The organism is Pseudoalteromonas qingdaonensis, assembly GCF_038739665.1.
In the GTDB taxonomy this organism is placed as follows: Bacteria; Pseudomonadota; Gammaproteobacteria; order Enterobacterales; family Alteromonadaceae; genus Pseudoalteromonas; species Pseudoalteromonas qingdaonensis.
This window is the reverse complement of the sequence record NZ_JBCGCU010000014.1, coordinates 1-57,671: the sequence shown is the minus strand read 5'-3', so window position 1 is coordinate 57,671 and position 57,671 is coordinate 1. Positions and strand designations below refer to the sequence as shown.

At 49.0% G+C, this 57,671-nt stretch carries 52 protein-coding genes and 1 riboswitch; of the genes, 26 read left to right on the top strand and 26 right to left on the bottom strand.

Annotated features, from left to right (window positions below):
* Positions 1–218 precede the first annotated feature (218 nt).
* The 4 genes from WCN91_RS12270 to WCN91_RS12255 form a co-directional block, all read right to left on the bottom strand.
* A complete protein-coding gene (locus WCN91_RS12270) occupies positions 219–719 on the bottom strand; it encodes a DUF2489 domain-containing protein (protein ID WP_342679458.1) in 501 nt (166 codons plus the stop codon).
* Positions 716–1,291 (bottom strand): Der GTPase-activating protein YihI, encoded by a 576-nt coding sequence (gene yihI, locus WCN91_RS12265; RefSeq protein WP_342679456.1) that lies wholly within the window; start codon positions 1,289–1,291, stop codon positions 716–718. Before yihI ends, WCN91_RS12270 begins: the two co-directional genes overlap by 4 nt.
* Before the next feature lie 8 nt (positions 1,292–1,299).
* A complete protein-coding gene (locus WCN91_RS12260; RefSeq protein ID WP_425416037.1) occupies positions 1,300–1,956 on the bottom strand; it encodes a class I SAM-dependent methyltransferase in 657 nt (218 codons plus the stop codon).
* 536 nt (positions 1,957–2,492) lie between these two features.
* Entirely contained in the window at positions 2,493–3,125 is a 633-nt protein-coding gene (locus WCN91_RS12255; protein ID WP_342679452.1) for a c-type cytochrome, read from the bottom strand.
* Between the two features lie 254 nt (positions 3,126–3,379).
* Here WCN91_RS12255 and yihA point away from each other — a divergent pair, with 254 nt between their 5' ends.
* Positions 3,380–4,027: a ribosome biogenesis GTP-binding protein YihA/YsxC gene (gene yihA, locus WCN91_RS12250; protein WP_342679450.1), complete on the top strand. Its 648-nt coding sequence runs from the start codon at positions 3,380–3,382 to the stop codon at positions 4,025–4,027.
* Here yihA and WCN91_RS12245 read toward each other — a convergent pair.
* The 3 genes from WCN91_RS12245 to polA all read right to left on the bottom strand — a co-directional run bounded on the left by WCN91_RS12245 (position 3,985) and on the right by polA (position 8,450).
* Positions 3,985–4,542: a DUF1285 domain-containing protein gene (locus tag WCN91_RS12245; protein ID WP_342679448.1), complete on the bottom strand. Its 558-nt coding sequence runs from the start codon at positions 4,540–4,542 to the stop codon at positions 3,985–3,987. The genes yihA and WCN91_RS12245 overlap by 43 nt on opposite strands.
* Positions 4,529–5,116 carry a YceI family protein gene (locus WCN91_RS12240; RefSeq protein WP_342679446.1) on the bottom strand — a complete coding sequence of 196 codons (588 nt, stop codon included), beginning with the start codon at positions 5,114–5,116 and terminating at the stop codon, positions 4,529–4,531. Before WCN91_RS12240 ends, WCN91_RS12245 begins: the two co-directional genes overlap by 14 nt.
* Before the next feature lie 601 nt (positions 5,117–5,717).
* A complete protein-coding gene (gene polA, locus WCN91_RS12235) occupies positions 5,718–8,450 on the bottom strand; it encodes a DNA polymerase I (protein ID WP_342679444.1) in 2,733 nt (910 codons plus the stop codon).
* A gap of 575 nt (positions 8,451–9,025) precedes the next feature.
* On the opposite strand from polA, the gene elbB reads away from it, so the two are divergent.
* The 3 genes from elbB to WCN91_RS12220 all read left to right on the top strand — a co-directional run bounded on the left by elbB (position 9,026) and on the right by WCN91_RS12220 (position 12,938).
* The gene (gene elbB, locus WCN91_RS12230; protein ID WP_342679442.1) at positions 9,026–9,679 is read left to right on the top strand and encodes an isoprenoid biosynthesis glyoxalase ElbB; all 654 of its coding nucleotides are present in this window, start codon (positions 9,026–9,028) and stop codon (positions 9,677–9,679) included.
* Between the two features lie 174 nt (positions 9,680–9,853).
* Positions 9,854–10,243, top strand: coding sequence for a c-type cytochrome (locus WCN91_RS12225; RefSeq protein WP_342679440.1), 390 nt, complete (start codon positions 9,854–9,856; stop codon positions 10,241–10,243).
* 127 nt (positions 10,244–10,370) lie between these two features.
* Positions 10,371–12,938: a sensor domain-containing diguanylate cyclase gene (locus WCN91_RS12220; protein WP_342679497.1), complete on the top strand. Its 2,568-nt coding sequence runs from the start codon at positions 10,371–10,373 to the stop codon at positions 12,936–12,938.
* Here the strand turns inward: WCN91_RS12220 and rep are convergent.
* A complete protein-coding gene (gene rep / locus WCN91_RS12215; RefSeq protein ID WP_342679438.1) occupies positions 12,910–14,922 on the bottom strand; it encodes a DNA helicase Rep in 2,013 nt (670 codons plus the stop codon). The two genes, WCN91_RS12220 and rep, sit on opposite strands and share 29 nt — an antisense overlap.
* A 123-nt stretch (positions 14,923–15,045) precedes the next feature.
* On the opposite strand from rep, the gene ubiK reads away from it, so the two are divergent.
* The 4 genes from ubiK (at position 15,046) to WCN91_RS12195 (ending at position 18,187) form a co-directional block, all read left to right on the top strand.
* Entirely contained in the window at positions 15,046–15,318 is a 273-nt protein-coding gene (gene ubiK / locus WCN91_RS12210; protein ID WP_342679436.1) for a ubiquinone biosynthesis accessory factor UbiK, read from the top strand.
* 657 nt (positions 15,319–15,975) lie between these two features.
* Positions 15,976–16,491, top strand: a complete 516-nt coding sequence (locus WCN91_RS12205; RefSeq protein ID WP_342679433.1) for a hypothetical protein — start codon at positions 15,976–15,978, stop codon at positions 16,489–16,491.
* Positions 16,492–16,596: 105 nt separating this feature from the next.
* A complete protein-coding gene (locus WCN91_RS12200) occupies positions 16,597–17,031 on the top strand; it encodes a hypothetical protein (RefSeq protein ID WP_342679431.1) in 435 nt (144 codons plus the stop codon).
* Positions 17,032–17,524: 493 nt separating this feature from the next.
* Entirely contained in the window at positions 17,525–18,187 is a 663-nt protein-coding gene (locus WCN91_RS12195) for a Bax inhibitor-1 family protein (protein ID WP_342679429.1), read from the top strand.
* Positions 18,188–18,395: 208 nt separating this feature from the next.
* Here the strand turns inward: WCN91_RS12195 and can are convergent, their stop codons facing one another.
* From can to ilvG, 8 genes are all read right to left on the bottom strand, one after another.
* Positions 18,396–19,064, bottom strand: coding sequence for a carbonate dehydratase (can, locus tag WCN91_RS12190; protein ID WP_105199311.1), 669 nt, complete (start codon positions 19,062–19,064; stop codon positions 18,396–18,398).
* Positions 19,065–19,072: 8 nt separating this feature from the next.
* Positions 19,073–20,266: a methyltransferase gene (locus WCN91_RS12185; RefSeq protein WP_342679426.1), complete on the bottom strand. Its 1,194-nt coding sequence runs from the start codon at positions 20,264–20,266 to the stop codon at positions 19,073–19,075.
* A gap of 67 nt (positions 20,267–20,333) precedes the next feature.
* Positions 20,334–21,407, bottom strand: coding sequence for an ABC transporter substrate-binding protein (locus tag WCN91_RS12180; RefSeq protein ID WP_342679424.1), 1,074 nt, complete (start codon positions 21,405–21,407; stop codon positions 20,334–20,336).
* Positions 21,408–21,437: 30 nt separating this feature from the next.
* Positions 21,438–22,994 carry a threonine ammonia-lyase, biosynthetic gene (ilvA, locus tag WCN91_RS12175; protein ID WP_342679422.1) on the bottom strand — a complete coding sequence of 519 codons (1,557 nt, stop codon included), beginning with the start codon at positions 22,992–22,994 and terminating at the stop codon, positions 21,438–21,440.
* Complete coding sequence (gene ilvD / locus WCN91_RS12170; protein ID WP_342679420.1) at positions 22,994–24,850, bottom strand: dihydroxy-acid dehydratase; 1,857 nt, start codon at positions 24,848–24,850, stop codon at positions 22,994–22,996. Before ilvD ends, ilvA begins: the two co-directional genes overlap by 1 nt.
* Before the next feature lie 94 nt (positions 24,851–24,944).
* Complete coding sequence (locus tag WCN91_RS12165) at positions 24,945–25,868, bottom strand: branched-chain amino acid transaminase (protein ID WP_342679418.1); 924 nt, start codon at positions 25,866–25,868, stop codon at positions 24,945–24,947.
* A gap of 50 nt (positions 25,869–25,918) precedes the next feature.
* Complete coding sequence (gene ilvM, locus WCN91_RS12160) at positions 25,919–26,161, bottom strand: acetolactate synthase 2 small subunit (RefSeq protein ID WP_342679417.1); 243 nt, start codon at positions 26,159–26,161, stop codon at positions 25,919–25,921.
* Entirely contained in the window at positions 26,158–27,819 is a 1,662-nt protein-coding gene (gene ilvG, locus WCN91_RS12155) for an acetolactate synthase 2 catalytic subunit (protein WP_342679415.1), read from the bottom strand. The genes ilvM and ilvG overlap by 4 nt, the downstream gene beginning before the upstream one ends.
* Positions 27,820–28,324: 505 nt before the next feature.
* Here ilvG and WCN91_RS12150 point away from each other — a divergent pair.
* From WCN91_RS12150 to WCN91_RS12125, 6 genes are all read left to right on the top strand, one after another.
* Complete coding sequence (locus WCN91_RS12150) at positions 28,325–29,200, top strand: TraB/GumN family protein (protein ID WP_342679413.1); 876 nt, start codon at positions 28,325–28,327, stop codon at positions 29,198–29,200.
* A gap of 131 nt (positions 29,201–29,331) precedes the next feature.
* Positions 29,332–29,522, top strand: a riboswitch (Lysine riboswitch).
* A gap of 128 nt (positions 29,523–29,650) precedes the next feature.
* A complete protein-coding gene (dapA, locus tag WCN91_RS12145; protein ID WP_342679496.1) occupies positions 29,651–30,547 on the top strand; it encodes a 4-hydroxy-tetrahydrodipicolinate synthase in 897 nt (298 codons plus the stop codon).
* A 7-nt stretch (positions 30,548–30,554) separates the two neighbouring features.
* A complete protein-coding gene (locus WCN91_RS12140; RefSeq protein WP_342679411.1) occupies positions 30,555–31,295 on the top strand; it encodes a 2,3,4,5-tetrahydropyridine-2,6-dicarboxylate N-succinyltransferase in 741 nt (246 codons plus the stop codon).
* Positions 31,295–32,500, top strand: coding sequence for a PLP-dependent decarboxylase (locus WCN91_RS12135; RefSeq protein ID WP_342679409.1), 1,206 nt, complete (start codon positions 31,295–31,297; stop codon positions 32,498–32,500). The genes WCN91_RS12140 and WCN91_RS12135 overlap by 1 nt, the downstream gene beginning before the upstream one ends.
* Positions 32,501–32,504: 4 nt before the next feature.
* The gene (locus WCN91_RS12130; protein ID WP_342679407.1) at positions 32,505–33,617 is read left to right on the top strand and encodes a succinylglutamate desuccinylase/aspartoacylase family protein; all 1,113 of its coding nucleotides are present in this window, start codon (positions 32,505–32,507) and stop codon (positions 33,615–33,617) included.
* Between the two features lie 170 nt (positions 33,618–33,787).
* The gene (locus WCN91_RS12125; RefSeq protein WP_342679405.1) at positions 33,788–34,825 is read left to right on the top strand and encodes a phospholipase A; all 1,038 of its coding nucleotides are present in this window, start codon (positions 33,788–33,790) and stop codon (positions 34,823–34,825) included.
* 74 nt (positions 34,826–34,899) lie between these two features.
* Here WCN91_RS12125 and WCN91_RS12120 read toward each other — a convergent pair whose 3' ends face one another.
* Complete coding sequence (locus WCN91_RS12120; protein WP_342679403.1) at positions 34,900–35,796, bottom strand: bifunctional GNAT family N-acetyltransferase/hotdog fold thioesterase; 897 nt, start codon at positions 35,794–35,796, stop codon at positions 34,900–34,902.
* Between the two features lie 132 nt (positions 35,797–35,928).
* On the opposite strand from WCN91_RS12120, the gene WCN91_RS12115 reads away from it, so the two are divergent.
* Positions 35,929–36,618 carry a spermidine synthase gene (locus WCN91_RS12115; protein ID WP_342679401.1) on the top strand — a complete coding sequence of 230 codons (690 nt, stop codon included), beginning with the start codon at positions 35,929–35,931 and terminating at the stop codon, positions 36,616–36,618.
* Here the strand turns inward: WCN91_RS12115 and dtd are convergent.
* From dtd to WCN91_RS12100, 3 genes are read right to left on the bottom strand one after another with little or no spacing between them, the layout of a single operon-like run.
* Positions 36,615–37,052: a D-aminoacyl-tRNA deacylase gene (dtd, locus tag WCN91_RS12110; protein WP_342679399.1), complete on the bottom strand. Its 438-nt coding sequence runs from the start codon at positions 37,050–37,052 to the stop codon at positions 36,615–36,617. The genes WCN91_RS12115 and dtd overlap by 4 nt on opposite strands.
* Entirely contained in the window at positions 37,052–37,975 is a 924-nt protein-coding gene (locus tag WCN91_RS12105) for an alpha/beta fold hydrolase (RefSeq protein WP_342679397.1), read from the bottom strand. Before WCN91_RS12105 ends, dtd begins: the two co-directional genes overlap by 1 nt.
* Positions 37,976–37,977: 2 nt before the next feature.
* A complete protein-coding gene (locus WCN91_RS12100) occupies positions 37,978–38,871 on the bottom strand; it encodes a virulence factor BrkB family protein (protein ID WP_342679395.1) in 894 nt (297 codons plus the stop codon).
* 86 nt (positions 38,872–38,957) lie between these two features.
* Here WCN91_RS12100 and WCN91_RS12095 point away from each other — a divergent pair, with 86 nt between their 5' ends.
* From WCN91_RS12095 to WCN91_RS12085, 3 genes are all read left to right on the top strand, one after another.
* On the top strand, positions 38,958–39,599 hold the full coding sequence (locus WCN91_RS12095) for a DUF2959 domain-containing protein (protein ID WP_342679393.1): 642 nt from the start codon (positions 38,958–38,960) through the stop codon (positions 39,597–39,599).
* A gap of 160 nt (positions 39,600–39,759) precedes the next feature.
* Entirely contained in the window at positions 39,760–40,212 is a 453-nt protein-coding gene (locus WCN91_RS12090) for an Rrf2 family transcriptional regulator (protein ID WP_342679391.1), read from the top strand.
* 20 nt (positions 40,213–40,232) lie between these two features.
* Entirely contained in the window at positions 40,233–41,450 is a 1,218-nt protein-coding gene (locus tag WCN91_RS12085) for an NnrS family protein (protein WP_342679389.1), read from the top strand.
* Between the two features lie 66 nt (positions 41,451–41,516).
* On the opposite strand, the gene typA is transcribed toward WCN91_RS12085, so the two are convergent.
* Entirely contained in the window at positions 41,517–43,343 is a 1,827-nt protein-coding gene (gene typA / locus WCN91_RS12080) for a translational GTPase TypA (protein WP_342679387.1), read from the bottom strand.
* Positions 43,344–43,828: 485 nt separating this feature from the next.
* On the opposite strand from typA, the gene glnA reads away from it, so the two are divergent.
* From glnA to WCN91_RS12055, 5 genes are all read left to right on the top strand, one after another.
* A complete protein-coding gene (glnA, locus tag WCN91_RS12075) occupies positions 43,829–45,235 on the top strand; it encodes a glutamate--ammonia ligase (protein ID WP_342679385.1) in 1,407 nt (468 codons plus the stop codon).
* 161 nt (positions 45,236–45,396) lie between these two features.
* On the top strand, positions 45,397–45,927 hold the full coding sequence (locus tag WCN91_RS12070; protein WP_342679383.1) for a DUF4124 domain-containing protein: 531 nt from the start codon (positions 45,397–45,399) through the stop codon (positions 45,925–45,927).
* An 86-nt stretch (positions 45,928–46,013) separates the two neighbouring features.
* Positions 46,014–47,066, top strand: a complete 1,053-nt coding sequence (gene glnL, locus WCN91_RS12065) for a nitrogen regulation protein NR(II) (protein WP_342679381.1) — start codon at positions 46,014–46,016, stop codon at positions 47,064–47,066.
* An 18-nt stretch (positions 47,067–47,084) separates the two neighbouring features.
* Complete coding sequence (gene ntrC, locus WCN91_RS12060) at positions 47,085–48,479, top strand: nitrogen regulation protein NR(I) (RefSeq protein ID WP_342679494.1); 1,395 nt, start codon at positions 47,085–47,087, stop codon at positions 48,477–48,479.
* Positions 48,479–48,967 (top strand): cyclic nucleotide-binding domain-containing protein, encoded by a 489-nt coding sequence (locus WCN91_RS12055; RefSeq protein WP_342679492.1) that lies wholly within the window; start codon positions 48,479–48,481, stop codon positions 48,965–48,967. The genes ntrC and WCN91_RS12055 overlap by 1 nt, the downstream gene beginning before the upstream one ends.
* On the opposite strand, the gene WCN91_RS12050 is transcribed toward WCN91_RS12055, so the two are convergent.
* Positions 48,930–49,310 (bottom strand): YacL family protein, encoded by a 381-nt coding sequence (locus WCN91_RS12050; RefSeq protein WP_342679379.1) that lies wholly within the window; start codon positions 49,308–49,310, stop codon positions 48,930–48,932. The genes WCN91_RS12055 and WCN91_RS12050 overlap by 38 nt on opposite strands.
* 253 nt (positions 49,311–49,563) lie before the next feature.
* Here WCN91_RS12050 and WCN91_RS12045 point away from each other — a divergent pair, with 253 nt between their 5' ends.
* Positions 49,564–50,511, top strand: coding sequence for an AEC family transporter (locus tag WCN91_RS12045; protein ID WP_342679377.1), 948 nt, complete (start codon positions 49,564–49,566; stop codon positions 50,509–50,511).
* Positions 50,512–50,552: 41 nt separating this feature from the next.
* Here WCN91_RS12045 and WCN91_RS12040 read toward each other — a convergent pair whose 3' ends face one another.
* Positions 50,553–50,777: a hypothetical protein gene (locus WCN91_RS12040; RefSeq protein ID WP_105199284.1), complete on the bottom strand. Its 225-nt coding sequence runs from the start codon at positions 50,775–50,777 to the stop codon at positions 50,553–50,555.
* Between the two features lie 225 nt (positions 50,778–51,002).
* Here WCN91_RS12040 and WCN91_RS12035 point away from each other — a divergent pair, with 225 nt between their 5' ends.
* Together WCN91_RS12035 and WCN91_RS12030 are read left to right on the top strand one after the other, a co-directional pair.
* Positions 51,003–52,313 (top strand): short-chain fatty acid transporter, encoded by a 1,311-nt coding sequence (locus tag WCN91_RS12035; RefSeq protein ID WP_342679375.1) that lies wholly within the window; start codon positions 51,003–51,005, stop codon positions 52,311–52,313.
* A 175-nt stretch (positions 52,314–52,488) separates the two neighbouring features.
* Positions 52,489–53,202 (top strand): winged helix-turn-helix domain-containing protein, encoded by a 714-nt coding sequence (locus tag WCN91_RS12030; RefSeq protein ID WP_342679373.1) that lies wholly within the window; start codon positions 52,489–52,491, stop codon positions 53,200–53,202.
* Positions 53,203–53,217: 15 nt separating this feature from the next.
* Here the strand turns inward: WCN91_RS12030 and WCN91_RS12025 are convergent, their stop codons facing one another.
* The 3 genes from WCN91_RS12025 to WCN91_RS12015 all read right to left on the bottom strand — a co-directional run bounded on the left by WCN91_RS12025 (position 53,218) and on the right by WCN91_RS12015 (position 57,113).
* The gene (locus WCN91_RS12025) at positions 53,218–54,894 is read right to left on the bottom strand and encodes an SEL1-like repeat protein (RefSeq protein ID WP_342679371.1); all 1,677 of its coding nucleotides are present in this window, start codon (positions 54,892–54,894) and stop codon (positions 53,218–53,220) included.
* Positions 54,895–54,957: 63 nt separating this feature from the next.
* Positions 54,958–56,463: a YifB family Mg chelatase-like AAA ATPase gene (locus WCN91_RS12020; RefSeq protein WP_342679369.1), complete on the bottom strand. Its 1,506-nt coding sequence runs from the start codon at positions 56,461–56,463 to the stop codon at positions 54,958–54,960.
* Between the two features lie 35 nt (positions 56,464–56,498).
* Positions 56,499–57,113: a trimeric intracellular cation channel family protein gene (locus tag WCN91_RS12015; RefSeq protein WP_342679367.1), complete on the bottom strand. Its 615-nt coding sequence runs from the start codon at positions 57,111–57,113 to the stop codon at positions 56,499–56,501.
* Positions 57,114–57,671 lie beyond the last annotated feature (558 nt).

The window sequence follows — 57,671 nt, the reverse complement described above, 5'->3', positions numbered from 1 at the left end:
TCGCTAAGCTGCGAAGCATTGCTTCGGTCTTGCTCGCCTATGTTCATAGCGAGCAACACAGAGCAGGATGCGTTTAGATGAACCCGTAGGGCAGCGTTTGTAGCGCATTTCTACTGTGTTGTTACATGTTCATGTAGAATAACTACACCACACATGTGCCGCCTTGTATAAATACACTACAAACTGCTGCAGAAACGAACAACAAAGGTCAACAGACCCTACATAAATACGTGTTTGCTATTTGGGTCTGCATCAAAATCCATGACCAGCTTTTCGCTATCGGCCAGGATCTGCTCTTCCAGCTCCTGCTCTTTACGCCAGCGGGCACTGTCCTGCTTAAAGATTTCTTTTTTCGAGTACTTCTTGCGGGCCTCATGAGTCGGCAAGTCTTTAACCGCCTCATACATGGCAAACACCCCCGGATACTCCGCTTCCAGATCCGCTTCCTGCGCCTTGCTGTGTTGGCTCATCAACACCCATACTCGCAAGCAACCCTCGGAATATTCGCATTGCCCCTCTTTCATCGCCTTGGCGATCAGGTTAATGCTATCGCTCAGCTTGGCGTTACGGGCAGCACGTTTTTTTGCATATTCGGCCTGCTGTTTTTCCAAGCGCTGGTTTTGCTCACGCACCTGCCACAATAAGCGACCTGCATAAAATGCCAGGGCGGCAATGATCAAGGCGCCAAAAATTAGAGCTATGATCCAGGGGCCACTCATTTTTCGTCCTCGTCATCGAGCCATTCATCGGCCAGAGAGTCATTCATATAATCATCAAGCAAGTCTTCATCATCCTCGAAGTCATCATCATCCAAACCGAGGATTTCACATAGCTGCTGATGACGCTCAACCTTGGCATTAAAGTACTTGGCATCTTTACCTTGCAAGATCTCGCCGTTATCGTGACGGTCGATCAAGGCCAGCAAGCGTTCATCGGACTCCAACTGCTCCAATTCTTGCTCAGGCGTTAACTCCGGCTCTTTGTAGGTGCTAAGTACCGCTTGCGGCTTAAGGTCTTTACGTACCTGCGGCTTTTGCGGCTGCGCCGATGCGACCTCAGGAGTCAGGCTTACCGGCTTTTTACTGCCAACACGATTATCACCGCTGGCACTGCCCTTAGCCTCTGTGCTTTCCACCTTCAGCAGCTGGGAGTTACGGTTACCCGCCTGGGCACCCTTGGTCTTTTTCTTAGCGCGCAGCTCTTTTAGCGCACGAAGCTCTCTTAATTTGTCTTTACTTAAGCGCGCGGTGCCATTGTTAATGACTTTGCGTGACTTTTTCTTTCTGGTCATAGCATTCTCTAGCTTGCGGGCTTTGTTAAAAAGATGACATCGGCCGCGATAAATTCAAGGGTTAATCCAAAACGCTCAGCAATATAAGCAAAGGTTTCTTTGCTATAAAAGGCAATATGCGTTGGATCATTTTTGTAATGCCAGGTGGCAAAGCGTTGTACATCGATCACCAACTTTGTCATTAACGCTAACGTCCCACCTGGACGTAATAATTCTAGCCACAAGTGCAACTGCTGCTGCGGTTGTGCCAGATGCTCGATCACTTCGGTACTACAAACGAAGTCATAGCGAGCCTGCAATACCTCTTGTTGAGGCTGGTAGTACAGATCATATAAGGCTACTGTGTGCCCCTGCTCTTGTAGCATGCTTGCCAACAGGGGCGCTGGGCCACAGCCAAAATCCAAACCTGAACTGGCCGTCGACAAACGCTCATTTAAGGGCGTAAAAATCCGTGTCAGAAAACGACGATAACCTTCATCATTGAGGTCATTCTCGTGCTGATCATAGATGGCTTTTTCATCCGCTGCACTGAGGTGCTCAGGCGCAGCCACAAACACTAAGGCGCAACTGGCACATTGCCAATAGTCGCGTACTTTATCTTGATGATAATGGCTGATTTGCGCACTGTTGCACAAGGGGCAGGAGATCGCTTTCATGGTGCGCATTGTATCAGGACAAATAAAAAGGCGGTAGAGCAAAACTCTACCGCCGGATAACTCGAGCGCCAACTAATCTTGGACACTTCTCCCTTCGACTTTTTTATCAGTCTGTATTTATTATTTTTATTATTACTTTCCGTATTGTTGTTATTTTTCTTCCGTGTGGTGCTTTATTTTTCTCGGTCTTCCTAACTCTTTCTATTTCTTCCTTGTGGTGCATCTATTGATGCTCCCCTAGCGAACTAGTTTGTCGCGCTTCCTATGCTCTTTTCCCTGTTGTAATTCTTTGTTGCGACAGCAGATAATTTACTGACTCATAAATTAGTTACAACTAATTTATAACCTTTTTATTAAAAAACACTAATTCAGTTATAACTAATGCTAGCATTTTCATTAAGTTAGCATTAATTAACCATTAAAATTGAGCAATAACTCACATGCAAACATGGTCAATGTCTTACACGAAAGTAGGAAATATCCTTAGGTTAGATTACCCACAAAAAAAGCAGCTAATGCTGCTTTTTTAAATACTTAACTAATGCTTAGTGTAGACCACCAAGATATTTAGAAAGTACTTCAATATCTTTGTCAGTTAGCTTCATCGCGATATCACGCATCATGCCGTTGTGGTCATTAGCACGAACGCCGCTGCGGAACTTTTCAAGCTGACCCTTGATGTACTCAGGGTGCTGGAATGACACCTTAGGGAAACCAGCTAGTGAGGTGCCGTTACCACGAGGACCGTGACAAGCCGCACAAGATGGAATACCACGCTCGGCATCACCGGCTTTATAAAGCTGTTGACCAGCTGCTACAACATCTTCAGGAGTCGAGCCTTCAGACATGTTTAATGACGCGAAATAAGCAGCCAAGTCTTTCATATCTTGGTCGTTTAGTGGCATAGCCATACCACTCATTACAGGATCCATACGACCCTCTTTGCCCCCAGAGGTCATGCCTACTTTGAATTCTTTCAATTGTTTGTAGATGTACTCGGCATGCTGACCCGCAATCTTAGGGTACATAGTAAGAGGCGCGTTACCATCTGGACCATGACAAGCAGCACAAGTTGCCGATTTGTCTTTACCAGCGTTAATATCGCCATCGAATGCCGCTGCGTTGTTTGCACTCAACACACCAACCAGCATAGTTAAAGATAAAACTAATTTCTTCATGGTAAATTCTCTGTTCCAGACCCTGTATTCAAATACAATCGTTTCGATGCAATGGCATTATTCTACACGATAAAAATTTCTCTGGCACGTTTTCTACCCATATTAAACTTATAAAAAGCGGGGTTTTAAGGAAAAAAATTGATGCAAACCGGATTTAAATCAATTTATCCTGCGCTTGTAGAGCCTTTAGGTTCACCCCAATCTGATATAAAATAGCCTTTAGATCAGTTTCGAGCCCCACTTCAGGAGTCAATGTGGCAAAATCACGTGTCAATTACACCCAAGCGCAATTCATCACCAGCGCTCCGGATATCACTAAGTTACCGGAAGATACTGGTATTGAAATCGCTTTTGCTGGGCGTTCTAACGCAGGAAAGTCTAGCTCGCTCAATACCCTGACCGAGCAAAAGTTGGCGCGTACCAGTAAAACTCCCGGCCGTACCCAGTTAATCAACGCCTTTGCTTTGGGCGAAGATCAGCGTTTGATCGACTTGCCCGGTTATGGTTTTGCCAAGGTACCGCTGGAAATGAAAAAGAAGTGGCAAAAATCTTTGGGTGAATACCTGCAAAAACGCCAAAGCCTTAAGGGCCTGGTGGTGCTGATGGATATTCGTCACCCTTTAAAAGATTTAGACAGACAGCTTATCGAGTGGGCCAGCGGCAGCGGTATTCCGGTGTTGGCACTGCTTACCAAGGCCGATAAATTCAAACAAGGCAAGCGTAACTCAGAAGTACTTAAGGTACGCCGAGAGCTTGCCGAGGTGTCTGAGTTAATCAAGGTGCATGCTTTTTCATCCCTTAAAGGCACAGGCCTGAACGAACTACAAAAACAGCTCGATGAGTGGTTTTTGGGCCCGGTTCAGGTTAAGCCGCCGAGCGAAAACGAAGCCGCTCCGGAATAAAGAATAAACTCCTGCTGCGTGGTCTCAATCAACTCTTGAGCCCACGCATAAAATACGGCCCGCGAAATCTTCGCCTCGACATTATGAGGCAACTGCAAATAAGGCACTTGCTGGCCTTGTGCATCCTGATGCAACACCAAAGGATGCGTTTGCCCAACAATAAATTCTCGGCCTATATTATCGCGGCAGATAAGCAGCGGATGATGTTTGTCATGCTCGGGCAACTCTTGCAGGCGCCAATCAACAATCAACAAAGGCGCATCGGCTACGCTGATGGCCATTTTTTCAACCGGCGTTTTTAAGTAATACTGACCCTGCTCACGGCACAGTACCTTGGCAAACAATTGCACCAGGGGCAGACGCTTAATAGCACTGCCTTGATGATGCCACACGCCGTCGGCACTGATATGAATATCAATGGCGCCGCAATGCTGCGGCTGCCACTGCTCCATTGGCGCGCTTTGCTGTTCTATTAAGCGCGATAAAGAAGCTAAGGGGTCGTTATTTTGACTCATGCAGGGTCAGCACGAAAGAAACGGGCACGGCGCGGGTGATGGAGTTCAACCCAGCCACTTTTTGCAACTCGTCAATGCCCGAGCTCAGGGCAAAATCCGCAGGCTTTACCAATACAGGTGCCATTGAGCTGACCTGGATATTATTGTTTTTATCCAGGCTGGCCAGCAGATCGATATTAACGGTTTGCGTTTTCCCATGCAGGCTGACGGTCGCATCCAGGTTGGCTTGCGCACTAGCTTGTTGCTTAAGCTCGGCCAAAAGCGCTTTAACATCCGCCTGCAAAGTTAATGCTGGAAATTCTACAGTGTTAAATAACATCTTCTGCATGCGCTCGTTGCGAATAGGGATCTGCGTTTCCACGCTGGCCAGGTCGATAGTTAAATTAAACTGACCGGCATCGCTCAACACTCCGGAAATCTGCTTAAAGTAATGATTTTCTGCTATTTGGTTATTCTTAACGGAAACAAAATTCACACGGCTTTGATCATTGGCCACCTGCCAATCGGCATGAGCCTGAGCACCAGCAAATAGAGTTGTGGTAATCAAAAGTGTACGAGTAATAGAATTAAACATAACGCAGTTCCTTAATTATCGGGATTAACCCTGAGTGTAATTCAGTTAACGACGAAAGTTAATATGGGAGGAAAAAGCCGGCTTACCTAATAGCAAGCCGGATATAGCAATCTGGGGAGAAGCTATCAATACGCTGTACCATCGCTAAGCGAGTGGCACATCATCAACAGGATGTCCTACAGGATGAGGACGCGCTGACTTTAACAAATCACCCCCTATAAATAAACGCCCCAACAGCCTTTGCGCGCATATTTAATTCCGTATAAACCAAAAAAAACTAAATATTATACAATTTTACAAAAGGTTAACCCTTGGGGAGTTTTTTCAATTAATTTGCGCAGATACCCAGCCAAAGCCGACTAAGTGAGGTTAAGTGAGGTTAAGTAAGCTAACTGAGCGAGAAAGAATAATACCAATTCTGTTAAGTATGTGATCAGAGATAGCGCTGGATAAATGATATGCTAACAAGGCGGAATTTTTCTTATGTAGTTATTCTACATAGAAAAATTTCAACACAGTGAGCATGATATTTAGCCCGCTAGAATGATTAGCTATTTAAGTGAATTGGTATAAGGGAGCCTATGCTCCCCTTTGATTTTCATTAATGTGCTTGTTGCCAGTTATCGCCGCTGTCGGCTTCGGCAATCAAGGGCACATCGAGCTTGGCAGCAGAAGCCATCAGGGTGCAGATCTGCTCGGTGTAGGCAGGCACATCCTGCTCCTTGATTTCAAACACCAGTTCATCGTGTACCTGCATCAGTATCTTAATGCTGTCCTTCGGCTGCTCTTTTACCCACTGATGCACGCTGATCATGGCTTTTTTGATGATATCGGCGGCAGTTCCCTGCATAGGCGCGTTGATCGCCGCACGCTCGGCGGCCTTACGGCGCGCTCCGTTACGGGCATTGATCTCCGGCAGATGCAAACGACGACCAAAGAGGGTTTCCACATAGCCCTTGTCGGCGGCGCTTTCGCGGGTGCGCTCCATATACTCTAAAACGCCGGGGAAGCGTTCAAAGTACTTATCCATATAGTGCTGAGCTTCGTGGCGCGGAATATCCAACTGACGGGCTAGGCCAAATGCCGACATACCGTAGATCAAACCAAAGTTAACGGCCTTAGCCTTACGACGCATATCACTGGTCACCTCGGCCAGTGGCACGGAGAAAACCTCACTGGCGGTGGCGCTGTGAACATCCAAGCCCTCGGCAAAGGCATTTAGCAGCCCCTTATCCTGAGACAAATGCGCCATAATGCGCAGCTCGATTTGCGAGTAGTCGGCAGCAACTATTTTATAACCTGGGCTGGCGACAAAGGCTTCGCGAATACGGCGCCCTTCTTCCGAACGAATAGGAATATTCTGCAAGTTAGGATCCGTCGAGCTTAAGCGCCCTGTGGCCGTAACCGCTTGATGATACGAGGTATGCACCCGCTTGGTTTTCTCATTGACCATCAGCGGCAGCTTGTCCGTGTAGGTGGACTTAAGCTTAGATAAACCGCGATGTTCGATGATCACTTTAGGCAAGGGATAATCGTGCGCCAGCTCCTGCAACACTTCTTCGGCGGTTGATGGCGCGCCCTTAGGCGTTTTCTTAATCACAGGCAGTTCAAGCTTTTCGAATAAGATGGCCTGAAGCTGCTTGGGAGAGCCCAGGTTAAACTCCTCACCAGCGATATCATAGGCTTCTTTTTCCAGCTCCTGTAAACGCTCACCTAAGCGCTGCGAGTGCTGTGCCAGCATCTGTGAGTCAATCACCACGCCGGTGCGTTCTATATCGGAAAGCACCTCGACTAAGGGTAATTCAATATCGCAAAACACCGACTTTAACTTGTCGTCGGCAGCAACCTTGGGCCATAAATGCTGATGCAAGCGCAGGGTAATATCTGCGTCTTCAGCGGCATAAGGAGCGGCATTTTCCAGCTCGATTTGATTAAAGGTCAGCTGCTTTTTGCCCTTGCCGGCAATGTCTTCAAAGCTGATATTCTTGTGGCCCAGGTATTTTAGCGCCAGCGAGTCCATATCGTGACGGGTACCAACGCTGTTAAATACATAAGACTCAAGCATGGTATCGAAAGCGATGCCGTTAAATTCAATGCCAGCATTGGCGAGTATGCTCTTATCATATTTAAGGTTTTGCCCAACCTTGGGCTTATTTTTGTCGCTTAGGATGGGTCCCAGCTTGGCCAGGATCAGCTCTAACGGCAGTTGCTCCGGCGCTCCCGGATAATCATGGCTGATAGGTAAATAGGCAGCCTCGCCCACTGCCACTGCAAAGCTCATACCCACAAGCTGCGCCTGCATATAGTCCACACTTGTGGTTTCGGTATCAAAGGCGATGAGCTCCGCATCTTGTAACTTCTTAATCCAGGTATCCAGCTGCGCTTCGGTCAGGATGGTTTCATAATGAGCGTCTGCTTTGGGTACTTCTTGCGCCTCGGTAGGAGCGTCCAGGTGAGTATCTGTATCCGTACCCTTATCCAGCAATTCAGCAAGCCAACGGCGGAATTCACATTCGCCATAAAGCTTAATCAGTGCATCCGTATCCGGTGCAAGCAACTTAAGATGATCTAAGTCTTCTTCCACCTCAACATCAAGCTTGATGGTCGCCAGCTCGTAGCTCAGTGGCAGTTGGCCAACGGCATTACGTAACTTTTCACCAATTTTGCCTTTGATCTCATCAGCATGATCGAGAACCCCTTGCAGAGAGTCGAATTGATCCAACCACTTCACCGCGGTTTTCGGACCACAACCTTCAACACCTGGGATGTTATCAACCTTATCTCCCATCAGCGCCAGGTAATCGATAATGCGCTCAGGGCCAACACCGAACTTCTCTTTCACCGAGTCGGGATCGGAAATACTGTTGTTCATAGTGTTGATCAGGGTGACATGCTCGTTCACCAACTGCGCCATGTCTTTATCGCCGGTAGAGATCAGCACGTGACGCTGCTGCTCGCTGGCGATGCGCGCATAGGTGCCGATAACATCATCGGCCTCTACGCCTTCAATGCTGATCAGCGGGAAACCCATGGCACGGATAATATCGTGCAAAGGGGCAATCTGAGTGCGCAGATCATCCGGCATAGGCGGACGATTCGCCTTGTATTCGCTGTACATATCGTTGCGGAAGGTTTTTCCCTTGGCATCAAACACCACCGCCATGTGCGATGGGTCATATTGCTTCACCAGACTTTTCAGCATGTTCACCACACCATAGATGGCGCCTGTGGCTTCGCCTTTGGAGTTGGTTAAATGCGGTGGCGCATGGTAGGCACGAAATAAATAGGAGGAACCGTCAACTAAGATAAGCGGATTTTCAGGGATTTGCGCCATTTTTCAGCACTCAATTAGGGTAATTGCTAATGAGTAAAGGATGCCATAAGGCGACTAAGAAAACGAGCAGCAATATAAGGCTAAACATCTTTACGCTGAGTTTTTAGATCTGATCTGGCCTATTTATAATCGAATGCTGACCACCCCCTTAAATGATCGGAGCAAAGCCGCTTAGCCAACGCCTGAGAAATGCACTATTAGGGCGCAGTTGCACCATGATAAGCTGTGGATAAGTTTGTAGATAAAAAGCACGAGAAAATATCCGAAGTCATAAAACTGACATCAGATTAAATTTAACTTTTTGTTTTTTAACGAAAAAAAGAAGAAACTCCGTATCTTATTTTCTTATTATTTTTTATATCCATTGTGGAAATCGATTATTCGAGGGTCGTTTTAGAGTAACCCTTCTAAATAACCAGCTAAGCATTCTAGCATAATGGATCAAAGATCCCAGCGATCCTTTATAACTTTTTTCTCTTAAGTTATCGTTCATAAAGCATAAATGAGCATTGACGGGAGCTGGCTTAGCTGGCTACCTTACTGTTTTAGTTATTTTCAGTTAGGAATTCAAAGTTATGACCAAGGTAGCGATCATCCTTAGCGGCTGTGGTGTATTTGATGGAGCCGAAATTCACGAGTCGGTATTAACCCTGCTTTATCTCGATCAAGCCGGAGCCCAGTACCAGTGTTTTGCTCCCAATATCAACCAGCATCATGTGCTTAACCACCTAACCGGCGAAGAGCAAGCGCAAACCCGTAACGTGCTTGAAGAAGCGGCACGTATTGCCCGCGGTGAGATCCTGGATCTAAAAGAACTGAATGTTGATGACTACGATGCCCTGGTGGTGCCCGGTGGCTTTGGCGCCGCTAAAAACCTTTGCGACTTTGCCTTAAAAGGCGTAAACAGCAGCCTGAACAGCGATGTTGAGCGTGTATGTAAGGCCTTCGCCGAACAGCATAAACCCGCCGCCTACTTATGTATTGCCCCGGCGCTTATTGCCCACATCTACCCCCAGGGTACCAAGGCGACCATAGGCAATGATGCCGATACCGCCTCCGCACTAAGCAAGCTAGGCGCTAAACACGTAGAATGCAGTGTCGATAACATAGTGGTTGATGAGCAAGCCAAGGTGGTGTCCACCCCAGCTTATATGCTGGCAGGGTCGATTAAAGAAGCGGCCAGCGGCATTGAAAAGGCAATCAATAAGTTGCTGAGCCTGGTTAAATAGCCGAACAAAAAACAAGCAACGGCAAGTTAAAATTTGCGCTAAAGCATAAAATGCCTACTTTTTAGCACATTAATAAAGGCTAGGCATTTTATAAATTGTTTGGCGAGGTTATAATTTGCCGATATTTCGTCACCCGGTCGTTTTGACCGCTAGCATCCGAATGAGCAAAGAAACATGAAGAAACTATCTGCCGCATTGTTATTGTTATCCACCGCTGTATACGCACAGCCTCAAGACAACGCTATGACCGAAGAAGCGATCAAGAAACGTCTTCAGCCTATTGGCGAGGTTTACCTAGCTGGTCAAACGGCTGCCGTTGATACCGCACCAGCCGGTCCGCGCAGTGGTGAACAAGTGTATCAGGCTTCATGTTTCGCATGTCACGGCTCGGGCGCACTAGGTGCACCAAAAACAGCGGCCGATTGGGAGCCTCGTCTAGCTAAGGGTGCCGACACTCTGCTTAACCATGCCATCAATGGTTTTAATGCCATGCCACCGCGCGGTACTTGCATGGATTGTTCTGATGATGAGATCCAAGCCGCTATCGACTTTATGGTTAAATAACAACCAGTTTGAGCATAACATATTGTTTAAAGGGAGGCTTTGCCTCCCTTTTTGTTATCTGAATACCTTGACCTTGGTTACAAAAGGTGGAATATTCAACGGTTAAGATTTAGACAAAAACCTAGTGATGCGTTCAGTGGATGAGTGTTCTGTAAATAAGTTGCGTAAGCAAAACAAGCGGTTAAAGGAATTGCTGCAAAAATATAAGCATCAGCATCATTTGCAGCATGCGCTTATTGGCCTATCTGAGCAGGCTAGCACGCACCCAGATCTTAATTCATTTTACCCGGCTATTCGGCAGCTATTGGCCGACTATGTTCCCAGTAAAAACTTCTATGTAGTGTTGCAAAACTCCAGTTCAGGGTTACTTGAACTCTCCTATTTTGTCGATCAAAAAGATGCCCTGTCACATCCGGAACTCATCGAACAACATTTTGAGCAAAGCCTTACCGGTTATGTATTTCGTTCCCAGGCCACGACGTATTTTAACAGCGCCACCATGGCTGCAGCGGCGGCAGAAGGCAAATTTAAGTTACATGGCACCCGCTCCGAGCATTGGTTAGGTGTGCCCATATATCAAGACACCCAGGTTATTGGCGTTATGGTGTCGCAAAGTTATGAGCAAGAGCTTGGCTACTCTCAGGAGCAAATTGAGCTGTTCGAAGTGATTGCCCTCTATCTCGCCGCCGCCATAGAGCGGGTAAAAAAGCGCGAGCTCTTAGAGCGCCAGGTCGAGCAGCGCACCCTGGCACTCACACAAAGCAATCACGCCCTCAATGAGGAAATCACCCAGCGCAAAAAAGCGCAGGAGCGCCAACAAACCCTGTTTCAAATTTCTGAACTGGCCACACAGGCGATCAATATAGATGATGTGTATTACCATGTGCATCAGATAATGAAGTCCATTACCTATGCGGAAAATCTCTATATTGCCCTCTATGACAGCGACAAAAACTGGCTGACCTTTCCCTACGCCGTCGATGAAAGCGACCCTGAATTTAGCCCTCGCCCCTTTGCCAAAGGCTACAGTGAGTTAGTGCTTACCAGCAAAAAATGTCAGTTGATCAGCCGCAAGCGTGGCGATCAACTCTGTGAGCAAGGCCTGGTTGAACGTACTCGCGCCCTCACCAGCACAGGGCGCTGCACCAGCTGGCTAGGTGCACCACTAAAAACCGCGCAGGGAGTTATTGGCTTGATCGCCTGTCAGGCTTACAACAATAAATATGAGTTTGTGCAAGAAGATGTTGAGCTTATCGCCTATGTTTCCAATCAGATTGCTAATGTATTGCAAAACCATCTCTCGCAGCAGGCGCTAAGGCAAAGTCATCAGCAATTAGAGCTGCGCGTGGCGGAAAAAACCAAGGAGTTGCGCCAGGCCAATATCCACCTGCAATTGCAAATAGACGAACGCCGTAAAATAGAGCAGCAGCTGTATCATGATGCTCATCATGATGCCCTCACCGGGCTGCCCAATCGCAGCCTCTTTATCGCCCAGCTCGAACGTACCATGGCCCACTACCAGCATCTTCCCGAACAAAATTTTGCCGTACTCTTTATCGATCTCGATAAGTTTAAAGAGATCAATGATCAACTCGGGCACCAGTTTGGCGATCAATTCCTGATAGCCGTGGCCACCAAACTAAAGCAATGTGTACGTGAGCATGATTTGATTGCCCGTTTGGGCGGTGATGAATTTGTTGTCTTACTGTCGCGCTTGCAAGATAAACAACAGGCTGAAGATGTGGCCAAGCGTATTATCGCGGTAATGCAACAGCCTTTTTGCTATCAAGGCAGCTGTATTCAGGGTGGTGCCAGTATCGGCATTACCTTTAGCAATGCTGGGTATAGCCATATAGATGAGGTGATCCGCGACGCCGATGCAGCCATGTATTATGCCAAGCAAAGCGGTAAAGGGCGCTTTGAATTTTATCATCCCCTGCTTAATTACGCCGAGGAGCAAGCGCACAGTCACAGCGAACACCATTTAATGGACTTGCACACCCATTTTCAAAGCAGCCAGGTGTTCGATGCCGAGCAGCAGCCAATTTGCCAATTGCTCAGTGCCTACGGCGAACACCCTGTGCTCGGCAGCACCAGTTTTGAGCAACTGAAGCGCTTTAGCAGCGATAGCTATATACTCGCCGAGGTAGAACTCAAGTTGCTGCAATATGGTTTTGCCGAACATAATAACCAAGGCTTAACCCTGCTTAAGTGCTCAACTGGATTACTGGAAGATGAGCATTTCAAAAGTTTGTATTCCTGGATCAGTCTGCTCGATAATATCGAGCATTTATGCCTGCTGTTTGATGAAGCGGAATTGAGTTATGCCAGCGCCAAGCTGCTGCACAATCTCGATGGCCTAAGCCAAAGCGGTGTGTATATCGGCCTGAATAACTTTGCTCAGGAGCGCTGCGAGCTTGGGTTGCTGGCGCAATTTCCCTACTACTGCGTGTTACTAAGCAACAACTTTAGTCGCCGCCTGGTACAAGAGCCAAGCTATGCGCTTATGTTGCAAGGCATACTGGCGCTGACCAAAGAAGCGAACTGTAAACTGATAACCAAAAACCCAAGCTCCCCGGCCGAGCGTAGTAAGCTGGAAGGTATGGGCATTGAATACTTTATCGGTCAACGCTCACCACTGGCACAGCAAAAACAGCTAAGCCAGTTTACTTCTTTAACATCGCTCGTAAGTTAGCGACCCGCGCCTGCCCTTGCTGCATGCGCTGCTCCTGATTTTGCGGCGGCTTTCGTGCCTCAAAGGCAAGATCCTGTTGTGGCAATTCCTCAACAAAACGGCTGATCTCCGGGGTGATCACCTCACCGAATTGGCGACGATTTTTAGCATAGGTCATCACCAATTCCTGCTGCGCCCGGGTAATGCCCACATAGGCTAAGCGGCGCTCTTCTTCGACATTATCTTCATCGATACTGCTTTGATGCGGCAATAAGCCCTCTTCCATGCCCACCATAAACACATAGGGATATTCCAGGCCTTTGGAGGCATGCAGGGTCAACAATTGCACCGCATCGCTGTCATCCTCTTCCTCGTTGCGCTCCATCATATCGCGCAGCGCCAGCTTGGTGACCACCTCGGGCAAGGTTAAAGGCTCATTATCGGCATCTCCGGTGAGCATGTCGGTGATCCAGCGGTACAGCTCGGAGACGTTCTTCATACGCATCTCCGCAGCCTTGGCGCTGGTCGAGGTTTCGTACAAATAGGCTTCGTAATTGATCTGGCGTACCAGGTCTTTAACCGCCTCCAGGGTGTCGCTGCGCTGAGCATTATCGGCCAGCTCCACCACCCAGCGGGCAAAGCCCATCAAGGCGTTAAAACCACGCCCCTGCAAACGCCCAGCCAACTCGGGCTCAAAACAGGCGGCAAACAAGCTGATGTGTTTTTCATTAGCCAGACTGCCCAGCTTTTCCAAAGTTACAGGGCCAATCTCCCGCTTAGGGGTATTCACAATACGTAAAAACGCATTGTCATCATCCTGATTTACCAGCAGACGCAGATAGGCCATCATGTCCTTGATTTCCGCACGGGCGAAAAACGACATGCCGCCGCTGATCTTGTAGGGAATACGGTTGCTCATCAGCGCCTTTTCAAATAGCCGGGCCTGGTGGTTGCCGCGGTAAAGAATGGCGTAATCCTTGTAATTGGTACGCTTGGTAAACTTGTGAGAGATGATCTCCGCCACCACCCGCTCCGCCTCATGCTCCTCGTCACGGGTGGCGATCACCTTGATCTCCTCGCCATAGTTGAGTTCACTAAAGAGCTTTTTATCAAAGACATGGGGGTTGTTGGCGATCAGTATATTGGCCGCCTTAAGGATGCGCCCGGCGCTGCGGTAGTTTTGTTCCAGCTTGATCAGACGCAAACCGGGGAAGTCCTTACTGAGCAACACCAGGTTTTGCGGCTTGGCACCACGCCAGGAATAAATGGATTGGTCGTCGTCGCCTACCACGGTAAAGCGGGCGCGCTGCCCCACCAAAAGTTTTACCAACTGGTATTGGCTGGTGTTGGTATCCTGGTATTCATCCACCAGCAGATAACGAAAACGGTTTTGCCAGCGCTCACGCACCTCGGCATTGGAGCCCAGTAACAGGGTTGGGATCATAATAAGATCGTCAAAATCCATGGCGTTATAGGCGCGCAACTGGGTTTGATAACGGGCATAAAGCTGGGCAAACAGCGCCTTTTGCGGCTCCCGCGCCATGGCAATGGCCTGCGGCGGCAGGATCAGCTCATTTTTCCAATCACCGATCTGCATTTTCAGCAGATTGAGTAAGTCTTTATCCCCTTGCAATTCATCGGCGGTCAGCTCATTAAGCAGCTGATTGGTATCCTGATCGTCAAACAGGGAAAAACCGGCCTTAAAGCCCAATGTCTTCAGCTCTTTTTTAATGATCTCCAAACCCAAAGTGTGAAAGGTCGATACCCACAAACCCTTGGCCTCTTGCTTACCCAGGGTTTGCGACACCCGCTCATGCATTTCCCGCGCCGCCTTGTTGGTAAAGGTCACCGCAGCAATATTTCGCGCCTGATACTGACAGTTTTGTACCAGATGGGCGATTTTATTGGTAATTACCCGGGTTTTACCCGAGCCGGCACCGGCCAACACCAGGCAAGGCCCGCTGATGTACTTTACCGCTTCATTTTGCTGGGGATTGAGCTTCATAAACACTAATCTAAATCACATGGGACCGGCTATTTTAGCCTATCTGGGAGCGCGATACAGCCATGATAGGCAGGGCTTGGTAAATTAGTTACACTTAAGGCAGATAAAATTAGGAGCCAGAAAATGATTAACCCGAGCAAAATTGAAGAAATCGCCCGCCAAATTGGCAGCAACATGCCCCAGGGCATGCGCGATATCGCCGAGAATTTTGAGAACAAAACCAAGCAGGTACTGCAAAACAAACTGGCGGAGATGGACTTTGTCAGCCGCGAAGAGTTCGATATTCAAAGTCAGGTGCTGGTACGCACACGCGAAAAGTTAACGGCACTGGAAGAAAAGGTCGCTGCGCTTGAGGCCATGCTGGCGGCACAAGCGAAGGACGCAGATTCAGAATAAGGCTCCCGCCTTACAAACCGGCTGTGGCGCGTGCATTTATTATTGCTCACTGCATGGCCGCAAGCCTTATTAGCGATCATTTAGATCCTTGTCGCGTTGGGCGACGAGCGACCGAAGCACCGCTTCGCAGCGCGAGGAGGTGGAGGCATGGCTGAAAGCGGAAACAAGAGAATGAATAGTTTCACTCTCGCCGCTTGAAGGCGAAGAGCTCTGCGATGAGCGGGGCGCCGACAGGAGCCCCGCTTCAGGAAGAATCTCTTGCACAACTGCCAATGCAATTAATAAGTTAGATATTGTCGGGTCGCCGACTCCGACTTAGAGGAAATGCTTGTCCATTTCCTCTAAGAACTCCTAGGACACCCCAGCATTTGCTTATTGCCTGAGCGTGCTGGTGTTGCCAACGCACCCAGCGAAACTCGGCATCCCTCCTCGATTCGCCTAACTTGACCGTCCCTGGTCAAGTTGTACTGCCAACCCCACCATGCTCGCCGCAAATGCACGGGGCCAGAGCTGATACATCGAGCTTCATATCTAGCCTTGCTCAAGCTGTTAGGACACCAAGAATGTGCAAAATGTAATCTCTGGTGTTAGCCAAGCTTACAAGCTATGCTAGCTTGCAAGGTCTTATTAATAACCTGTTAAGCATCTGGAATATCTATGGATTTAGACCCAAGAATTCAGGCGGGAATAATTGCTTTTGTTGCAGCAATGCTTGCCACAGCAATAAATAATTACATTGGCTTCCGTTTGGCAAGAATTAAGGCGGAACAAGACAAGAAGTTGTCTGAATATCAGAATGTGCGCCTTCAGAGAGAGCAGGCACTTAAAAACCTATATCTTTTATCAACCAGGCTTTCATTTTCAAAGGTTGATATGGCCGAAGGTAAAGATGATGTGAAGTGGTTTAATGACAACTACGACTCTGCAAATGAACTAATAGCTGAGCTAATGATGTCTTTTTCGCTGTACTTTCGAGAATACAAAGAAGACTTCAAACCGCTGTTAGGTGAGGCCGGATACTACTGGAAGTGTTACAAAGATCATCTTTCATCAGAAAAGAGAGATTATGAAAGCCCTAATTCAAATTTCCAGCGGTCACTTCAGGCTTCACTTACATGCAAAGAGATAATTGATAAATTAATGGTCGATCTCGAGCGTACAAAAAATGCTTAACAAGCACATCAAAAATCGCTCCACTTCGTTGCGCTGGACGTCGTTGACGCTCCGCCTTTTATGTGGGGCGTTATATTTCACCACAGGTTTAAGAGGTAGATTTAATTGAAAAATTTCAAGAAAAAGTATGTAACTGTTACTTTTTCTTTTTTATTTCAATCTGATAGATCCGCAAGAGGTGGTTTTAGATACATACATCAGAGAAATAACCCTTCTGAATGTTATATGAAGGAAGTGGAAAATGGAAAGGTTGTACTTCAGGTTACTAGGCTTGTTCGTAATAAAGATGAGTATATCTTTCAAGAGAGAGCAGAACTAGAAAGTGACATGAAGTATTACGGAGGTAAGTTTTTAAATCAAAAGTACCGCTTTATTTCATCCAATGGAAACTTGAGTAATAAAAAAATATCTAAAACATCCAAGCTTTTAACAATGCTAACACCTCCAGGAGATGCGCGGAATTATATTAAGCAAAAAGTACCCTTTTATTCTTTGGTTCTTGTATTTGCTCTTTATATTTTTGTACTTTGGGTGAAATAAAATATAACAAGCACCTAAACAAAAGGACGCAAAACGCTTGGCTTACGCTCCTTCGCCGCTGATTTTAGCCAAGCATTTTTCGCCTGTTAGGCGGACGTTTCCGCAGTCCTATTCTGGGACTTAATGTCTTATCAGAACACCCCGGAACTAACAGGTATCGCTCCTCCCGTTTGGATTCGCGCTGGAGAAATCGGCTTTTGTTGCGCAGCGTGCTGTTGATAGCGAGGGCGACAAGATCTATCAGAATCCATTGAGTCGCCAGACTAAAGTCTGACCCACAAGTACTGCCGCTATCGGCGGCCTGACCTTATCCATCAAATAACCACTGATGTCGGCACAAAACGCCGTACAGGTATCACCAATACTCTTACCCCATGATTTATTAATGTTTTTAATAGATTTCCCCGCCATCTATTTATAGACTGCCCGCTCTCCATAAGGTGGCATACCCATAAAGCCACCAACTTCTTAAATGAAAAAGGAAATTACACCCATGCTCGAGTCTGATGTTTTTAAAAGACGAGTCACCAGCGGCCAAGAAATCAGCCCGGCGCTTTATAACCTGACCATAGGGCTCTGTTTACTATGGGGTTTTTCTGTAAACTGGTTTTTGGTCGTTAATATCGACCCGCAAACCCTGTGGGCCATCAATCCCTGGGTGTTCTTTATCGGCTATTTTGCTTCCTGCCTTGCCGGGGTCTGGCTTTTTAACGAGTCGAAAAAACCAATTGTCAGCTTTATCGGCTACAACCTGGTGGTGGTGCCCTTTGGCCTAATCGTCAATATGGTGGTGGCGCAATACAATGAGGCTCTGGTTGTTGAGGCGATTCGCCTTACCGCCAGCGTCACCCTGATCATGATGCTGCTGGGTTCCATGTATCCCAAGTTTTTTCAACGCATTGCCGGGGCTCTCAGCATTGCCCTGCTGGCGGTCATAGTGGTCGAGCTATTCCAGATATTTGTCCTAGGGATACATCATGAGTGGATCGATTGGGCCGTTGCGGTGATCTTTTGTGGCTATATCGGCTACGACTGGGGCCGGGCAAACCAAATACCTAAGACCCTGGATAATGCGGTAGACAGCGCCGCGGCTCTGTATATGGATATTATTAACCTGTTTTTACGCATTCTGCGGATTCTTGGTCGCAAACAGTAATACCAATTCACTTAAATAGCTAATCATTCTAGCGGGCTAAATATCATGCTAACTGTGTTGGAATTTTTCTATGTAGAATAACTACATAAGAAAAATTCCGCCTTGTTATCACATCATTTATCCAGCGCTATATCTGATCACATACTTAACAGAATTGGTATAACAAAAAAGGAAGCACTTAGGCTTCCCTTTTTTCGCACAACCGATTTTAATCAGTAAGCTCGCCACGAACGCGCTTAGCTACGTTCTCCAGCGCTTCCTTATAGCTGTCGCCCAGCTCCTGCTGGCAACGAGCCACAGAATTCATATCGTGCAGGCGGCCATTTTCCAGGCTGTACACCCAGCCATGTACCGTCAGTTCCTGGCCACGGGCCCAGGCGTCTTGCACTATATTGGTGCGACATACATTACGTACCTGCTCGATAACATTCAGCTCGATCAGGCGGGCAAGGCGCTCCTGCTCCGGTGCTTGCTCAAGTAGCTCAAGGTGGCGCTCTTTAATATCGCCTACATGGCGTAACCAGTTGTCGATCAAGCCAAATTTTGCTTCATCCAGCACAGCTTTAATACCGCCACAACCATAGTGACCCACCACCATGATGTGTTTCACCTTAAGCACCTCAACGGCATACTGCATGACCGATAAACAGTTATGGTCGGTGTGCACCACTACGTTAGCCACGTTGCGGTGTACGAATAGCTCGCCCGGCATTAGGTCAACGATTTGGTTGGCCGGTACACGCGAGTCCGAGCAGCCGATCCACAGATACTCAGGATTCTGTTGCTCTGAGAGTTTCTTAAAGAACTCAGGATCTTGTTCGGTAGTACGCTTAGCCCACTGCTTATTGTTTTCAAAAAGATGACTTAAGTTTTTCACAACAACTCTCAATTTAATTTCGCTTCTATAAAGATATTTCTGGGTGTCAGTGACGATTCACAGAACTCGAAAATATCCACTCGATAATTTGCTTGCTGCAAATATAAAGCACGATCGAGCACGAGCCAAACCTCAATTGCCCGACGAAACAGATGTCTTACCAGTTCAATACGGTCGGTCATATGCTTTCGATCAGCACCCAAGGCCAAATAACGCGGGTAATCCAGGCCCTCTGGCAGGGTTAGTCCCTTCTGCTGTGCCGCCCACTGGCAAAAGTCTTTAAACTCACCGCTAAACACCAGCTTACCCACAGAAGGCACAGGGGTGTACTCGCTGCGTTGAAATACATCGCGCACCAATTGATCAAAACCAAGACGCCACTGTACTTCAGTTTGACGCAGCCGCTGCACCCGCTGCCCGGCGGTCACAGTTTGCTGCAGAGCTAATTTTAAGTCGCTGCTATAAAAGCTGTTTTGACTGGCTTGGGCGGCGCTGCTCATGGCCTGATAACGATTGCCGTCGATAAACAAATGATAGCAGCAAGGAGAAATAGACAAACGCTGCGTACCCAAACGGCTGGCCTGGCGCATAAGTTCCTGATGCAAACCGCCGCAGGCATGCAGGGCCACAGCATGATCACAGTGCTGCAAGTAGCTCTGGCAATCGTCCTCAAGCACATTGGCGACATTAAAGCGTATCGGCAAGGCAAAGCGCTGCGCCAACTCTTCTCCCTGAGCGCACAACTGCGGCTGAATTTCGACACTCTGTACGCCAACACCATATTGATGCGCTAACAAACGCCCTAAATGGCCCTTGCCCGCACACCATTCCAACACGGTTTTGGTATTTTTTTCAGGCTGTAAATGGGCGACAAAGGCCTGCAGCTGAGTGAGTTTCCTGCCCTTAATGCCATTACTTAACCAAAAGGGTAAGGTCGGCTGCTCGGCCTCACCTTGACGCAGCGGCAGAGCACTTAGCGTATCCAGCTGTGCCAGCTCGGGGATATGGGTTTGAAAAAACGCCAGCAACTGCTTGGGGTCGGCTTCCAGCTCAGCCACCTGCTCATCGCTTAAGCCATCAAGCACTTGGGCCAGCTCAGGCCAGGGATATTGGCCACAGGAAAAGGCCACACACTGCCAATAACGGCGAGTTTGATATAAGAGGTGATCCAGGGCTTCAAAGTGCGCAAGCAAGGCAGGCATAAGGGTACGGCGGTTAATAATTTGGCGGCGATTATAGCAAAGTTAGCGCCCAAACGCCGCAGTAAATCTACGCCTTCTCGGAGTGACGGGTGCTAAAAAACAAATGAAGATAGGCAGGTACCGCCACCACCATCACCACCAAAGCCAGTATCATCATCCAGGATAAGTTCCTCGGTGAGTGCGGCGGCGATGGCCGATAAATAAAGCCATCAAAATGCTTCGCCAGCTTCTGGGGATCCAAATGATAAAGCTCGGTGATCACCCGCCAACGGGCATCCGACATGGCCCCTATGGAGTTCCCCGACTGCATGATCAAGGGCTTGAGCTGATCCGCCTCAAATGCCAATTGTTCCAAGGATTTATCGGGAGCATAATGTTGCTGCGTAAGGGCAATGGCATGGTCGAGATTCAATAAGGCATAGCGCCAGCCACGCATACTGGCCTGATGAAAACGCTCTACCACCTCGGGGGAATGGGCTATCAGGTGTTTCGAGGTAAAAAGCACATCGCCATATACATTCAAGCCATAACGCTTTGGGCACACCAAACGATAGTCTATGCCTAACTGACTTAATTGATAGGGTTCATTGGTGACATACACCTGCATGGCATCGATATCTTGCGCCAGCCAGGCATCTAAATTGGACTTACCGAGATGCTCTACCACCTCAACATTGACCTGGCGATGATCCAACAAGCTCATCAGCTCGGCATCTTCACCCTTGGTCAGCAAACTGATGCGCTGGCCATCGAAGTCTTCTGGATTAAAAATCCCCGAGTCTTTGCGCACCAGCCAGCAATAGGCGGAGGACTGCAATAAGGCCGCCAGTGCCACCACGGGCTTACCTTCCAATCTTTGCTTAATGATGCCCGAGTGGGTCACACCAAAATGAGCACCGCCACTGAGCACCTTAGCCATGGTATCAGTGTCCGTTGTCGACGCTGGCACTATATTGACCTCTAAACCCACGTCACGGTAATAACCCAGCTCCTTGGCAACATAATATCCGGCAAACTGAAATTGATGCTGCCACTTTAATTGTAAGGTTACAGTAGAGGGGGCGTCAGCCCGAGCCCATGGCATGGTGCACAGCAGCAAGAGGCAAGCACAGTAGCTAGCGAATACAGTTGTTTTGCTCACGATTCATCCCTGATTACGTTAACTACTCCACTATAAGCAAGCTTTGTTGATATTGCCAGTTGCACCACCTTGGCGATGGGCCAGAAACTGGCGATAACAAGGGTTTTGCGTTTCATCTATATATTGATAGCCCAAACGCTGCAAATGCTGGTTAAAGGCACCCTGCTCCACCTCAGGCACCTCAAATGCCGCCAGCACATTGCCGGTGGCAGCACCATGGTTGCGGTAATGGAACAGGCTAATATTCCACTTACTGCCCAGGGTATCTAAAAAGCGCGCTAAGGCGCCTGGATATTCGGGGAATTCGAAGCGTAACAAACGCTCTTCAAGCTGCTCGCTGGGCTTGCCGCCGACCATATAGCGCACATGCAGCTTAGCCAGCTCATTATCCGACATATCCACATAGTCGTAACCTTGCTCATCGAGCGCCGCCAGCAACTCTTGTAACTCGCTAGCGCCTTGGCGCAAAGCAATACCGACAAAGATTTGCGCCTCGCCAGGACCGGCATAGCGGTAGTTGAACTCTGTGATAGCACGGCCCCCCAAGGACTGACAAAAGCGCTTAAAGCTGCCCTTTTCTTCCTTGATGGTGACCGCCAGCAGGGCCTCATTTTTCTCACCCAACGCGGTGCGCTCGGCGACATGGCGTAAACGATCAAAGTTGAGATTGGCACCGGAAAGCACAGCCGCCAGCTTAAGCCCTTTCACGCCTGTGCTCTGCACCCATTTTTTCAAACCGGCCAGCGCCAAGGCGCCGGAAGGCTCGGCCACGGCGCGGGTGCCAACAAAAATATCCTGTACCGCGGCGCAGATTTCATCACCGCTGACGGTGACTACTTCATCGCAAAACTGCTGCGCCAGCCTAAAGGTTTCTGTGCCTATAATCTTCACCGCTACGCCATCGGCAAAACTGCCTACACGCTCCAGCTCCACCGGCTTACCGGCGGCCATGGCCGCTTGTAAACAGGCACTTTCTTCAGCTTCAACGCCGATCACGCGAATGTCCGGGCGCAAAGACTTGATATAGACCGCCATACCGGCGAGCAAACCACCGCCGCCGACCGGCACAAACACAGCATCCAGCTCAGGCAACTGCTGCATCAGCTCACGAGCTATGGTGCCCTGGCCAACGATCACATCCGGATCATCGAAAGGGGGCACAAACAGTGCTCCCTGACGCTCGGCAAGCGCCAGCGCATGGGCCTTGGCGGCATCAAAATGATGACCATGAAGTATCACCTCGGCACCAAAATTACGTACCGCATCCACCTTGATCTGCGGCGTGGTCAAGGGCATGACGATAGTGGCCTGATGACCTAGCTCGGTGGCACTTAGCGCCACCCCCTGGGCATGGTTGCCCGCCGAGGCGGTAACTACCTTAGAGCCCTTGGGTAACTTGCTTAGCTTGTTATAGGCACCGCGCAATTTAAAGGAATATACGGGTTGTTGATCTTCCCGCTTAAGCCAGATTTTTGAACCCAGCTTGGCTTCCAAGGCACTGAGTTCACTGACCTCGGTCACCTTAACCAGGGGCTCCATATTGGCCTGGATTATGGCGCGAAAATAATCGAGTTCGGTGGCCGCCATCAACTTAACTCCTCAAGCTTTTGCAAGTCGCGCACCGCGCCCTTATCGGCACTGGTGGCAAGCAGCGCATAGGCTTTAAGAGCCGGGGTCACCACACGCTCACGATCAAGCGGCTTATAGGCCTGCTTACCGCGGGCCTCTTGCTGGGCGCGCCGCTCTGCAAGCTGCTCTTCGCTCAGCGCCAGGTTGATGCCACGGTTGGGGATATCTATCACCACCTGGTCACCATCTTCAACAAGGGCAATGGCACCGCCGCTCGCCGCCTCTGGCGAGACATGGCCGATGGATAAGCCTGAGGTGCCACCTGAAAAGCGGCCATCAGTGATCAGCGCACAATCTTTATCTAGGGCCATGGACTTAAGATAACTGGTGGGGTAAAGCATTTCCTGCATACCCGGGCCACCTTTAGGACCTTCGTAGCGAATGATCACCACATCGCCTTTTTGTACCTTGCCCTCGAGAATGCCATCGACGGCATCATCCTGAGATTCATAAACCCGGGCGGTGCCGGTAAATACCAGCATGTCCTCGGCAACGCTGGCACTCTTGACGATACACCCGTTTGGCGCCAGGTTACCGTAGAGCACGGCCAAACCGCCGTCCTGACTAAAGGCATGTTCAACACTGCGGATACAGCCCTGCTGACGATCCAAATCTAGCTCCTTCCAGCGATAATCCTGGCTCATAGCCTTAGTGGTACGAATACCCGCCGGGCCAGCGCGATAGAAGGTTTGCGCCTGAGTATTGTTCGAGTCAGTGGCATCAAAACGGGCGATCACTTCGGCCAAATTATTACCTGCCACATGACCTACGGATAAATCGAGCTTATCGGCCTTGGCCAGCTCATTAAGTATGGCCATGATGCCACCGGCACGGTGCACATCTTCAATATGGTATTGCTGGGTGGCCGGTGCCACCTTACAAAGGAATGGCGTGCTGCGAGACAGTCTATCTATGTCCGTCATATCAAAGTCAACGCCGGCTTCTTGCGCCGCGGCCAGCAGGTGCAACACGGTATTAGAGGAGCCCCCCATAGCGATATCCAGGGTCATGGCATTCATAAAGGCCGCCTGATTGGCGATATTGCGCGGCAGTACCGAGGCATCGTCTTCGCCATAAAAACGGTTACATAAATCAACGATACGCTGACCCGCTTCCACATAAAGCTGCATACGATCCTTGTGGGTCGCAAGCGTGGTGCCATTACCAGGCAGAGCCAGACCTAAGGCTTCGAGCAAGCAGTTCATGGAGTTGGCGGTAAACATGCCTGAGCAAGAGCCACAGGTAGGACAGGCTGAGCGCTCAACCTGCTCCGAGTCTTCATCGCTAACCGTAGGATCGGCGCCCTTGACCATGGCATCCACCAAGTCCAGTTTGATATCTATATTGGCCAAACGGGTTTTGCCCGCTTCCATTGGGCCACCGGAAACAAAGATCACCGGAATATTTAAACGCAGCGCAGCGAGCATCATGCCCGGGGTGATCTTATCGCAGTTAGAGATACACACCATGGCATCGGCACAGTGAGCATTGACCATGTATTCCACCGAATCGGCGATAAGATCACGCGAGGGCAATGAGTACAGCATGCCGCCATGACCCATGGCGATGCCGTCATCTATGGCTATGGTGTTAAACTCGCGGGGGACGCCGCCGGCGTCGCGAATGGTTTGCGCCATCAGATCGCTGAGCTGATTAAGATGCACGTGTCCGGGCACAAATTGCGTGTAGGAGTTAACCACGGCGATTATTGGTTTTTTAAAATCGCTGTCGGTCATCCCGGTTGCTCGCCACAGGGCACGGGCGCCCGCTCTTTTACGTCCTTCGGTTGTTGTTGCACTGCGTAATTTAGCCATGGTTACCTCGATATTTTTTGCGATTCATACCTGGTTTATGAATCGGCTTTCCTCATTCCAAAAAATTCGGCAACGCCCATGCGCTGCCACAAACTTAGTCGTTTACGTATTCCAACCAGCCGCGAGGGTCTGGGCTTTGCCCTTTAACCAGAGCAAAATAAGCTGCTTGCAGCTCTTCGGTGATAGGACCTCGCGCGCCCTGACCAACGGGGATCTGATCCACGCTGCGCACTGGAACGATTTCTGCCGCTGTGCCTGTCATGAAAAACTCATCGGCAAGATATAAGGCTTCACGCGCAATTGCTTCTTCGCGTACCTCAAAGCCGCGCTCTTTTGCCAGCGTCATTATGGTGTCGCGTGTCAGGCCAGGCAGAATACAAGCCGTGGTCGGCGGCGTATAAAGCACCCCGTTTTTGATCACAAAGAGGTTTTCACCTGCGCCTTCACTTAGCAGGCCATTGGTGTCCAAAGCGATACCTTCAACATAACCGTTGCGCTTGGCCTCACCTGAGATAAGCTGTGATGACAAGTAGTTACCACCTGCTTTAGCGGCGGTAGGCATGGTATTCGGAGCCAAACGATTCCAAGAAGAAATACACACATCCACGCCCTGCGCCAATGAATCTTCACCCAAATAGGCACCCCATTGCATCGCCGCAACGGTGACATCGGCAACGCGGGATTTAGGGTTGATCCCCAGGCCCACATGACCCAAAAATGCAAACGGACGCAAATAAGCATCGCTAAAGCCATTTTGCTTTATCGCATCCTTACAGGCCTGGGTAAGCTGCTCTAAGGTAAAGGGGATTTCCATACGGTAGATCTTGGCCGAATCATAAAGACGCTTAAGGTGATCGGTTAAACGGAAAATTGCCGGACCGTTTGGCGTGTCATAGGCGCGAACACCTTCAAATACCGAGCTGCCATAGTGCAGCGCATGGCTTAATACGTGCGTTGTTGCTTGCTGATAGGGGATCATTTCGCCGTTATGCCAAATCAGTTCAGAGCTTTGTGTCATGTGTCGTACCTTCTTTAAAATTCAATTCTCGCGCTGCCAATGGGCGCGGACTAACTTGCTTGTTGCTGTAGTTGCGCCGTGGTGACACTGTGCACATCTACTAATTTATTTAGCTGCTGTGTTAAAAGATAGATAGGTTTATCGCTATCTACCGTGATCTTGATCGCAAAATCTTCTTCTTTGCTGGCCAATTCCAAAGCGGTCAGTTTAAAACCACGGTGACGGACCACGCGCAGGAAACGCTCCACGGCCACGGTTTGATTCGCTAAGTTCAGGGTTAAACTGTGTTTCATGGCTTTTCCTCGCTATTGGCTTGAGTCATCATTTGATCATTGGCGGCGCCCGGTGGCACCAGGGGCCAAACATTGTCTTTGTCGTCTATGCAGACATGCAGTAAATAAGGGCCCTTACTGCTAAGCATGGCGCCCAAGGCTGCATCTACCTGATTTTGATGGGTAATACACTGCCCATCGATACCGAATACTCGCGCCAGGGCGACAAAATCCGGGTTATCCGAAAGATTGGTTTCACTGTAGCGCTCGGCAAAAAATAACTGCTGCCACTGGCGTACCATGCCAAGGCGCTGGTTATCTATCACCACAATTTTTACATCCAGATTATTACGGCGTATGGTGGCCAATTCCTGGATATTCATCATGATTGAGCCATCGCCAGATACCGTCAGCACCATATCGTTCGGGCGCGCTATTTTGGCGCCTATGGCTGCCGGCAGGCCAAAGCCCATGGTGCCAGCACCGCCACTGCTTAAGTGATTGCTCGGGTGAGAAAACTGCATATGCTGCGCCACCCACATCTGATGCTGACCCACATCACAACAAACCACCGCATCGGCACTTAAGCGCTGTGACAGCTTGTTTAACAAGGCTGGGGCATAAACCGTTTCACCCGGATAGTCATAGCGCCAGGCATGCTGTTTAGCTAAGGCGCTAACATGGGCACACCAATCCGGCTCGGTGACAAAACAATGTAACTGCGGCAAAGAGGCTTTTAAGTCTGCCACCAAAGAGGCGGCGGCAGGCTTGCGTTTACCCACTTCGGCGGCATCTATATCCAGGTGAATCACCTGAGCATTGGGGGCAAATTTAGTCAGATGACCAGTTACCCTGTCATCAAAGCGCGCGCCAATACACAGCAGGAGATCGCATTGCTGTACCGCCAAGTTGGCCGCTTCACCGCCGTGCATACCTAGCATGCCAAGGTTTAATTCATAGTCTGGAGTGACGCTGCCCAAGGCTTTCAGCGTTTGTACCGCAGGCATATTGGTTTTATACAAAAACTGCATCAGTTGCGCTTGCGCATCCGCAGCCTGTACACCACCGCCGATGTAAGCAACCGGACGCTGACATTCACTCAATAATTGATTGGCCTTGTTAACCTGATCCCGACAAGGTTGAAGCTGAGTATCATCATCGGCCAACCAGGGTTGATATCTAGCTTCACCCATTTGGATATCCTTGGGGATATCCACCAGCACAGGGCCGGGTCGACCGCTTTGAGCAAGATGAATGGCCTGTTGCAGTATGGGTGCTAAATCTTCGCTGCGCTCTACCATAAAGCTGTGCTTGGTGCAGGACAGCGACATGCCCAAAACATCTACTTCTTGGAAGGCATCTGAGCCGATGGCGGCGGTAGGAACCTGACCTGTGATCGCCAACAGAGGCACAGAGTCCATCATGGCATCGGCCAAGGCGGTGATCAAATTGGTGGCGCCCGGGCCACTGGTTGCCATGCACACCCCAAGCTTGCCACTGCTGCGGGCATAGCCTACGGCGGCAAAACCGGCACCTTGCTCGTGACGAGTAAGATAGTGAGTTACCTGAGATTCGTACAAGGCGTCATAAATGGGCATGATGGCTCCACCTGGGTAGCCAAATACCTCGTTTATTCCTTCCCTTGCCAATATCTGCACTACTAATTCTGCGCCGGTCATTGTTCCTCATTCCTCAATGTGTTGGCCCTAAAACGAAAAAGCCCCCCGAACTTTTCAGTGCGGGGGGCTTTAAGCGTGTTAATTTTTTAACGCACTACGAAGCCCCCGCGGTAATAATAATCACCACGGTGTTAATCACTAGGACTAGGCTTGATAGCAGGTTAAACATAAATAAATTCGTTCTATATCTAATTAAAAGTCTAATTAAAAATCTAAATGGACGGCTAGACCGTCGCTCTTTATTCTATTAGTACCGCGAGCGCCCCACCAAGTCAACCATAAAAACAATGCAAAACAGAGTCAAAAAGAGTCACGTAAAGCATAAAAAATTCATGTTTTGACCCATAATGCAAAGCTATCGGGCTAAATATCATCATTTGCATATAACTTAGCCCCTCTTGCTGTTAGTGCTAACTGATTAATTTCTCACAATTATTTCCCCACAAATGGGCATTGTCTGTTAACTCGGTTACACTCAAAAAAACTCTAGTTTCAGGATGACACAATGAAAAAGTTAACCGCGTTTTGGCTCTCTTGCCTGTTTATTATTTTTACTCAGCCCGCTTTTGCCGAGCTGACACCGGCTTTATGGCAGGTAGAAAAACAAGGAAAAACCTCGTATCTATTCGGCACAGTGCATGTTGGTGACACCAGCATGAAGGGCTTGCCGCAAAAGATAGAAAAAGCCATAAGCAACAGCGATGCTGTGGTGGTGGAAGTGGATTTAACAGCCTTGACCGCAGTGCAAATTCAACAGCGTTCTATGCCATTTTTAATGCTGCAAAATGGCCGCACTCTGGACTCTGAACTAAGCCCGCAAAGCTACCAGAAGCTAGACCAATACTTTGGCGAAAAGAACATTAATATCAAGATGTTTTCCTTGTTAAAACCCTGGGCAGTATTACTGACCATGATGCAGATTGAGTTGCAAAATGCCGGTTATTCGGACGAATTTGGCATAGATAAGCAAGTACTGGCCAGCGCTAAACAAAAAAACAAAGCCATTATCGAGCTGGAATCGCTCGAGCAACAGATGGAAATGTTTACCGTATTGGAAGAGCATTCGGACCTCATGGTGGCCGATACCTTCCGCCAGCTCAATCAGTTTGATAAGAGTTTTTTACGTCTGATCAACGGCTGGAAAAAGGGCGAAACAGCCGTACTCACCGAGGCCTATGAGCAGTCCTTCGACGACTCCGAATATGGTCAACTTAATGAGCATGTACTCTTGATTGAGCGCAACCATAAGTGGGTAAAACAACTGGAAAAACCTCTGAGTGAACAATCCTTGTTTATCGCCGTTGGCGCCCTGCATCTGGGTGAAGAAAACGGCTTAATCAAGCTACTACAGGCACAAGGTTTTAAGGTCTCGCGTATCTAATTTCAAACCCATGCGCGCCAAACAACATTAGTAGGCAAAAAAATTTGTGCCACCATGGGCGTTGACAGCGTGACATGGAAAGTGTTTGAATAAAAAAGCACCCTATTGATTCGGCCATTTAGATGGCCGCAAGGGCTAGAAGAGGTGCGTCATCCAGGTAGTTATGATGAGGAGAGCAAACTCCAACGATTCATAATGAGGGGGATGTACGCCGAGAGGTGAGGTAAATTGCTTAATACTCCCTCGGGCGCTTGGGTTGAATCCCGGCGACTGTCACCAATAGCACATATTGCTACATATTTGGTGGAGAGCTTCTGGTCTTAACATAACAGGCCGGCAGGCCTTGTTACGTCTAAGCCCATTCGCTCTTCGAATTTAACCTGTTCGAGTCGGCGAATGCGGAAAACATTTCCCTTTGTTGCTCTCGAACTCGCACTAAGTTCGGATGAGATGACAACTACTCAATCGTTATCACACACTGTGCTGTGGACAGCACTGATCACCCCGCTGCTTGAAGATGGCGGCATAGACTTTGACGCCCTAAGCACGCTGGCACAAGAGCAAGCGGCAGCCGGTAATGGCGTGCTGATCCTGGGATCTACTGGCGAAGCCCTGGCCCTGGATATGGCGGAGCAACAAGCCGTGGTGCAACACATTTGCGCCCTGGAACTAAGCACCCCGATTATGGTCGGTGTAGGTGGCCACAACCTTGAAGCCCAGCGCCAATGGCTGGCCTTTTGCAATGACTACCCGATAGACGCCTATTTGCTTGGCGCCCCCTTGTATGCCAAGCCAGGTCCAGTAGGACAAGAGCTATGGTTTCGCGCTCTGCTTGATGCCAGCAAACACCCCTGCATGCTTTACAACGTTCCCAGCCGCGCCGCGGTCAGCCTGGATCCTAAGGTACTCGGCAAGTTGCAAGATCACCCGAACTGCTGGGCATTGAAAGAAGCCAGCGGCAGCATCGACTGCTTTGAGCAATATCGTCTTGCGGCACCGCAACTGGCTATTTTCAGCGGCGACGATGCACTGATCCCCTATTACGCCCAGGCCGGCGCCGCCGGTTTGGTCTCGGTTGCTGCCAATGTGTGGCCAGAAGCTACGCACCGTTTTGTGCAGTTAAGCCTGCAAGGGCAAAGCCACAATACCTTTTTGCATTGGCGCGAGGCGGTGGCGGCGCTCTTTCATGTCAGCAACCCTATTCCGACAAAGTGCTTGTTACACGCCCTTGGGCGCATCAACACACCAACTCTGCGCGCCCCGTTAACTCATTCGGAGCTAAGGGATTTACAACCACTTTTACGCGTACACGACAGCATCACATCTTGGCATTCAACACAGGTTTAATATTTTCATGAGCTGGTTAGAACTACTTAATAATTTAGAAACGGGCGCCGTTCGCGCTGCATCACAAGACGAAAATGGTCAATGGCAGGCCAATATCGAGGTTAAGCAAGGCATTCTTGAAGCCTTTAAAAACGGCACCAATACCGAATTCCCCGGCGGTTTTGTCGATAAAGACAACCTGGCACCGCGCGGTTTTAGCGCCGAAGACAATGTTCGCATGGTACCGGGCGGCACCTCGGTACGTCGCGGCGCCTATGTGGCCCCAGGCACCATCATAATGCCACCGGCCTATGTCAATATTGGCGCCTTTGTCGATGTAGGTACCATGGTCGACAGCCATGCGCTTGTGGGCTCTTGTGCTCAGGTGGGTAAAAATGTGCACCTTAGCGCCGCGGTGCAACTCGGTGGCGTATTAGAGCCTATAGGTGCCAGCCCTGTGGTGATCGAAGACGACGCCTTTATTGGCGCCGGCTGCGTGATCGTTGAAGGCGTGGTCGTGAAAAAAGGCGCGGTTCTGGCGCCGGGTGTACGCCTAAGTGCCACCATTCCCGTGTACGACTGTGTCAATGAGCGCCAACTCGATAAGGGTGAACCCATCCCGGAAAACGCCATAGTGATCCCGGGCTCACGTCCAAGCTCAAGCGCCTGGGGGCGTGAACAAGGTCTGTCCATGAGTTGTGCCCTAATCGTGAAATATCGCGATGAGCAAAGCGATGCATCACTGGCGCTGGAAGAGGTATTACGCTAATGCACCCTGTCAGTACCGAATTGCAAATGCACCTTGAGTGCATCAGCCAGGAGCAGTTAGAGCCCTGCTTTGTCTACGACCTTGACGCCTTACGCCAGCACCTGGATAAGCTGATGGCACAAGACGTGGTCAAGCTCTGGTATGCGGTTAAAGCCAACCCTTTATCGCGCATCATACGTACCCTGGCTGAGGCGGGCTTTCAGTTTGACGTGGCCAGCAGTGGCGAATTGCATCAGGTACTGGCACAACAAATTAACCCGGAGCAGGTGCTCAATACCGGCCCGGCGAAATCAAAGCGACAAATCGATGAGTTTATCGCCCTTGGCGTGCGCACCTTTGTGGCGGAAAGCCTTAATCAGGTGCGCTGGCTCAACCAGGCGGCGCAGGCTCATAAGGTACAGCTTAAGCTGCTATTGCGGGTGCAATTGCGCTGGCCCAAGGGTGAAAAAAACCCCTTGGGCGGTGATACCCTCACTCCTTTTGGTCTCGACCCGCAGCAGTGGCACGGTCTTTACCTGGCGGACTATCCGGCACTGACCTGTATCGGCGTACATATTTTCCAATGGGGCAATATGCTTAGCGCCGACAAGCTATTACATCTATGGCAACAAATGCTACCGCCACTTCAGGTCCTAAGTGAGCAGCTTGGCTTTGCCATGCAGGTGCTGGATTTAGGCGGTGGTCTGGGCGTGCCTTATGACGACGAAAGTGAACCTCTAGCCTGGCAAGATGTACTAACGGCGCTTGCACAAATCAAGCGCGAAAGCGGCGTGCAGGAGCTATGGATGGAATTGGGCCGCTATGCGGTGGCGGAATGTGGCTATTACCTCAATCCCGTGGTCGAGCAAAAAGAAAACTATGGCGAGCAGCAGCTGATCGTCAGCGGTGGTATCAACCATCTACTGCGCCCTGCTGTGGCCGGTCAGGCTTTCCCTTGCGCCCTATTACGAACAAGTACCGCGCCAACTCGAGCCTTCAATATTCATGGGCCCCTGTGTACAGCACTGGATTCTTTGGGCACGCACATGCTCCCCGAAGATATTAACGAACAAGACTGGCTGGTGTTTACTCAAACCGGCGCCTACGGCTTCACCGAAAGTATGCCGTTTTTCCTTTGCCACCCAATGGCGGCCGAATATGTAATAGCCGACGGCAATTTACACCTATTGCGCGAAAGCGCGGCGCCCAGTAGTTATTTGAGATAGTCGTATGAACAAAATTGATCAACAAAATATTCAGGTTGGTGAAATCGCCAATGGTTTACCCCTGACCATTCCCGTATACCGCCTAAAAGGCGATGGCAGTGGCAAGAGCGTCTATATTCAGGCCAATATGCATGGCGCCGAAGTACAGGGCAATGCGGTTATTTATCAGCTACTTGAGCAACTTAAAAACTTAGGGTTACGGGGCGATATCACCCTGGTGCCTTATGCCAACCCCATCGGCTGTAACCAAAAGTCGGGGGAATTTACCCTAGGCCGTTTCGACCCCATTACCGGCGTAAACTGGAACCGCTTATATCATTACAATCCCGAGCTGGTAAGGCGTTTTGCTGGGCAAAGCGATAGCCTGTCCGATCAAGAATTGCGGGACGCCTTTAAAGCCGCCTTGGTTGAGGAAGTGGAGCAGCGTCTAAACGGCCCACAGCATGCCTTAACTACCGGTAAGCGTATTGCCCTGAATTTACAACGCCTGGCGCATCAGGCTGATATCGTACTCGATCTGCACACAGGTCCTATTTCCGCCAAGCACCTGTATTGCCCCGAGTATGCCCGTGCCAGCGCCCGTTATTTTAATATTGAGCACGTGCTCTTGATCCCCAATGAATTCGACGGCGCCATGGATGAAGCAGCATTTTGCCCCTGGTGGCAGCTGCAAACCCAGCTAAAACGTCAGGGCCGCGACTTCGAAGTAGCAATAGAAGCCTACACTGTGGAGCTGGGCTCTCAAGAACGCATTGATTTAACTGAGGCCTTAGAAGATGCGCAAAGCATTTTAAGCTATTTAAATTACCAAGGGGTGTTTGTGGACGCGCCCTATCAGCCTAAAAACATGCAGCGTCATGCCTGTTATCTGAAAGACTATGTGGCCTATTATGCGCCCATGGGCGGGATGATCGAGTATCTGGCCGGGTTGGGCGAGCACCTGAAGGCGGGTGATGCCTTTGCCCGCATTCTTAGGATGGAGCGCTATTTGAGTGAAGAGCCGCTGCACACCCTGCGTTTCGACCAGGATGCCATAGCTATTTTGCACTTTGCCTCGGCCAGTGTGAATCAGGGCACCGAACTCTATAAATTCTTTACTAATACCTTTGATTTATAAGCAATACCTTCGATTTATAACCGATTGCGTGAGAGTCAGTGAGAGGTACTCACTGCTAATGGGCGGCCTGGCCGCCCATTTTTTCAGCCTAAATTCACGCAAGTGCTGCGAAAGTATCGCACTCACAGTATAATTCCTTGTACCTTAAACAATTAAATAACAGGTAAGTTATGGATTGGCGCTATCTTATTGCCGGTTTAGCCACGAGCACACAGCTTTGGGCAGCCCAACCGGAAGCTGCGGAAAAAAGTTACCAGCAAGAAGAACTCAATATCGTTAAGCAATGTATTCTCAATGAAGCCATTGCTGGGGATGGCGAGCAAACTCTCGCCCAATTGCGAGAAAAATGCACTGCACTTGAGGAAAACAAACAACTTAGCGCCATAGATAAACGCAAGGCACGGGAGCAGGTAACGGAAAAAAACCGTAACGTGATAACCCCGCACAACCGTAACTATATTTTGCCCGTTACCTATATGAAACACCCCAACCAGAAGCCCTTTGGCGATCTGGATAACATCACTCAAAACGATGATGGGGAAAACCTGGATAACATCGAAATTAAATACCAACTTTCGCTTAAAGTGCCTGTTTTCGACGACTTTGACGACAAAGACCAAGCTGTTTATTTCGCTGTAACCCTGCAGTCTTACTGGCAATTCTATAACGATGATATTTCCTCACCGTTTCGTGAAACCAACTATGAGCCGGAAGTTTTCTGGATTAACTACCTGGATCAAGAAAATGTCTGGTGGGGCGATGAGCTTGCCGTAGTCTTGGGAATTTCACACCAGTCTAATGGCCGCAGCCAGCCTTACTCGCGCTCCTGGAACCGCATCTATGCCAACTTTATCTGGGAACAAAACGGCTATGTATTTAGCTTTAAGCCCTGGTATCGCCTTCCTGAGGACGAAAAAGACGACCTGATGGAAGCCAAGGGCGACGATAACCCGGATATTCACAATTACATGGGTTACTTTGAGTTTAGCGGTGTGCGTCGCTTTGAAGATCATGAAGTTAGCTTTATGCTGCGTAATAACCTTAACTCGGACAACCGTGGAGCGATTCAACTCGATTGGTCCTTCCCGCTGTGGGGACGCCTGCGCGGCTACGCCCAATACTTCAATGGTTATGGTGAAAGCATGATCGACTATAACGCCGATATCGAACGCTTTGGCGTGGGTATCCTGTTGACCGACTTGCTGTAAAAAGCAGTCAATATCATTAAAGAAGCCAGCATTATGCTGGCTTCTTTGTCGATGTTATAAACTTTGCGTTCTAGTTATTTCGCTACAACCACAAAACGTCCTTCAAACTCACCAACCAGGGTGTCGCCATCAAAGATTTGCACTGGCACCTTATAACTGGCTTTACCATCGCTTTCCAACTGCTCAAAACAGCCTTCACACGCCTGTTGATCTACATGCGCTCTAGGCAGTGACTTAATTGGCTTTAGGTATTTAATATTGGCATCGGCTAAAACAATATCGCCTTCTTTACCCGCCTCTCTTAAGGCAAGGTAAGTAGCGCCCCATCCTGCCAGGGTTGCCATGGAATACACAGAGCCAGCAAACATGGTGTTGTGCACATTGATATTGGCATCCAAGTCAGCCACTACACTGAACTGCCAGTCCGTATATGATTCCACCTTAATACCCATCTTATCGCTGATGGGAATGGATTCACGCCAGGTATTTTGCAGCACCTGAGTCCAATCCGGATGACGGAACCAACCTGGCTCGCTCGGGCGTTGCTTAACCATGCGCCAATGCTGTACATCGCCATAGGCCAGATGCGCTTTTTCTTTTAATTCATAACCATGACGCTTATAAAACTCAAGCGCTCGCTCGCGGGCAAAGAGCACCAGCTCACCAGCATTTTGCGTCCAGGCAATCTTCTCTAATTCATGTAATAAACGGCTGCCTAAATGCTGGCCACGGTGCTCTTCGGCCACCGCCATATAGCGCACCTGAGCCTGCTGGCCATTGTTAAAATGCAATCGGGCGACGGCAAGTACCTCACCCGCTTTATTTTTAATAAAGCGATGTTCTGATTCCTGCTCTAAATCATCCTGCTCACTGCCACGTGGCTGATCCCATGGCGCGCGTAAAACCTGCCAACGCAATTGATAATACGCCTGCCAATCATCACTACTTTGTGGGGTGCTTACCTGGAACATACTTCCTCCAATCACTTTTTTGCCATCCACCATACAAGATTTAACGCTAAGGGCAAATAACACTAAAGCACAACTAGCCAAACAAACGTAAATGATTATGCACGGGAGGCGGTCTGGGTCTATGCTGAGCTAATGAAAGCCGCACTTATACATAATGACGCCGCATCCAGGCATTTTATTAGCAATTGCTCCCATCTGGGGCATTTACTTTATTGGTATCACCAAGGAGGCACTCGCCTCGAGGTGCGACAAGAGCAAGAGTTTCGCTGGCTGCTGCTTAATCACACCCTGCAGTCCGTCATTGTCGCCAATCAACCACAAAGGTTACTGCTGCCACATCTGCATATCCTGGCGCAATACTGGCAAACCCTGAAAAAGCCGCAGCGGGTGTTGGAGCTGGGCTTGGGTGGTGGCGCCATTCGTAACTACCTGCAACAATCTTATCCCGAGGCTGAGCTGATCTCGGTGGAACATAATGCCCAGGTGATCCACTGCTACAAACGCTTTTTTAGTGCCGGGCAAAGCGACAACCTCTGCTGCCTTGATGCCGAGCAAGCGCTTAACCGCTGCGGTCGTTTTGATTGGCTGATCTTGGATTTATTTAGTGAGCTGGATGCGCCGCTGTTTTTATTTCAGCAGCGTTTTTATGAGCTTTTGAGTGCGGCATTAGCGCCGCACGGATATGTGTTTATTAACTTTCTAGCGCATCACCCTAGCCAGTTAACGCGCTTAGAGCAGTTGCTTAGAGCCACCTTTGGCAAGGCGGCAAAAGTGATTTCCGTGCCCGGCTACGTCAATCATTTGCTCTTTATCAGCCGCTAAACCGTGAGATTAAAAGTGACTGGGCCGTCATTGGTTAAACTCACCTGCATATCAGCGGCAAACTGGCCGGTAGCTACGCTGATCCCTTGCTCCTGCGCCTTGGCGACAAAATATTCATACAAGTGAGTGGCCTGTTCTGGGGTGGCGGCACTGGAAAAACTCGGGCGCATGCCCTTTTTTGTATCCGCTGCTAGGGTAAATTGCGACACCACCATAAGCTGGCCGCCTATATCCTTAAGGCTGAGGTTCATCTTGCCCTGCTCATCGGTGAAAATCCGGTAATTGCTAACCTTGTGCAGCAACTTATCCGCCTGGGCTTCGCCATCGGCTTTCTCTACTCCAAGCAATAATAAAATGCCCTGGCCTATTTCCCCGACTAGCTTGCCTTCAACTTCCACTTTGGCGCCACTTACACGCTGAATTAATCCTTGCACTAAGACCTCTTTAACTGCAGATACATATGGTCGGTCGCCCGACATAGAGCCTGACAATATACCTCATTTTCAAAGGCGTAACCAAGCTCAGCAACTATCTGTAATTGGGCCTGCAGCGCATTTGCCAAGCGCTGCGCTCGGGCAAAGGAGCAACGTAAATCATAACGGCCATGAACCATATAAATGTGTAGCTTGCTGAGGTTACAAGCTCCTTGCAGCAGCTGCTCATCCGCTAAGAAAAAGCGGTTTACCAAATAGTGCAGCTGCAATTTTGCCAGCTGCAGATGATTATCCTGCTCCATGCTTTGGGGCCCCAATTGCTGCTGCCAGGCATCCCAAGCCTTGGCTGCTTCTATTTGAATCAGCTCATTGGCATCAAAAAGACGTTGATAGTAGTCCTTCACCAGCTCGTCTGGGGCCAAGCCTTTAGGATTAAACAGGTGATACTGCTGCGGATAAAATTGTGCCGCCGCTCCGGATGGTCCCAAGCTCCATGCGTAATCCTCGCGGGCGCCTAATAAGCTCGACCATAACAATAATGCCGACACCTGCTGAGGATGCGCTAAGGCATAACTCAGCGCCAGCATGGCACCAAAACCTTCACCGGCAAGAATTACACGGTTTAAACCGAAATGCTCACGTATCAGCTCCAGATCGGCAATCAATAAATCAAGATTATTGTGCGCGCAGGTGTGTGGAGTGGAGTTACCACAGCCGCGCTGGCTGTAGAGAAAGATACGATAATGATGGGGATTAAAATAAGCGCAGGGAGCGCGATTAAGGCCTGCACCTGGGCCATCATGGCAGACAAGCACAGGAAAGCCGTCACGATTACCATGCTCTTCAATTTCAAGTTGATGACCATGGGCCACGGCAAGATGATAAACCTGCCGTGGCGCTTTAATGGGGTAGCTTAACGCCATGCTCACTCCTTGTGAGCGGCAACCTCCTCGGCAACAATATCGTCAATAGGTGGCCGACTCACACTAATACATACGGTAAATTCCGCGCCCAGCAAGACCACAATCCACGACAGATAAACCCAGACAAACAAAATAGGCACGGTAGCCAGGGCGCCATAAATCAGTTCGTACGAGGGAAAATGACTGATATACAGTGCAAAGCCTTTCTTGGTCAGCTCAAACAGCAGCGCCGCAAAAATAGCCCCGGGGATCGCCGCCCTAAAGGGAACGCGGGTGTTAGGTACTAGAGTATAGAGCATTATAAAGCCCGCGGTGGAGATCACATAAGGCAGTGACTTAATGACAAAACCGCTGAATCCGGGGATCCCTTCATCGGCAAAGGACACCAGAGACACTATATAAGAAGTAACGCCGATACTAAGGCCAAGCAGCACGGGGCCAAGGCTGAGCACCATCCAATAGATGGCAAAGGAGATCATCATAGGGCGCTTTTTCTTAATGCGCCAAATACGGTTAAGGGTGGCATCTATATTGCGAATCAAAAACAGCGCCACAACCGCCAAAAAGCTCACACCCACAGCGGTCATCTTATTAGCGTTCCCGGTAAAGGCAACTATATGCTCTTTGATCACATCCGTAGAGGTGGGCACCATATTGGTGAATATATAGTTTTCGATATTAATGCGTATATCTTCAAAGCCGGGAAAGGCGGAAAAAATAGCCACACCCACGGCGATTAAAGGCACTAGGGATAATAAGGTAACATAAGCCAGGTAGCCGGCATTCACTGTGATCTGGTCTTCACCACAACGGGTAAAAAAGTAACGCCACCAGCGCGGCTGAGCTTTAACCCAAATTGCCAGGGTTGTTTTTATTTTGTCACTATCCCACTTCATTACTAACTCAAAGAAGAAAATCTTTTGCTTATCATAGCAATCAGCCACATAATTTACAGTATCAAGTTTCGAGACAGGACACTCTAATGCTCAAAAAAATAGCCCTAGCAACGGCTTTTCTTTCCCTTAGCGCATGCCAATCTGCCTACTACTCGGCCATGGAATCCGTAGGTGTACACAAGCGCGATATTCTTGTCGACCGGGTTGAAGAAACCAAGGAATCGCAACAAGAGTCTCAAGAAGAGTTTCAATCTGCCCTTGAACGCCTCAGTACCCTGATCAACTTTGACGGTGGCGATCTGCAAGACGCCTATGAGCAACTGAATGACGATTATGAGGCAAGTTTAGGCGCCGCCGAAGAGGTCAGCACCAATATCAACAAGGTTGAAGATGTGGCCGAAGCCCTGTTTGAAGAATGGGCCGACGAACTCGAGGAATACAAAAGTGCGTCTTTAAAACGCGAGAGCACGAAAAAACTGCGTGCCACTGAGCGCCAGTTTGCCCAGCTGTTGCGCTCAATGCGTGCCAGCGAAGCAAAAATGCAGCCGGTGCTGGAATCGCTGCAAGACAATGTGCTTTATCTTAAACACAACCTCAATGCTCAGGCCATCGCTGCCATCAAGGGTGAGTTTGCCAACCTGCAGCGTGATATCAAGGTGCTGATAGACGATATGAACCGCTCTATCGCCGACTCTAATCGCTTTATCGAACAAATGAATCAGGGCTAAGTCCTGAGCGGCATCGTTAGGCTGCCACCCTTTCAATCTAAAGGAGCCATTCGGCTCCTTTTTCTATCTCTGCGTCTTGCGCTTAGTAAATGATTTACAGCTCGTCATCAAAGATGTATTTTAAATGCAACTTTAAAGAAAGAGCTAAATAACTCAGCCTATGAATATCTCTCGTTTTACCGATTATTCGCTACGCACCCTGATCTATGCGGCCTTGCATCAGGGCGAAACTGTCACCATCAAGGCGGTGGCCGATAAGTATCAAATCTCCAAAAACCACCTGATGAAGGTGGTGCAAGTGCTAAGTAATAAGGATTACCTTACTGCCACCCGAGGTAAAAATGGCGGCATTCGCCTGAGCCGCGACCCAGCGCAAATCAATATAGGCGAACTGGTGCGCTTGCATGAGCAAGACTCGACCCTGGTGGAGTGTTTTGGCACGGATAATCACTGCGTGATCTCTCCTGCTTGCCAGCTTAAGGGAATTTTGGCGCAGGCCATGGAGTGCTTTTTTGCCCACTTAGATAATTTCACCCTGGCCGATTTAGTAAATTCAAACACGGATTCAGAGCTCAAACAGTTGCTACAAATAAGCGAACCACCTAAATTTTGAGATAACAAAGAGAGGATGTCATGGCTGTGTTACTACCCAGTGGACAAATTGCAGAACCCGATGAGAAGGCCCGTGGCTGGGCCTTTATGCGCTTAGCATTTCGCCCACTATTTTGGCTTGGCGCCCTGTTTGGCATGCTCAGCATTATCACCTGGAGCCTCACCTACACAGGTCACCTAGCGTTTTCCCCTTATGGCGGCGGCTATTTCTGGCATACCCATGAAATGCTGTTTGGCTTTGCCGTGGCCATTATGTCGGGCTTTTTATTAACCGCGGTGCAGAATTGGACCAGAGTGCCCAGCATTAAAGGCAAGCCTTTGGCGGCCTTAGTATTGCTCTGGTTAAGTGCGCGAATACTGCTGGCCCTACCCGCTTCATGGCTCCCCGCCGCCTTGGTGATTGCCGTGGATGTCGCCTTTCTACCCGCCGCAGCGTTGTGTTTTGCCTTACCCATTCTCAAGGCTCAGATGCAGCGCAATCTGTTTTTTGTGCCCCTGTTGCTGATGATGGCGACTCTAAATCTGTTAATGCACTTATCCCAGCTTCAGTTGATAGCGCTTAACTTCATTACCCTCAGTCATACCATGGTGCTAATGGTGGCCTTGGTCATGGTGATTATCGGTGGTCGAGTGTTCCCCATGTTTACCGCTAATGGCACGCAAACATCAAAAGTGGACAACATTGTCTGGCTGGATAAGGCGGCTATTGCCTCGGTATTCGTGTGTGCCCTGCTCACTTTGGTTAACAGCGAACAAGGTATTGCACTGCAGGGTATGGTCTTTATCACCGCGGCCTTAATTAACTTTGCGCGCGCCTGGCGCTGGCGCATCTGGGTAACCTTTGGCACCGCTTTGGTGTGGCCGCTGCATATCAGCTATTGGGCCATTTGTATCGGCCTGCTGATGCTGGGTCTGATAAAGTTAGAAGTATTAAGCAACCCTTCTTTGGCCTATCATGCCATTACCGTTGGCGGCATGGGGTTAATGATATTGGCTATGATATCTCGGGTGTCTCTCGGTCATACCGGACGCATGATCAGGGTAGGCTGGGTGATCAATAGCGCCTTTATCGCCCTGTTCAGCGCCTTTGTGATTCGGGTATTTGCGCCCCTGGTGAGTGATCAGTATCAAAGCCTGATCTTGGTGTCTGCGCTCTTGTGGACCCTTGCCTACCTGATTTATATCATCGCCTATGCCCCCGTGGTGTTTAAGCCCCGCGTAGATGGCCGTGATGGTTAGAAAGCATTTTTGCTATACGCACAAAAAAGCCCGCAACAAGTGCGGGCTTTTCATTATTCGCTGTAATTAGCTTTTTTTGCTTTCACGTGAAGCGCGCTTACGTTCGTTTTCCGTTAGGAAACGCTTACGAATACGAATGCTTTCAGGCGTTACTTCTACCAGTTCGTCATCATCGATAAACTCAAGCGCTTGCTCTAGCGTCATCTTGATAGGCGGCACAAGTGTTTGTGCTTCGTCAGTACCTGAGGCACGAACGTTGGTTAACTGCTTACCTTTAAGGGCGTTAACAGTTAGGTCGTTGTCACGGCTGTGAATACCGATAACCATGCCTTCGTACACTTCAACACCGTGGCCGATAAATAGCTTACCGCGCTCTTGTAGGTTGAACAGGGCGTTGGTTAGCGCTTTACCTTGAGCATTCGCGATCAATACACCGTTTTTACGCTGACCGATCTTACCGCCTTTGTGAGGACCGTAGTGATCAAATGTGTGGTACATCAAGCCTGTGCCTGAAGTTAAGGTCATAAATTCGGTTTGGAAACCGATTAGACCACGGCTAGGAATCATAAAGTCCATACGGATACGGCCTTTGCCATCTGGAGACATGTCGGTCATTTCCGCTTTACGCAGACCTAGTTGTTCCATGATAGAACCTTGGTGCGCCTCTTCACAGTCGATAGTTACCGTTTCATATGGTTCTTCAAGAACACCATCCACTTCACGAAGAATTACTTCTGGACGTGAAACTGCAAGTTCATAACCTTCACGACGCATGTTCTCGATAAGTACACCTAGGTGTAGTTCACCACGACCCGATACACGGAAGCTATCTGGGTTGTCAGTGTCTTCAACGCGTAGTGCTACGTTGTGAACAAGCTCGGCGTCAAGACGCTCGCGGATGTTACGTGAAGTTACGTATTTACCTTCTTGACCTGCAAACGGTGAAGTGTTTACAGAGAAAGTCATAGTAACCGTAGGCTCATCAACGCTTAGCGCTGGAAGCGCTTCAACATTGTTTACATCACAAATGGTGTCTGAGATTTTCAGCTCGCCAAGACCTGTGATAGCAATGATATCACCGGCAGTCGCTTCTTGTGCTTCGTGACGGTCAAGACCTAGATAAGTCAGTACCTGGCCAACTTTACCGTTGCGTGTTTTACCATCGGCACCGATAACAGTGACCTGTTGGTTAACTTTAACCGTACCGCGCTTGATACGACCAACACCGATAACACCTACGTATGAGTTGTAATCAAGCTGAGAGATCTGCATTTGCAGTGGACCTTGAGGATCCGCATCCGGTGCCTCAACTTCTTTAACAATCGCTTCGAACATGGGTTCCATGTTGTCCGAAGGCTCGTCTAAATCTAGTGTTGCCCAACCATTGATAGCCGATGCGTAGATCACTTTAAAGTCTAGCTGTTCGTCGGTTGCACCTAGGTTATCGAACAGGTCAAAAACCTGATCCATTACCCAATCAGGACGTGCGCTCGGCTTGTCGATTTTGTTGATAACAACGATTGGCTTCAAACCCTGTGCGAACGCTTTTTGCGTTACGAAACGCGTTTGCGGCATAGGACCTTCTTGAGCATCAACAAGAAGAAGTACAGAATCAGCCATCGATAGAACGCGCTCCACTTCACCACCGAAGTCGGCGTGTCCCGGAGTATCCACGATGTTGATATGGTAATCTTTCCAGTTGATTGCCGTGTTTTTCGCTAGGATGGTAATACCACGCTCTTTTTCAATGTCGTTGGAGTCCATCACTCGCTCTTCGTTACCACCGCGAGTTTGCAGTGTGCCCGATTGCTCAAGCAATTTATCAACCAGAGTTGTTTTACCATGGTCAACGTGCGCGATAATCGCGATATTTCTTAACTTTTCGATGCTCATATATCTACTTAAGAGGCTAGCCTCATTGTTCCTAGATGGTCCACGCTCGGCAAACAACTACCCGCGTCGAGTTTAAAAGGGCGCGTATTATCCCTTATAACGTCACTAGATGAAAGTTTATCCAACATTTTTTTCTGTGACTGTGACTTGATTGTCATATCGCACCGTTAGGGTGAATAAAAAACAACCACAGCAAAAATATTAGCAGGTATTTTTCGGCTAACCTATTGTACCTGGTACAAGGTAAGGGGTTTAATCTAAAGCCAGCCTTGGTCAAGCCGTAAACCAGGGCTGAAAAAGGGCAAAACAAATGCACCAAAGCAATGCAAACGCGCACCAAAAAGGTGCGTAATAGCTTTGGCGGAATAATAACTTTATTTAAAACTCTTAATAAACATGCGGTTGAATAATTGGCACACTTTTAGCTTGTTAGTGCACAATTGCAGTAAGATGCAGCACACAAAATATTCCTAGTTGGAGGACACATGTCACATACGGTTTTAACTTTTATTAAAGAAAATGACGTTAAGTTCGTAGATTTACGTTTTACCGATACCAAGGGTAAAGAGCACCACCTTTCTATCCCGCATCACCAAGCGGACGAAGACTTCTTCGAAGAAGGTAAAATGTTCGATGGTTCTTCTATTGCTGGTTGGAAAGGCATTAACGAATCTGACATGGTACTTCTACCAGACGTTAACAGCGCCAAACTTGACCCCTTTACAGAAGAAACCACACTTGTTGTGCGTTGTGACGTAGTTGAGCCTTCAACTTTACAAGGTTATGAGCGTGACCCTCGCTCTGTTGCTAAGCGCGCCGAAGAGTATATGCGCTCTACCGGTATCGCCGACACCGTTCTATTCGGCCCAGAACCAGAGTTCTTCCTATTTGACGATGTTAAGTACAAAACAGATATGTCTGGTTCTATGTACAAGATCGATTCTGAAGAAGCAGCTTGGAACTCAGACCGTGACTATGAAGGTGGTAACACGGGTCACCGTCCTGGTGTTAAAGGCGGTTACTTCCCAGTAGCGCCTGTTGATTCATCACAGGATTGGCGTAGTGCAACCTGCTTGGTACTAGAAGAGCTAGGCCATGTAGTAGAAGCACACCACCACGAAGTAGCCACTGCCGGTCAAAATGAGATTGCCACTCGCTTTAATACCATGGTTATCAAAGCGGATGAAATCCAAGAGATGAAGTATGTTATCCACAACATGGCTCACCTTTACGGTAAAACGGCAACCTTTATGCCTAAACCTCTAGTTGGCGACAACGGCTCTGGTATGCACTGTCACCAGTCTCTAGCCAAAGATGGCAAAAACCTTTTCGCTGGCGACAAGTACGGCGGCCTTTCTGAAGACGCACTTTACTACATCGGCGGTATCATCAAGCATGCTAAAGCGCTCAATGCCTTCACCAACCCGGCAACTAACTCTTACAAGCGTCTAGTTCCTGGCTTCGAAGCACCAGTAATGCTTGCTTACTCGGCACGTAACCGCTCTGCATCAATCCGTATTCCTGTAGTTCCTTCAGAAAAAGGTCGTCGTATCGAAGTACGCTTCCCTGACCCTGCGGCTAACCCATATCTGGCGTTTGCAGCTCAGCTTATGGCTGGTCTTGACGGTATTAAGAACAAGATCCACCCTGGCGATGCTATGGATAAGGATCTATACGACCTACCTGCAGAAGAAGCAGCTGAAATCCCAACGGTTGCAACTTCACTAGACGAAGCCCTAGCTTGTCTTGATGCAGACCGTGAGTTCCTAACTCAAGGCGGCGTATTCACTAATGACCTAATCGACGCCTATATCTCGCTGAAGGCAAAAGAAGTTGAAAAGCTAAACATGACAACTCACCCAGTTGAGTTCGAAATGTACTACAGCGTATAAACCAGATAAGACAATTTAGTTATATCATGTGTGTTCTAAAAGCCTGCTAAGCAGGCTTTTTTTATGGAAAAAATACAACCTTTGGACTAAAGTTAATACCTAGCCATTAATTTGGCTTATTTTGTTAATTATAAGAATAACAACCGTAAATAGGATTTCACGTGAACACAAGGCTGTATATTTTAAGCATGGTCGTGCTGCTAACTATTTTTAGTACAGCATGGGCCGCACCGAGCAAAGACATCTACGTGTACAAGGATGAAAATGGCGTATTGGTGTTTTCTGACACCCCGCGCAAAGGGGCGGAAAGAGTCACCCTTAACGCTCCGGTAATGAATATGCCCAGCGTCGACACCAGTATTCTCGATGAAGTCGATGACCTAGAGCAGGTGAAATTTTCTATCGCTATTACCACTCCAACGCAGGAAGAAACCATTCGCGACAACACCGGCTCGGTGCATGTCAGTGGCCAGGTAAAACCCAGGTTTTTACAAGGGCATAGTGTACAGCTGTTTATGGACGGTCAGGCCCATGGCGAACCACAAAGCTCCAGCCTTTTTGCCCTGCGCAATGTTGATCGCGGCGAGCACAGCCTGGTTTTAAAACTACTCAATAGCGAAGGCGAAGTATTGGCCAGCTCCAAGCCCATCACCTTCTTTATGCATCGCCGCTCGGTGATCACTGGTCCTTAATTACGGCGCAGCCAGAAAATGACTGCGCACAGCCCAATAAACCTGCTAAGATGGTTGCACCATGCTGGTGCAACTTATTAATCAAGATGAAACTTCACGGCGATTTCTTCCAGCAGATGTGGGAAAACCTGCACACTGCCATACTTATTTTAGATAAAAACTTTAACCTGGTTTACGCCAACACCAGTTGCACCGAGCTGCTTGGGCAAGGCTTAAAACGTATTCAAGGCCAAGCCTTCGAATCCCTATTTAGCTATCACTCGGTGGAACTTGAGCGCATAGCCAACTACACCCTCAAGCAAGGGGTGGATTGCCACCAGCACAGGGCTGACGTGGTGTTCGTCGATACTCGCCATGCCAACTTGGCACTTAATAGCCGCCGCATCAACTACCAGGGTGGGGTATTTTTGCTGCTTGAAATCCGCCAAACAGATGAAGAAATCCGCCTCGATCAAGCCTCTAACCAAATGCATCAACACCAAGCGGCAAGAACCCTGATCCGTAATTTAGCGCACGAAATTAAAAATCCCCTCGGTGGAATTCGCGGAGCGGCGCAATTATTGCAGTATGAGGTTGATCAGCAGGAGCGCGATGAGTGTGCACAGCTAATTATTCACGAGGCGGATAGATTAAGGCAATTGGTCGACAGGCTGCTGGGGCCAAATCAGCGCTTACAAAAGCAGGCGACCAATATCCATCAAACCCTGGAGAATGTATTAAAGCTCTGCATGTTGGATAACAATAAAAATATCGACCTGATTAAAGACTATGACCCGAGCATTCCGGATGTGGTGGTCGATGGCGATAAAATCCAGCAGGTCCTCCTTAACATAGTGCGCAATGCCATGCAGGCGCTCAGTGCGGGAGGCGAAATTAAGGTATCGACCCGGGTACGCTATCATGTGCGCCGCTACGATACGACACTCAAAAAAGCCCTGCAGATCAAAATTTGTGATAATGGCCCAGGCATAGCACCGGAGGTAAAGGAAACCCTGTTTTATCCCATGATCACCAATAAAGAAGGGGGGTCGGGATTGGGCTTGTCGATCGCACAAACCTTGATCGATCAGCATCAAGGCTTTATCGAGTGCGATAGCTGGCCGGGCCATACTGAGTTTACACTGTATTTGCCACTGTAAGCGGCTAAGAGGGCTATGATGAAATCTGTTTGGTTGGTAGATGATGACGCATCGATTCGCTTTGTGCTGCAAAAGGTACTGACGCGCAACGGTTATGAAGTCGAAAGCTTTGATAACGCTCAAGATGTATTAACCGCCCTGACCTTCTCACAACCGGCGGTCTTACTCTCGGATGTGCGCATGCCAGGATTGGATGGCATGGCCTTGCTGGAGCAGATCAGCGAAGAAAATCCTAACTTGCCGGTGATCATCATGACCGCCCATTCGGATCTGGACTCGGCGGTACAGGCCTTTCAAAAAGGAGCCTTTGAATACCTGGCCAAACCCTTTGATTTAGAAGAAGCGGTGAGCGTGGTTGATCGCGCCGTACGTGCCCATACGCAAAAAAAGGCCAAAAAAGCCACCAAGGAGCAAAAACGTTCGGTGATTATCGGCGAAGCACCGGCTATGCAGGAGGTGTTTCGCGCCATAGGTAAGCTTAGTGCATCAAGCATGAGCGTACTGATCAACGGCGAGTCTGGGACAGGTAAAGAGCTGGTTGCCAGCGCCCTGCATCAGCATAGCCCACGTAAGGATAATCCCTTTATCGCCCTGAATATGGCCGCCATTCCCAAGGACTTGGTGGAGTCTGAACTCTTTGGCCATGAAAAAGGGGCTTTCACCGGCGCCGACAGCGTGCGCAAGGGTCGCTTTGAGCAAGCCAATGGCGGCACCCTGTTCCTCGATGAAATCGGCGATATGCCTTTGGACGTACAAACCCGTTTATTGCGGGTGCTTGCCGACGGTGAATTTTATCGTGTTGGCGGCCACCAAAGCCTCAAGGTAGATGTGCGCATTATCGCCGCTACCCACCAGGATCTTGAGCGGCTGGCGCAACAAGGCAAATTCCGTGAAGACTTATTTCACCGTTTAAATGTGGTGCGCTTAAAACTGCCTCCCCTGCGCGAGCGCACCGAAGACATAGAGCAATTAGCCGAGTACTTCCTTAATAAAAGCGCGCAGGAATTAAAGGTGGCCAGTAAAACCTTAAGCCCACAGGCCTGTGAGCAAATGAAGCTGTTCAATTGGCCGGGCAATGTCAGACAACTGGAAAATACCTGTCGTTGGTTAACAGTAATGGCGCCGGGGGAATATATAGGCGCAGAAGACTTGCCGCCCGAGCTCAGTGCCAGCATAGAACAAGAAGCAGATTCTGACTGGCTCGAGCTATTCCAGCAGTGGCTTAATAACGAGTTTAAACAGGGTAAGGACAATGTCTGGCCCGATATTCAGGCACAGTTGGAAACGCGGCTGATCAAATCCGCCCTAGCCAGTTGTGGCGGCCATAAACAAGAAGCAGCGCTGCGTATTGGCTGGGGACGCAACACCTTGACGCGTAAGTTAAAAGAAAGAAATATCACGACACCCTTATGATGAAACTACTTGAAAATATCGCCATGTTTAAGCGCATGGAAATCATTAATCGGCTGCCCTTCTTTCGCAACTTCGAACTTGCTGAGCGACAGATGCTGTTGGAGTCCTTTTCACAATGGTATATGGTGCGCCAGGGGCAGTATGTATTTAAGCAGCATGAGCAGCAAAACCAGCACCTTTACATAGTGCTCAGCGGTGAGCTGATCATTTTTCGCCAGCACGATATGAAAAATCTGGGTCATATTCATCCCGGCGAATTTGTCGGTGAAGGCGCCTTTATCAGCCATAGAGAGCGCAGCACCAATGCCCGCGCCAGTGTCGATACCCTGGTGCTTGCCATCAACCCACAGGCACTAGTGAAACTGCCGGTAGTAGTACGGGAAAAGATTAAAGATCAATTGATTATCGGCATGAGTGAACGCATAGCCAAGCTCAGCAACGGCAATGACTCTAGCGAAACCCCTGCCACGCCTGCATCAGAGCAATAAGATCCTCGATGCCACAGGCGGCGACTAATTCAGATTCATCCAGCACTAGCTCGTCTGCGGCGTAGGCTTCTAAATCTTGTTCATCATGATGTAAGCCGTGGCTTTCAAAGAGTACCTCGCCATAAGCTATCACCACCCGCATTTCTTTACCCTTGATCACCAGCTCTTGGGCACCATTGAGCGAACTTCTTGACGACTCCTCGTTTAGGGCCTGCTGAAAACGCTGCAACAGCTGATCATTGTCATATAACTCATCGTTAAACCAGCGCGCCACCAAGCGGTGCTCATCACTGAGCTTTACACGTTTGCCCCATAGGGGGTCAGAATATAGCTGATATTCCATGGTATTTAGGCCCTTGTAAATAAGGCGCGCATCATACCAACAAGCATAGCTTTTACCAATTAACTTACATAGCTAATCATTCTAGCGAGCTAAATATCATGCTCACTGTGTTGGAATTTTTATATGGAGAATAACTACATAAGAAAAATTCCGCCTTGTTATCATATCATTTATCCAGCGCTATCTCTGATCACATACTTAACAGAATTGGTATCTTGCCCAGGGAATTAGTTGCTCCGCCGAGCCTATGAGCATGATAAAATCCCCTTATGTACCGCCACCAAAAATGACCATGTTCGATACCTTTGCCATTATTTTCCCACTGATTTTTATCGCCGGCGTCGGCTTTGCATGCGCCAAGCTGCGCTTTCTAAATGGTGAGCAACTCTCGGGGATCAGCCGCTTTACCTTTTACATCAGTATTCCGGTATTTCTGTTTATCAATATGGCGCAGGCACAACTGGGCAGCGTGCTTAGCCTGGAGCTAATGCTGAGCTTTTATATTCCGGTGGTGCTGATGTTTAGCCTGATGCTGATCTTGTATCGATACTATAGCGGCGATTGGTCACAAGGAGCTGTATTGGCACTGGGGGCCAGCTATTCCAACACTGTGTTAATCGGCCTGCCCATTGCCATTCAGGCGCTTGGCAAAGACATAGCGGCCACGGTTTTTGTGCTGATCACCTTTCACAGCGCCCTGCTATTTTTACTCACCTATGCATTTTCGGGTCGCTCGCAAAAGGTAAGCTGGCTCACTACGGTGCGCCAACTGGTGTTAAACCCGGTGATCTTGGCCATTACCTTAGGCTTGCTGTTCAACCTAAGCGGCTTGGCCTTACCCATGCCTTTGGAAAATGGTTTAGCGCTACTGGCTGAGCCGGCCATAGCCGGAGCCCTGTTTGTATTAGGCGCCAATTTACATCACTACCAAATTCGCCCTGGGCTGCACCTGGCTTTAGGCCTATCTGCCTGTAAGCTATTCTTGCTCCCTGCCCTAGTGTGGTTATTTGCCAGCCAGGTCTTTGCCTTGCCACAGCAACAGCTGCTACTTGTGGTGCTGCTCAGTGCTTCACCCTTGGGTGTAAATGCCTATTTGGTGGCGAAACAGCTCAATACCCGCAGCGAAGTATTGGCCAGCACTGTAGTGTTAAGCACACTGCTCAGTGTAGTGAGCTTCTTCTTTTGGCTCACCCTGATATAAAAGGCATAAAAAAGCGTGCTCTAGGCACGCTTCTTTTTACATCAATCGTAAGAACGATATTTAGCGGCATCGATAATAGCCCATACATAGACGATTGCGGCAATAATGCCGGGCACTATCAGCCACCATAGGGCGGCACCACCGAAGAAGAAGATGGCAAATAATAAGGCCGCAAGAATACGCCCCTGTACCAACTGCCCCAGCCCCGGGAAGAATACGTTACATAGAGCGGCGATTACGTTACCACCTGAACCTTGTCCTGACATATAAGCCTCGTTAGTCAATTACTATTCTTTAATTACCATAACCAATTACAATAATTAGGCCAACTTTTTATATTTGTTTTTCAATAAGTTAAAGACTTAGCCTTTTTGTAATCCCATTAACTTTAGCCTATCATGCTAAAGTTTAGCCTTTTTAACATTACCCTATCTATGTTAAGAAAGTAATAGTTAAGACAATAATAATTAATACCAAATAGTTACAGACCTATGCTAGCCAAAATTGCCAAACCCATAGCCAAACTGACCGACAAATACATGCCGGACCCGCTGCTGATAGTTATGCTGCTCACCCTGGTGAGCTTTGCGCTCGCATTAATAAGCAGTGATCACTCGCCCCTAGCCCTAGTGCAAATGTGGGGCGGCGGCATCAGTAACCTCTTCACCTTTGCCATGCAGATGCTGCTGGTCTTGGTATGTGGCTACCTGCTGGCCACCACTCCCAGTGTCGAGCGCGGTTTAAACTTTGTCGCTCGACGCCTTAATACGCCGGCCAAGGCGGTGGTGGTTACCACCTTGGTCGCCCTCTTAGCGAGCTGGCTTAACTGGGGCTTTGGTCTGGTGGTCGGCGCCCTGTTTGCCAAGGCGGTGGCGCGCTTTTGTCGCGTTGACTACCGGGTGCTGGTAGCCAGTGCCTATTCCGGATTTATTATTTGGCACGGCGGCTTATCAGGTTCGATCCCATTAACCATTGCTACACCGGGGCACTTTGCCGAGCAGCAAATCGGCCTGATTGATACCTCGCAAACCCTGTTCTCAACACTAAATCTGGCACTGGTGATTGGCCTGGCCGTTATTTTACCCCTGCTTAATTACTGGTTGCTGCCTAAGCCACAAGACGCCGTGTATGTCGATGCCGAGCAACTTCAAGGCGATAAAGAAACGGCACAACAAAATGCTGCAGGCAACTCCTTAGAGCTGGCCCGTTGGCCTACCGCAACCTTAGGTTTGCTGGGTCTGATTTATTTGGGCAACAGCTTTTATACGGGTGCGCAAGGCTTAAACCTCAACACCATTATCGCCCTGTTTCTGTTTTTTGCCCTGTTATTACAACCCAGCACCAGTGCGCTAATTACCCAACTCAATAATGCGGTGCGCAGTGGCAGCGGCATTGTTATTCAATTCCCATTTTATGCTGGCTTGATGGCGTTAATGAGCCAAAGCGGCTTGGCCAAGGATATCTCTGAGATGTTTATCGCCCTGTCTGATAGTACAACTCTGCCAATCTGGAGTTTTCTTAGCGCCGGCCTGGTGAATATTTTTGTGCCTTCGGGAGGCGGTCAGTGGGCGGTACAGGCTCCCTTACTACTCCCCGCAGCGCAGGCTCTTGAAGTACCGGTTTCCTCGGTAGCCTTAGCGGTAGCCTGGGGCGATGCCTGGACTAACCTGATCCAGCCATTTTGGGCCATTCCTGTGCTGGCCATTGCTGGTTTAAAGGCCAAAGACATTATGGGCTTTTGTCTCATTCAACTGCTGGCCAGCGGCTTGTATATCATCTTGCTGTTAGCCCTGCTCGCTTAGGTGCTCGCCTCAAAGTAGGAGTAATTTTAGGGGCATACTCTTGCCTTGATCTGATTATTCCAGCAAATACAGGCCTCACCTTTATTATAAATAGTTGGCAGTCTGCCCATTACACTATAAAGTTGAGGCCAGTACTGCCACTGCTTTAGGTCAATAATCCACTAGGTAAAACCATATGCCCGTCAATGTGTTACTTGTTGAAGACGATGAGCTACTCGTTAAGCGCATCGAAAATCATTTTGCCGATACCGAGTTTTGCATCCAGGTCGATAGCACAGGGGCGCAAGCATTGGCTTTGGCGCAAGCGTCACAGGGCGACTCCCAGCATGCCATCGAATTGGCCATTGTCGATATCGTCTTACCCGCAAAGGATGGCCTCACCTTAGCCCGGGAGCTGAGCACGCTTACCGAGATCGGCGTTATCATGCTTTCAAGCCGGGACTCGCAGTCGGATCGCATCGCCGGTCTGGCACAAGGTGCCGATGATTATATCTGCAAGCCCGTTGACTTGCTTGAGCTCGAATTGCGTATGCGTGCCGTATATAAGCGCCTGCATGGCGCAACTAGCCAGGCCAGTGACAGCACAGAATATATTGAATATGCAGACTTTAAACTGCATCCGGATAATCGCACCCTGATCACCGCCAACAACGAAGAGCTGCGTCTTACCGAGGCAGAGCACAAGGTATTAATTTGCTTAATTGCCAATGCGGGTAAAGCCACATCGCGGGAGAAGGTGTCAGAGGAAATTGGTCAGCCAGACTGGAGCCCTACGGATCGCACCGTGGATGTACTGATAGGTCGCCTGCGTAAAAAGCTGGGCGATGAAAAAGAGCAAAAGCGCATTGTCACTGTGCGTGGCAAGGGCTATATGCTCTCTTCAAGTTAAGGTCTAAAAGAAGACCTAAAACAGAATATTCCCCTGCTGGTAGGCCGCCAGTGACTGTTGGAATGGCGCCAACTCAAAAGCCTGTTCATTGGCTTCATTCACTGCCTGTTGCTGATAATCAACCGCCTCTTCAAAGTTGCCCAATTTAGCATGCGCCGCTGCCAGATAAGCATAAGCAAGGGGGTGATCATTCTCATCCGCTACTTCTTCGGCCAGCTCTATGGCTTTTTCCAACTCACTGCCATTATCGGAATAGCGTACATACCAACCGGCTAACTTGCGCTTAGCGATCAGGCTGCCCTGCGCCGTCGCTTTTTCTAACCAATGCTTAGCCTGCTCCGCATAAACAGCAGAACCATCGGCTTTGGTCATCAGGCATTTGCCCAGCTGTAATTGCGCCCGGCTATGATCTTGTTTGGCCGCCAAAGTCAGTAGACGCAGATTACAGTTCACCCCAAGCTGAAACAGGGTATCGCTATGGCCTCCCATGGCTGCCTTATGCTGCCAATAACGCCATTGCTGCTGTTCTTCCTTGTTACTCAATGGCTTAATCTCAACATGGGCAGTAATTTGGTCATTCAAATAGGCTGAATTCGGCACCTGATTATTATAGAAAAACTGCACTCGATACCAATTTTGCTCTTTTAACTCTCCATCAGCGGCACTTAGCTGCCATTGCTGCATCAGGGTTTCGGATTTTTTGCGTAAAACCCTGGGAATATTCACTTGCTCATACGGCTGCCAATGAACTACCTTCCCCTCGGCATTCAGATTAACCAGATAAGAAAAGGTAAAGTAAGTGGTTTCTAACTTTTCCTGTTTGGTAAATTCTGGCTGAGTAATGCTACTAAAACTTATTTGTGGCGCAACCACAGGTATGTCCTTCACGCCGCCGTCGATAGCATGATATTGAGGCTGCTCATCCAACAACTTTAATACCTGAGCTAATTCGGCCTGGGCATTTACATCATCTCTTTTAGCCTGCTGTAATAATCGCTCGGCTCTGGCCTTGAGTTTTTGACTCATTTCACTGTCTTGGGCACCGGCGAAAACACCGCGAATAATGGCATTATGGAACTTTTTATCGGCGGCAACAAAACGAGTTTCCCGTAATTTTTCGGCGATGCTTTGGCCGAACTCAGGAGCCGGATAGGAATTCAGTAAGATAAGATCCCGCGGCACGCCATTTTCATCTATATCAAAGATATAGCTGGCCAGCCCTGGCACTGCATCGCTTCGTAAGGCATCGGGATAAGCAGTAGCTGGATTAGCAGTTTTTTCTCTGGTCGGATTATAAGTAAGCGTACGACTGAGCTCATAATTGATGCTTTGAGTTCCTAGCTTGCCGTAGCGAGCAATGAGTTCATCGGCCAAGTTTTTAGCCTGTGCTAACTGGGATTTATCCAGGCGGCGAACCACAGACTTTCTGGCCTGCTCGGCCATTTTAAAGCCATTATCCATGGCCACGGAAAAGTAACCGTAGGCCTTGATGGGATCAGCCTTTACGCCTTGTCCGCGCAAGTACTGCACCGCAAGATTAAACTGACTGCGGCCATCACCCAGTTCGGCGGTTTGCTCAAATAAGGTAAAGGCTTTTTGGTATTGCTGATCAAGATAAAAAGTCATGGCATCGCTGGCATTTGCCAGACAAAGTTGAGGTAATAAGGCGGCCGCAAAAATCCACTTTTTCATTGAACACTCCAATTTAGCTAGTTCAACAATGTTAACAGCTGGTAAATATTGGCGCAACGGCAACTACCCCAGCGTCGCCACCATGCGCTCAAAGGCACGATAACTCAGAGCCTCTTTAATACAGGCTTGCGAAATTTCCCGCTCGCCGGCAAGGTCGGCTATGGTTCGTGCCACCTTGATAATACGTTGATGAGAGCGGGGCGACAGCTTAAAGCGTTCACTGGCAGCACCAAGATAATCCCGACACAAAGCAGTTAAGGCACAGTGGGTCTGTAACTCTTGCACCGACAACAAAGCATTAACCTTGCCTTGGCGTTGCTGCTGCTTCTGCCAGGCGGCGATCACCCGGGCGCGAATGGTCGCGCTGTCTTCTTCTGCTTGCGACGAGAGCAGTTGAGCACTGGGAATACGGGGCAATTCAATTTGCAGGTCGATTCGATCAATAAAGGGGCCTGAAATACGTGCCAGATAGCGCATCACCTGATCCGGCGTTGCCCGCTTATCGCTATAATGCCCAGTAGGGCTGGGATTCAGTGCAGCAATTAGCTGAAAACGTGCGGGAAAATCCACCTGCTGCGCCGCTCGCGAGATAGTCACCTTACCGGTTTCCATTGGCTCTCTTAGGCTATCTATAACCTTACGTTCAAATTCGGGTAGTTCATCTAAAAACAAGACACCGTTATGAGCCAAAGAAATTTCACCTGGCTTAGGTTTAGATGAACCGCCAACCAGAGCCACCGCCGAGCAGGTATGATGAGGGCTGCGAAACGGACGCTGCAGCCACTTGCTGGCATCGATAGGCTTTCCCGAGACTGAATATACGGCGGCAGTCTCCAGAGCCTGTTGCGTGGACATCTGCGGCAATATGGTCGGAAACCTCTGTGCCAACATGGATTTACCTGTACCGGGAGGACCACTAAATAGTACATTATGGCCACCTGCGGCAGCGATTTCTAACACCCGCTTTGCCATGGGCTGACCCTTGACCTCACTAAAGTCGACGCTCGTCGGCGTGATCTTTTGCTCAATGGGCAAAGGAGTCACCAAGTCCAACTCTTGCTGCCCAGAAAGGTCGTGCCAGAGCTGCTGTAATGAATGGGCGCATTTAACCCGAGCCGTGTCGATTAATGCTGCCTCACCTTGATTCTCTGCACTTAGGTAGACCAGGCGATTGGCCTTGTTGGCAGCCATGACCGAAGGGATCACCCCGCGAATGGGGCGCAATTGTCCATCCAGACCAAGCTCAGCCAGCAACTCAACCTGAGCAAGATTGGCAAACTTAAGCTGCCCCGAGGCAATGAGTATACCCACGGCAATGGCAAGGTCGTAACGCCCTCCCTCCTTGGGTAGATCGGCGGGAGCCAGGTTGACGACTATACGTTGGTTGGGAAAGATAAAATGACTATTCTCAATGGCACTGCGCACCCTGTCCTTAGCTTCCTTTACCGAGGTTTCTGGTAACCCAACGATATTGAAATTGGGCAGGCCGGAGCCGAGATACACTTCAACACGCACCTCAATGGCTTCGATACCGATTTGTTCACGAGTATATACTTGCGCTAAAGACACATCCCTGCCTCCTTGCCTGACTAGTTAATCTAAGTCTAGCTAGGATATCGGAAAACGTATAAACCCAAATTCCAGCGAATGGCAATAAGGCGCACCAGCAAGGTAGCGATACCACCTAGCCACATAGCCAACTCAGGATTGGTTCCTAGGTGCACAAGCAATATATACAGACCAGCACCGACAACACAGGCAATGGCGTACAAAGGGCCTTTTAACAGCATGGGCACCTCTCGCGCCAAAACATCGCGAATAACGCCACCAAAACAGCCTGTCAGTACCGCCATGATCACAGCCGTCATTGCCGGGACCCCAAGTTCCAGCGCCTTTTGAGCACCCATAATGGCAAAAAAGGCGATCCCCAGAGCATCAGCGAGTTGCAAGCAGTAGTGAGGAAAGTTTGGTTTATAGTTAAGCCACATTATGGTGATAAAAACCGTGACTAGTATGGTGATAAAATAACTGGTGTCATACACCCAAAATACCGGTACATCTAAAAGCATATCACGCAATGTACCACCTCCAATGGCGGTTACAGCGGCTAGGACGATCACACCAAATCCATCCATATTTTTTTCATGAGCCAGCAGCGTGCCGGAAATAGCAAAAACCGCTACACCTAAGAGATCAAACCAATGATAAAGCTCATACATAGTCACTGCTCATGAACAAAAACTCTTTGTAACATAAGCATAAAAGTACTGGCAACCATGATGAGACAAGGCTATTGGAGATTTGCGTTGTAGATCGGGGTTTGCCGCCATGGATGGCGGTAGTAGAACAATGCAGGAGCACATTGTCGAAAACCCCGACAAGGTGCAGATACATGTCGCGATGACATGCCACATTGTCGACCTAAAAGGCCGACCTAAAAACACAAAAAACCCGCTGCATTGCTGCAACGGGTTTCTTCAATTAGGCGATGAATGACCGAGGATTAAGTATCATCGCAGCACGAGGAGGTGACAAACCTGTCTGGAACAGATTTGAACAGCGTTAGCTGGCCCGAAGGGGGGAATACAGGACGTATTCAATACTGCATGGATGACCGATGTAACCAAGCTACATGGATGTATTGTTAAAACAACTCTGCTTCCCAGCCTTCTGTGAGCAACATCCAAGCGGGTTTAATATTCTGCTTTTGCAAGGCTAAAGCCTCGCCTACAGATAGCCGTGGGAGTTTTTTTATGTCGGGGCTGGCCTTCCAATCT

Bases quoted from the DNA above. Each gene is read 5' to 3' on its own strand.
- WCN91_RS12270 (WP_342679458.1), bottom strand. From the start codon at position 719: ATGAGTGGCCCCTGGATCATAGCTCTAATTTTTGGCGCCTTGATCATT.
- yihI (WP_342679456.1), bottom strand. From the start codon at position 1,291: ATGACCAGAAAGAAAAAGTCACGCAAAGTCATTAACAATGGCACCGCG.
- WCN91_RS12260 (WP_425416037.1), bottom strand. From the start codon at position 1,956: ATGCGCACCATGAAAGCGATCTCCTGCCCCTTGTGCAACAGTGCGCAA.
- WCN91_RS12255 (WP_342679452.1), bottom strand. From the start codon at position 3,125: ATGAAGAAATTAGTTTTATCTTTAACTATGCTGGTTGGTGTGTTGAGT.
- WCN91_RS12245 (WP_342679448.1), bottom strand. From the start codon at position 4,542: ATGAGTCAAAATAACGACCCCTTAGCTTCTTTATCGCGCTTAATAGAA.
- WCN91_RS12240 (WP_342679446.1), bottom strand. From the start codon at position 5,116: ATGTTTAATTCTATTACTCGTACACTTTTGATTACCACAACTCTATTT.
- polA (WP_342679444.1), bottom strand. From the start codon at position 8,450: ATGGCGCAAATCCCTGAAAATCCGCTTATCTTAGTTGACGGTTCCTCC.
- elbB (WP_342679442.1), top strand. From the start codon at position 9,026: ATGACCAAGGTAGCGATCATCCTTAGCGGCTGTGGTGTATTTGATGGA.
- WCN91_RS12225 (WP_342679440.1), top strand. From the start codon at position 9,854: ATGAAGAAACTATCTGCCGCATTGTTATTGTTATCCACCGCTGTATAC.
- WCN91_RS12220 (WP_342679497.1), top strand. From the start codon at position 10,371: ATGCGTTCAGTGGATGAGTGTTCTGTAAATAAGTTGCGTAAGCAAAAC.
- rep (WP_342679438.1), bottom strand. From the start codon at position 14,922: ATGAAGCTCAATCCCCAGCAAAATGAAGCGGTAAAGTACATCAGCGGG.
- ubiK (WP_342679436.1), top strand. From the start codon at position 15,046: ATGATTAACCCGAGCAAAATTGAAGAAATCGCCCGCCAAATTGGCAGC.
- WCN91_RS12205 (WP_342679433.1), top strand. From the start codon at position 15,976: ATGGATTTAGACCCAAGAATTCAGGCGGGAATAATTGCTTTTGTTGCA.
- WCN91_RS12195 (WP_342679429.1), top strand. From the start codon at position 17,525: ATGCTCGAGTCTGATGTTTTTAAAAGACGAGTCACCAGCGGCCAAGAA.
- WCN91_RS12185 (WP_342679426.1), bottom strand. From the start codon at position 20,266: ATGCCTGCCTTGCTTGCGCACTTTGAAGCCCTGGATCACCTCTTATAT.
- ilvA (WP_342679422.1), bottom strand. From the start codon at position 22,994: ATGGCGGCCACCGAACTCGATTATTTTCGCGCCATAATCCAGGCCAAT.
- ilvD (WP_342679420.1), bottom strand. From the start codon at position 24,850: ATGGCTAAATTACGCAGTGCAACAACAACCGAAGGACGTAAAAGAGCG.
- WCN91_RS12165 (WP_342679418.1), bottom strand. From the start codon at position 25,868: ATGACACAAAGCTCTGAACTGATTTGGCATAACGGCGAAATGATCCCC.
- ilvM (WP_342679417.1), bottom strand. From the start codon at position 26,161: ATGAAACACAGTTTAACCCTGAACTTAGCGAATCAAACCGTGGCCGTG.
- ilvG (WP_342679415.1), bottom strand. From the start codon at position 27,819: ATGACCGGCGCAGAATTAGTAGTGCAGATATTGGCAAGGGAAGGAATA.
- WCN91_RS12150 (WP_342679413.1), top strand. From the start codon at position 28,325: ATGAAAAAGTTAACCGCGTTTTGGCTCTCTTGCCTGTTTATTATTTTT.
- dapA (WP_342679496.1), top strand. From the start codon at position 29,651: ATGACAACTACTCAATCGTTATCACACACTGTGCTGTGGACAGCACTG.
- WCN91_RS12140 (WP_342679411.1), top strand. From the start codon at position 30,555: ATGAGCTGGTTAGAACTACTTAATAATTTAGAAACGGGCGCCGTTCGC.
- WCN91_RS12135 (WP_342679409.1), top strand. From the start codon at position 31,295: ATGCACCCTGTCAGTACCGAATTGCAAATGCACCTTGAGTGCATCAGC.
- WCN91_RS12130 (WP_342679407.1), top strand. From the start codon at position 32,505: ATGAACAAAATTGATCAACAAAATATTCAGGTTGGTGAAATCGCCAAT.
- WCN91_RS12125 (WP_342679405.1), top strand. From the start codon at position 33,788: ATGGATTGGCGCTATCTTATTGCCGGTTTAGCCACGAGCACACAGCTT.
- WCN91_RS12120 (WP_342679403.1), bottom strand. From the start codon at position 35,796: ATGTTCCAGGTAAGCACCCCACAAAGTAGTGATGATTGGCAGGCGTAT.
- WCN91_RS12115 (WP_342679401.1), top strand. From the start codon at position 35,929: ATGAAAGCCGCACTTATACATAATGACGCCGCATCCAGGCATTTTATT.
- WCN91_RS12105 (WP_342679397.1), bottom strand. From the start codon at position 37,975: ATGGCGTTAAGCTACCCCATTAAAGCGCCACGGCAGGTTTATCATCTT.
- WCN91_RS12100 (WP_342679395.1), bottom strand. From the start codon at position 38,871: ATGAAGTGGGATAGTGACAAAATAAAAACAACCCTGGCAATTTGGGTT.
- WCN91_RS12095 (WP_342679393.1), top strand. From the start codon at position 38,958: ATGCTCAAAAAAATAGCCCTAGCAACGGCTTTTCTTTCCCTTAGCGCA.
- WCN91_RS12090 (WP_342679391.1), top strand. From the start codon at position 39,760: ATGAATATCTCTCGTTTTACCGATTATTCGCTACGCACCCTGATCTAT.
- WCN91_RS12085 (WP_342679389.1), top strand. From the start codon at position 40,233: ATGGCTGTGTTACTACCCAGTGGACAAATTGCAGAACCCGATGAGAAG.
- typA (WP_342679387.1), bottom strand. From the start codon at position 43,343: ATGAGCATCGAAAAGTTAAGAAATATCGCGATTATCGCGCACGTTGAC.
- glnA (WP_342679385.1), top strand. From the start codon at position 43,829: ATGTCACATACGGTTTTAACTTTTATTAAAGAAAATGACGTTAAGTTC.
- glnL (WP_342679381.1), top strand. From the start codon at position 46,014: ATGAAACTTCACGGCGATTTCTTCCAGCAGATGTGGGAAAACCTGCAC.
- ntrC (WP_342679494.1), top strand. From the start codon at position 47,085: ATGAAATCTGTTTGGTTGGTAGATGATGACGCATCGATTCGCTTTGTG.
- WCN91_RS12055 (WP_342679492.1), top strand. From the start codon at position 48,479: ATGAAACTACTTGAAAATATCGCCATGTTTAAGCGCATGGAAATCATT.
- WCN91_RS12050 (WP_342679379.1), bottom strand. From the start codon at position 49,310: ATGGAATATCAGCTATATTCTGACCCCCTATGGGGCAAACGTGTAAAG.
- WCN91_RS12045 (WP_342679377.1), top strand. From the start codon at position 49,564: ATGATAAAATCCCCTTATGTACCGCCACCAAAAATGACCATGTTCGAT.
- WCN91_RS12040 (WP_105199284.1), bottom strand. From the start codon at position 50,777: ATGTCAGGACAAGGTTCAGGTGGTAACGTAATCGCCGCTCTATGTAAC.
- WCN91_RS12035 (WP_342679375.1), top strand. From the start codon at position 51,003: ATGCTAGCCAAAATTGCCAAACCCATAGCCAAACTGACCGACAAATAC.
- WCN91_RS12030 (WP_342679373.1), top strand. From the start codon at position 52,489: ATGCCCGTCAATGTGTTACTTGTTGAAGACGATGAGCTACTCGTTAAG.
- WCN91_RS12025 (WP_342679371.1), bottom strand. From the start codon at position 54,894: ATGAAAAAGTGGATTTTTGCGGCCGCCTTATTACCTCAACTTTGTCTG.
- WCN91_RS12015 (WP_342679367.1), bottom strand. From the start codon at position 57,113: ATGTATGAGCTTTATCATTGGTTTGATCTCTTAGGTGTAGCGGTTTTT.